The following is a 56,579-nucleotide window of genomic DNA, read 5'->3' on the forward strand; positions in this document are numbered from 1 at the left end:
TTCCAAGCCGTTGGGTATCCCCTTGCGATTCAACCTAAATTCATCCCGCTCTAGCTTTTCGTTTCCTCAAGCGCCGGCGCTGCATCCGCAGCTTGGGCTTCCGCGGCACGTGCCGCGCGGCGGCGGTCGCCGCCGGAGCTGTTTCCGGTCAACTGAAAACAGCTCTAAGCGAACCCGTTCCATGCGGCAAAAGCCGCCGCCGCCTTGCCCTCTTGGCCTGTTTCCGGAGCCCGGCAGGAAATGCCTGCCTAGGCAAAAATCGCCCAGAGCCCCCGTCCAGACTGGCCCCGACGCGGCAAGAATGCGCCGTTTCAGGCTCTGTGCACCCTCCAATATACCTCCTAAGTATAGGCCTTCGGGCTTCTGCGAACTTGGCACGCTTCCTGCTTATCCCCTGTCGAACCCAATCGTGTTCACCCTCAGGAGGAAGAGACCGAAGCTCTGGACAAGGCGTTGAGCGAGTAGCGGTGCAGACCAGCCTTTAAGGCGATAAGCCAAGCAAGCCTGATACCGCGATCAGCAAAACGGATTGCCCGATCCGACAAGAAACTGCCGGTCATGCACTGCACCCGGCGTCTTCCACGGGTTACGGCGACGTCCTTCCTGACAAGTCCACGAGATCGATTTGGGCCGAAACGGCCCCTCTCACGGCTCAAAAGGAGATATACCATGTCGACCAGTGACGTTCAGTTGACCGCAGGAATGCGCAACAACCTGCTGCTGCTCCAGAAGACCAACAAGCAGGTTGAAAGCATCCAGAACCGTCTGTCCACGGGCAATAAGATCAACTCTGCCCTTGACGGTCCCACCAACTTCTTCGCGGCCAAGGGCCTCAGCGTTCGTGCCACCGACCTGTCCAAGCTGAAGGAAAGCATGGGCCAGTCGATCAGCACGATCCAGGCTGGCGACAAGGGTATCACGGCCATCGAGAGCCTGATCGAACAGGCGAAGGGCTTGACCACCACGGCATACGGCAACCTGGGCACCGACGCCGCCAGCGTCGCCACCCGTAAGTCGCTGGCTGATCAGTTCAACCGCCTGAAGGACCAGATCGACAAGATCGCCCGTGACAGCGGCTATCAGGGCAAGAACCTGCTGGTCGGCAACGGCCTGACGCTGGACAGCACCGCCGGCAGCCGTGCCAATGTGAACTCCATCGAAGGCATGTCGAACAGCCGCGTCACCAACGTGGTCAGCGCCGACACCTACTCCGTCCGTGTCACCGGCACTGGCGCTATCAGCGCCGATCTGGAAGACATTGCCAAGGCTGAAACCGCCCGCGGTATTGCCTCTCTGAAGGTGTCGGGTACCATCTCCGCCACCGCCGGCAACTTCGCTGATATCAGCCTCGAAATGCGCGGTAATGTGGGCCGTGAGCGCACCCTGGTGATCTCCGAGGGTAGCGAAAGCCGCACGGTGAAGTTCTTCGATAACACCCAGGCCGCAGTGGCGACCAATGTAACTGCCGGCAAGACGGGTGTCCCGCAGGTCTCCAAGGTGACGATCAGCGGAACGGTCGAAGAAGGTGATACCTTCACGGCAACTGTGAACGGTAAGGCCTACAACTACAAGGTCACGGCTGACGATCTGGTTACCAATGCAGGTGTTACTCGCAATCCCGACGAATTGCGCCGTCAGGTCGCCAGCCAGCTGGCTGCCGAGATTGCCAAGAGCACGGATTTCGGTGGCGACGGCGTTGCGGCCGTGACCCCGCCGACGACCCTGGCAACGTCTGACGGAACCGGTGGCCGCTTTAACATCGCCTACGACCCTGCCAATGACTATCTTGAGATTTCTTCGGATCTCACGAGCGGTACGGGCGTCAGCTTCAACCTGGGTGCTACATCCACCAACACCCTGGAAAAGGCGGTTTCAATCTCCTTCTCGTCGGGCACCGTGGTGACCTTCACGGTTGACCGCACGGCCCTGGACAACCTGGGTACCAGCGGTAACGGCACCTCGACGGTCGAAAAGAACGTCGATCTGACGGTATCGGCTACCAACCTGAACGGCGTGACCATCGAACGTTCGGCGGCCAATGCCCGCGGTTCGGGCAAGCTGTCAGATGGTGAAAACTCGTTGGCTTTCGAAAGCGGCACCGTTCGCTTTGAGGTCGATAGCGCCACCTTGAAGCAGGCTGCCTCGGCCCAGCGGTCGAACAACCTGATCACGGTTCAGCGTACCGATGCCAACACCGAGAACGACCTGACGGTGCAGTTCAACGAGGCTAACACCTCCACCATCGCGGTCGTGTCCCAGAATATTCAGACGGATGGTCAGGGCCTGCGCCTTGATTATGCGCAGAACAACTTCCTGGATCGTTCCGACATTGACAAGGCCGTGTCCAGCCTGGACTTCGCCACGGCGAAGCTCCGCTCTACCTCTCAGGCCCTGTCGACGAACCTGAACATCATCCAGACGCGTGAGAACTTCACCAGTGAGTTCTCCAACGTCCTGACGGAAGGTTCGAACAAACTGGTACAGGCCGACCAGAACGAGGAAGGTGCAAACCTGCTGCTGTTGCAGACCCGTCAGCAGCTGGGCACCATCTCCCTCTCCCTGGCCAACCAGGCCCAGCAGGCGATCCTGCGTCTCTTCTAAGAGACCGGATTGGAGTGAAAAAGGGGCGGCGACCGCAGGGTCGCCGCCCTTTATTTTTGCGATGCAAATATCAAGGAATAATACAAAAAACTTTAAGGTAAATTCTTTGGATTAATGCAAATCCAATCTCTCATTGCCCAACGCAAGGCAATAGGGTACAGCCGATCACATGCGCTTCGTGATCCGCATCCTGATCTGGTCCTTGGTGGTGGGGTTGGTGCTGGCCTGGCTGGGCTGGACGCCAGCCGAGCTTATTGGCTGGCTTTGGCACCTGTTGGGCCATCTGCCGGCCTGGGTGCTTGGCTTTGCGGATTGGGCTTGGCCCTATGTGAAGCAAGGCGCCATCATCGTGGTGCCGCTGGCCTTGATCGGTCTGGTGCTCGAACTGCGCCGCCGCCGCTGGCCCGATAACCGCAGCGTCGATTGACCGCTTACTGTGGTGGGCCGCCCGTCAGTTGGGCAGGCCGCGCTTCTCTGCTGCGGCGACATGGACCAGCCGTGCCGCCTTGTTGAAATTCATAGTGATCATCAGCGTGGCGCGGCCACGAATCAGGTGGACATTCTTTTCCGCATCCACCGGCAGCGGCACCTTGCGGGCCATGCAATGGGCGATCAAGGCGGCCTGCAGCTCGTTATCGGGCACGGTGACGGTTTCACGCCCCTGGTCATAACTCAAGGTGCAGGTCACGCCATCGTCACCACCATCCATCCGCAGCCCGCTGATCTGGCCCAGCGGCAGATCTTCCTTGAGGCGGCGCTTGCGATCCAGCACGGCCACGAGAACCTCGCGGTCGGTGAACAGAATGCAGCGTAGTTCCTTCATGGGGCAACGTCCGGTAGCAACATCAAGCTGTCACCTTACGCTGTTCCAATCGCATGGCCCAGCCTGGAACCTATGAACTTTTGGATGGTACGCGCCGCGTTGGTATTCAAAAGCCGGGTGTTTGGCCCTTGTTCCCGTAAAGTACCTCCGGTGACAGCAGCACCGGGTCGGTGGCGGTCAGGCCATCGGCGTCGGCGCGGCGGTAGAAACAGGAACGCCGGCCCGTGTGACAGGCCGGGCCCTGCTGATCGACACGCAGCAGGATGGTGTCGCCATCGCAATCAACCCGCCATTCGATCAGCATCTGCACTTGGCCGGAGCTTTCGCCCTTGCGCCAGAAATTCCGGCGCGAGCGGGACCAGTAGCAGACGCGGCCCGTGCGCAAGGTCTCCAAAATGCTGTCGCGGTTCATCCAGGCCATCATCAGCACTTCGCCGCTGTCATGCTGCTGCGCGATGGCGGGGATTAGGCCGTCAGGATCGAACTTCACGGCGGCAATCGCGGCCTCGATGCTGGCATCGGGCAGGGGGAACGTGCTCATCATGCCTCCAGCGCCGTCTTCAGGCGGGCGAAGCCCGCGTCCAGATCAGCGATCAGATCATCCACATCCTCCAGCCCGATATGCAGCCGGATCAATTCCCCGCCCGTCCAGGAAACGGCGGTGCGGATGGAGGTGGGGTTGGAGGGCAGGATCAGGCTTTCAAAGCCGCCCCAGCTATAGCCCATGCCGAAATGCGCCATGCCATCGACCATGGCGGCCATCGCCTTGCGCGGGGTAGGGGCCATTTCAAAGGCGAACAGGCCGCAGGCACCCGTGAAGTCGCGCTTCCACAGGTCGTGGCCGGGGCAGGCGGGCAATGCCGGGTGACGCACCCGCGTCACCTCCGGTCGTGTTTCCAGCCAACGGGCTACCTTCAGGCCGGACTCATGGTGGCGGCGCATGCGCACGGGCAGGCTGCGCAGGCCGCGCAGGCCCAGGAACAGCTCATCGGCAGACGCGCAGGCGCCCAGTTCCACCGCAATCTTCTTCAGCCGCAGCCAATGATCCTGCCGCGCACAGACGGCGACACCCAGGCTGGCATCGGAATGCCCGCCCACATATTTGGTCGCCGACTGGATTGACACATGAACGCCCTGTTTCAGCGGCTTGAACAGCAGGCCCGCCGCCCAGGTATTGTCGATCATCACTACGATGTCGGCATTGGCGGCGGTGACGGCGGCACTGATGGCCGGTACGTCCTGCACCTCGAAGGTCAGCGATCCCGGCGATTCCAGGAATACGATCTTGGTCGTGGGGCGCAGCAGGCTGGTGATGCCGGCGCCGATGCCGGGATCGAAATATTCCACCGTCACGCCGGAACGCGACAGGATGCCATTGGCGAAGTTGCGTGTGGGGGCATAGGCGGTATCGGCGATCAGCACATGGTCGCCCTGTCGGGTGAAGGCCAGAAGGCTGCTGGTGACGGCCTGCAGGCCCGACGCGTAGGAGACGGCGGCGTGGCCTTCCTCCAGCTCCGTCATCGCCGCTTCGAAGGCATGGCTGGACGGGTTGCCCGTGCGGCCATAGCGCACGGTGCGCAGGGCCGGGTCATAGGCGTCCAACTCCGCCAGGGTGGGGAACAGCACCGTGGAGGCACGGAAGGGCGGGATGTTCACGGCCCCGCCGAACTTCTCCGGTGCGCGGCCCGCATGGATCAGACGGGTATTCTCGGCGAACGGCTGGTCGCGATCATGCGTACTCATACGGGTGTGGCCTTTGACGGGGGCAGCTTCTGGTCGGGCAGGGGGATGTGGGAACCGGCGGTCAGTGGGATCAGGCCCGCCAAACGCGGGTCCGGTTCGAACCGGACGTCCTGGCCCACGGGGTGGAATCCCGCCTTCTGATAGGTCATCAGGGCGCGCGGATGGTCCAGGTCGCAGGTGTTGACGGTCACCTTCTCCACACCGGCCCCGTTCCATGCCGCCTCGATCGCCCAATCCAGCAGCCAGGGACCGATGCCCTTGCCGATGAATTCGGGAATTAGGCCCAGATACTGGATATCGCACGCCCCCGGATTGGTGCGGCTCAATTCCACATAGCCGGCGGGAACACCGCTGATATAGGCGACATAGATCTCCACCCGCTCATCGGCCAGGATGGCGCGCAACTCGTCCGCCGGCATGGCGCGGCGGAACCACCACAGCCATTCCTCGCCCACATTGTCATAGAGATAGCGGTAGAAGGAGAAGGTGCAGTTCTCCGCCCGCAGCAGCGACAGCCCGTGCGGATGCGGCCGTTGCCGGCGCATCGGCTTCGCCGTCATCTCCAGATAAGTCACCGTGACCTTGATATGGCCCGGCGGCGGGGTGGGGAGGCTGTCGCTCATGCCTACTTCTCCTTTGATCAGCCCACAATAACGCCTGTGATGCGCTGATCGACCCCGCGTCCGTCAATCCTCCCCTTACGCTTCAAGGGGTTGACAGCTCATGCCGCAGGGCCGGTCGCCACCGGCAGATCATCACGTCCGCCCCATTCGGTCCACGACCCGTCATAGAGCGCCACATTATCCACGCCCAGACGGTAGAGGCCCAGCGTCAGGACCGCTGCCGTGACGCCGCTGCCGCAAGATGTGGTGATGGGCTTGGACAGGTCGATGCCGGCCCGTGAGAACCGGTCGCCCAGGGCATCACCCGTCAGCATCAGCTTGGTTTCCGGGTCCAGGATGTCGCCAAAGGGCAGGTTGCGGGCACCGGGGATATGGCCGCCACGCAGACCGGCGCGCGGTTCCGGCGCGGTCCCTTCAAACCGACCGGCGGCGCGGGCGTCCAGAACCTGTTCGGCACCGTTTTCCAGATTGGCCCGCATATCCTCCACCGACCGCACCAGATGGGCGCGGTAATGCGGGGTGAACTGGCCCTGCGCAGGGGCCGCCAGTGGTCCCGTTTCCACCGGGCCGCCGATATTGGTCCAGCCCGGCAGGCCGCCATCCAGCACGAAAACATTGTCATGGCCGAAGACGCGGAACATCCACCAGGCGCGTGCGGCACTGGACAGGCCCGTCACGTCATAGATGACAATGATGCTATCCGACCCGACGCCCAGCGCCTCCACCGACGCCTTGAAGCTTTCCGGGGTGGGCAGCATGTGGGGCAGGGGGCTGCTGGGGTCGGAAATGCCGTCAATGTCGAAGAATTGCGCGCCGGGGATACGCTTGGTCACGCATTCCGTCTTCGGGTCGCGCTGGGCCGCCGGCATGTGCCACGACGCATCCAGAAGGCGGAGCTTCGGATTGCGCAGTTCCGTTTCCAGCCATAGCGGGGAAACCAACGGGTCCGTCATCGCACGCTCTCCGATCCTGGAATAATGTCAAACGGGTATCTGTTCAGCCCTTGGTAGCGCGTGTCTTCGGCTTGTTCAATGAAGCTGCTGCCCCGATCAGGGCCTTGAAGGCGTCGGCATCAATCGTGCTGTCCCGGAACAGGTCCAGGGCACGGCGGGTATTGCCATCCAGGCTGGAATTGAACAGCCTGACCGGGTCCTCCACCGACGCGCCTTTGGCAAAGGTCAGCTTGACCTTGTCCTTGTAGGTCTCGCCGGTGCAGATGATACCATGGCGTTCCCAGACTGGAACGCCACCCCATTTTACCGTTTCCACCACATCGGGCAGCGCCTCGTGGATCAGGGCGCGCATGCGGGCCAGGGTTTCACCACGCCAATCGCCCAGTTCGGCGATGCGCGCGTCGATCTGCCGGGCGGCGTCGGGTGCTTCGGTCATGGCGCGGCCCTCAGTCCCGCAGCGCCAGCTGTACGCGCCGGTTCTGCTTGCCCTTGTTCTCGATCTTCACAATCGTGATGCCGCCAATCTCACCCGTCCGCGCCACATGGGTGCCGCCGCAGGGCTGTAGATCAATGACGGCATCGTCGGTGCCGATCTGAAGCAGGCGGACGGAGCCGGACCCGGTGGGCGGCTTCACCGACATGGTGCGGACAAGGTCGGGCGTGGCGTCCAGTTCGGCATCCGTGATGGTGCGTTCGCGGACAGGGTGGTTGGCGGCGATCAGTTCGTTCACCGCCGTCTCAATCTGTTCCTTGTCCAGGCTGGCCGACGGCACATCGAAATCCAGGCGCGAGCGGTCGGCACCCACCTGTCCGCCCGTCACGGCACCCGGCACCACGGCGCAGAGCAGGTGCAGGGTGGTATGCATGCGCATATGGCGGTGGCGGCGGCCCCAGTCAATCTTCTGCGTCACAAGTGTGCCGACCGGCGGCAGGGCCGCGTCCGGTGCAGGGATGTGCAGGACCTGATCGCCGCGTTCCACCAGCGCCTCGGCCTTGCGCGCATCAATGATGGCGATGCTGCCGCCATCCCAGGTCAGGCTGCCGGTATCGCCCGGTTGCCCGCCGCCATTGGGATAGAACAGGGTGCGGTCAAGCAGGATGCCTTCCGGCCCCGCCGCCATCACCACCGCCTCGGCTTCCACCCTATACGGATCGTCACGGAACAGCAGGGTCATGGGCATCCACCTTGTTTGTTACCGGTCTGCGGTGAGTATAGCTCATCGCAGACCGGTTGGCGCGTTGAGCGCCCGCGTGCCCATGCACGCGCGAGCCAAGCCGCCGGATGGCGGCGCCCGGCGCTTGAGGGCACTGAAGACTCATTCCAGCCAGTTCGGTACCGGCAACCCTTTTTCGCGCAGGAAGACGGGATTGAACAGCTTCGATTGATAGCGCGAGCCGCCATCGCACAGGATGGTCACGACCGTATGGCCCGGCCCCATCGCCTTGGCGACCTTGATGGCGGCACCAACATTGATGCCGCTGGACCCGCCCAGCACCAGACCCTCGTTTTTCAGAAGGTCGAAAACGATGGGCAGCGCTTCCTCATCCGTCACCTGAACGGCGTCGTCGATGGGTGCATCGACCAGATTGGCCGTGACTCGGCCCTGACCGATGCCTTCGGTGATGGAATTGCCCTCGGACTTCAGTTCGCCGGTCTTCTTCCAGGAGAACAGGGCCGATCCCATCGGGTCGGCCAGTACGATCTTCACATCCGGCTTGCGTTCCTTCAGCGCCAGCGCGATGCCGGCGAGCGTGCCGCCGGTGCCGGTGGCGCAGGTGAAGGCGTCGACCTTGCCGCCCAGCTGCTCGAAAATCTCCGGCCCCGTGGTCCGGCGATGGCCTTCACGATTGGCCAGATTGTCGAACTGGTTGGCCCAGATGGCGCCGTTCGGTTCCGCCGCGGCCAGTTCCTCGGCAATGCGACGGGAGACATGCACGTAATTGCCCGGATCCTTGAAGGGCACGGCAGGCACCAGTCGCAGATCGGCCCCGCACAGGCGCAGCATGTCCTTCTTTTCCTGGCTCTGCGTTTCCGGCATCACGATGACGGTGCGGAAACCCAGGGCATTACCGACAAGAGCCAGGCCGATGCCGGTATTGCCGGCGGTCCCTTCGACAATGGTGCCGCCGGGGCGCAACTGCCCGCGCTCAATCGCGTCCTGAACGATGGCCAGGGCGGCGCGGTCCTTCACCGACCCGCCGGGGTTCAGGAATTCGGCCTTGCCATAGATATCGCAACCCGTGAGGTCCGACGGGCCCTTCAGGCGGATCAGGGGGGTGCGACCGATGCTGTCCAGGAATCCGGTGCGTACGTCCACGGTAAATAACCTTGGTTTATGTGTGAAACTTGCGATCAAATATGGCGGTGCGGCTGCGGAATTACCAGGGGTGGTTCCGCACCGCAGATTATCGGTTGTTGCAATGCGGGGTGTAGAATTCCTTAAACCACACCGGCATCACGCCGCAGCGCCTCGCGGTGGCGTGCGAACCAGGACAGGCCCAGAAGGGTGAAACCGCTGGGCACCCGGTTCTCATCCATCAGGGCGATCGCCTTGTCGGCGGGGACCAGATGGACGCGGATATCCTCCACCTCCTCCTCCACCCCATGGATGCCGCCAATACCTGTGCTGTCCACAAGGCCCGCGAAGATCTCCACAATCTCGGTACAACCGCCGGGGCTGGGCATCATGGAGTAGATCAGTCTGACATTATAAGGAACACACCCTGCTTCTTCCCCAGCCTCCCTGACGGCCACGTCTGCGGGGTCTTCTCCTGGTTTCACCATGCCGGCGACAAATTCCAGAACCCATGCGGTCACGCCGGCCGCAAAGGCACCGATGCGGAACTGTTCGACCATGACCAGAATATCGGCCTTTGGATCGTACAGGAGAATGGTAACCGCATGCCCGCGATAGCACACATCACGATCAATCGTCGGTGTCATGCCGCCCGCGAACCGTTCATGACGTAGTTTCATGACAGAAAATTTCATGAAGCCGTCATGCCGGAAATCGTTTTCGGTTACCTCCACCCTGGTAGGGCTTTCCAAGCCGGGCAGGGGCGGGTGGATGGGAAGGCGGGTCATGAAGCATCCATCGGTTGGCAAATCACTTGCGCCCACCCTCGGCCCCGGTCCAGCTTAGGGGCCGTACAGGTTAACTTGGGCAAAAGCAGACGGGGGCCACGATGGCGCGCGTGACGCAGGATTTCAACTTCGCCGGTTCGACCGGGGCCACGCTTTCGGGGCGGATCGACCTGCCGGACGGGCATCCGGTGGCCACCGCGATCTTTGCCCACTGCTTTACCTGCAACAAGGATTACCACGCCTCTGCCCGAATCAGCCGGGGGCTGGCCGAACGCGGCTGGGCCGTTCTGCGCTTTGATTTCACAGGGCTGGGGGCCAGCGGTGGGGCCTTTGACGAGACGAATTTTTCCACCAATGTCGCCGACCTTCTGTCCGCCGCCGCTGCGCTGACGGTGGAGATATCGGCCCCGCGCCTGCTGATCGGGCACAGCCTGGGTGGAACAGCGGTGATGCGCGCGGCGCAGGACCTGCCGTCGGTGGGGGCTGTTGTCACCGTCAATTCACCGTCCGGCCCGCATACCCTGCTGGCCAAGATCGCAGGCCGTGATGCGGAGATGCAGCGCGACGGTCGGGTGCAGTTGAATGTCGGTGACCGGGAAATGCCGATCACGGCGGATTTCGTGGCCGATGTCGCGCGCCATGACATGGCGGCGGTGATCGGCGGGCTGGGCCGCCCGCTGCTGGTGCTGCATGATCCCAAGGACCCCGTGGTGCCGCTGGCGGAGGCGGACCGCATCATTGCGCTGGCCCAGCATCCCAAAAGCTTCGTGGCGCTGGATGGGGCCGGGCATCTGGTGGCCGATCAGCGCAATACGGCTTTCGTGGCCGGGCTGGTCGATGGCTGGGCCCGCCGTGCCCTGCGCCTGGACGCCGCCAATGCGCCCAAGCCGGTCGGGGCGGAACATGAAGGCCCCGTCACCGTCGCGGAGACGGGGGAGGGTACCTTCCACAATCTGGTGACGGCGGCGGGTATCCGTTTCACCGCGGATGAGCCGACGCATGTGGGCGGCACAGGGCTTGGCCCCAACCCCTATGAGCTTTTGCAGGCAGCACTGGGTGCCTGCACCTCCATGACCATCCGCATGTATGCCAATCGCAAGAACCTGCCCCTGACCCGCGTCTCCGTGGTCGTCAGCCATGAAAAGCGCGACCCGCAGGAGGGCGAGGTGACGGAGAATGCGGGCGGCAAGGTCGATCATTTCACCCGCACCATCACGCTGGAAGGCGCGCTGGACGAGGCACAGCGTCAGCGCCTGCTGGAAATCGCCGGCAATTGCCCCGTGCACCGCACCCTGCGCAGCCGGGCCAGCATTGACAGTCTGTTGGCCTGAAAGCCGTGGCCATCTCCCTTTGCAATCCCTACGTCACAGCATAGGATATGGGTCTGTTACCGAGGGGGAGAGGGCGATCTTGCGTCGCGGCGATAATTGCTACAGCTGCCGGTTCTGGGTGGGGCATGGGGTGCGTGAACGCGGACCGAAAGGCACATGCCGCCGGTATCCGCCCGTCGTGACGGACCGCTACCCATCGGGCGCCATGCCGACCACCAATTTCACCGACTGGTGCGGGGAATGGCAGCGCAATGCCGGTGTGCGCGAGGTGCCGGAACCGGATATGCCCGGCACGTCCACGCTGTATGATGATATGTGACCTGTAGTGGTGTTAAAACACACAATTGTCTGTGTAACTGCCGACCTATGAAACTGGACATAGGCCGCTCTTTACCCGTTGCGCGAACCTTCAGGTTGGTGCGTACTTAATGCCATCCAGGTTGCAGTGGCAGCCGCTTTCATATGGATGGAACGTGGATCTGCGTGGTTCGGGTATACGGACAGGGAAAAAGGGGCGGTTGGCTCTCGGGCTTTCCGTGCTGACATGCCTGATGTCTGCTGTTGTCGTGCACGCCCAGCAGGTCCGTAAGCCCGAACCGCCGCTGCTTTTGCTGACGGAGCCCAATCCGCCCGTCAATTTCACTGACCCCCTGACCGGGCAGATCATCGGACTTGCCGCCGACAAGGTCCGCCTGATCATGCAGGAAACGGGATTGGCGCATGAGATGCGCATCATGCCCTGGCCGGAGGCGCAGGCCATGGTCGACAGCACGCCCAATGCCTGCATCTTTCTGATGAACCTCACCGATGAACGGCGGCCCCATTATCAATGGGTGGTGCCATTGATGGAGGGGGGCTGGGCCCTGTTTGCGCCGCTGGGTTTTCAGCGGCGGATCAATGGCCCGGTGGACCTGTCTGGTCTGCGTATCGCGGTCCAGGGGGGCGGTGCCGTGGAGAAGCATCTGATCGAACTGACCCGCGACGTGCCCAACGTTACCCTTGTGGCGCAGGAAGGGGCTGCGGAAATCGGTAGCATTTTCAACGGCAAGGCCGACCTGTATGCGGGTGGTGCCTGGGCCGCGCCTTATCAGGCCCGCCAAGTGGATATGCCCGTCCGCATGGTCATGCGGCTGACCCGGTCTATTGGCGCCATGGCTTGCAACAAGAAGGTGCCGGCCTCTACGATCGTGCGCATGCAGAAGGCGTTGGATGCGATCATCGCCGATGGCAGGGCGGGGGCCGTGGAGCGGCGGTACAGTACGCCCGGTTCGTGGGGCGGATGGGGGCAGGACCGTCGTCCGCCCTCCTGACGGCTGAAGCTGTCAGGTCCAGTCGATACACATCAAAAGCTTGTCCACGCGCTGTCCATCACTGGCCAGCGGCAGGCACAGCCAGTGGAAATTGCGGTAGCTGCGGCTCAACCACCACAGGCTTTCTTCCCCACCCAGGGCGCATGCGCGGCGGCGCACCGTTTCCAACCGGCGGAACCAGCCGGCGAAGGCGGAGCCCAGCAATTCATCATCCAGAACGCGACCTGTCAGTTCCTGGCCCAACCCCTCCACCACCGCCGTGCCTGCGAGGCGGCAGCGATACTGACCATTTGTATAGTCAAGGATCAGGATATAGGGGAGAAGGCCGGGTATATCACTTGGCTGGATATGTTGACGTCCGGGTATTACCCCTTCTGCGCCAATTCCAGACCAGTAGTCCTGAAATTCACGGAGCCGGCTTGTTGCCGGTATTGGCGGCGGCATGGGGGGTGATCGCTGCAACAATTTGAACATGGCTGTTTCCAATCCCGTTTGGAGGAACCATGATCCTGTTCCACCCCCTGGGCAACTAACCGTAGGGTCAGGAATGGCCCTTTGCCCGGCAAACTATGCGGGAGGATAGGCATGCGTTCCGGACATGAGGTAGGGGGTCAGGAATGCGAACGAAGTGAGAACAAACCCCTTGATGTTCACATTTTGTTCTGACATTGTGACCTTACGAAAACGAAGGAGGCTCACATGAACCGCGTTGCTTACGTTCGTGATTTCCTGGCCATCACCGGCTTCTTCGGTACCATGTATGCGTGGTTTGTGGTCGGCGCCGCCCTGGGGGCGTGACGATCCCATCCGGCCCATCACCCATCGATGACGGGGTCGGTGTTTCCCAATTGGTTTCCTGGATGGCGTCAGCCGTTCTGGTCGATATGCTCCCGCACGGCGGAAAACACCGCCTGGAACATCGCCGTCGTCAGACGCCCGGTGTTCGTGTTGTAGCGGGAGCAGTGATAGCTGTCGAAAAGCACCACCCTGTCCCGCACGTCATGGCGCGCGCCATGGCCGAAGGCGAAGTGTGCCGGGCGGCGGCCAAGGGCTGTCAGCGTGCTGGCATGAGAGACGGTACCCAGCGCCACGATGGCGCGCAGGTTGCCCATGGCGGCGATTTCCTCGGACAGGAAATTCCGACAGGTGGCAATCTCCGCCGGTGTCGGCTTGTTTTCCGGCGGGACGCAGCGGGCGGCATTGGTCAGGCGGGTGTCGATCAGTTGTACCCCGTCATCAGGCCGCTTGTCATAGGTGCCGGTGGCAAAGCCGAACCGGATCAGCGTGTCGTACAGAAGATCACCGGCATAATCGCCCGTGAAGGGGCGGCCCGTCTGATTGGCCCCGTGCAGGCCAGGTGCCAGACCCACGATCAGCAGCCGTCCGTCCAGCGTGCCGAAGGCCGGAACGGGCGCATTGTGATAGGGGGGGAAGGCGGCGCGGTTACGGGCGCGGAATTCCGCCAGACGCGGGCACAGGCCGCAATCGCGCCCCGGCACCGCCGGCTGACCACCCGACGCCATCACCACCTTAACCGCCTGCCGTACCGCCATGACCCGCCCCATGAACCCTGTTGATTGCCGCTCTGGGGTTATGGGTTGATTGAGGCCGGGTCAAGGGGAACCACGGTTCCATCCTGCGCTGTTCCCCCACCAATACCCGATTTTATGCCGGGCCGCCCTGCGTGCCCGGCTGTTGTGTCATAGGGACGGGTGCCTATAATCCGGCGCTTTCCGGAAACGTCGCATGGAACGACAGGGGAGCCGGCAGCCGTGACCTTCGATATCACCCGCGACAGCCAGGGCACGCCCGTGCCCGTTGGTATCATCATGGGCAGCCAGTCCGACTGGGTCACCATGAAGCATGCGGCCGCCGTCCTGACGGACCTGGGCGTGCCGTTCGAAACCCGGATCGTGTCGGCCCACCGTACGCCGCAGCGGCTTTATGATTACGCCACTTCCGCCAAGGAGCGGGGGATCAAGGTGATCATCGCCGGGGCCGGCGGTGCAGCGCATCTGCCGGGCATGGCGGCGGCGATGACCACGCTGCCCGTGCTTGGCGTGCCGGTGGAAAGCCACGCGCTGAAGGGGCAGGACAGCCTTCTGTCCATCGTGCAGATGCCTGGCGGCGTGCCCGTTGGCACGCTGGCCATCGGCAAGGCCGGGGCCATCAATGCCGGCCTGCTGGCCGCCTCCATCCTGTCCCTGTCGGATGCGCGCCTGGATGCCGCACTGACCGCGTGGCGTGCCAAGGCGACGGATGCCGTGGCCCTGGTGCCCGTTGACGAACCCGTCTGATCCAACTGGCCTTGCCTGAAGGAACAAAGACCATGACCGTGATCCCCCCCGGCTCCATCATCGGCATCCTGGGTGCCGGCCAGTTGGGCCGCATGACGGCGCTGGCCGCCGCCCGCCTGGGCTACCGCGTGCATGTCTTTGCGCCCGAAAGCATGGACAGTTCCTGTGGTCAGGTCGTGGCCTATCATACCCAGGCCGGCTGGCATGACCTGCGCGCCCTGGCCCGTTTTGCGGATGACGTCGATGTCATCACGCTAGAATGGGAGAATGTGCCCACCTATGCCGTGGACTTCCTGGCCCGCCATGTCGGCGTGCATCCCGGTTCCAACGTCCTGTCGGTGGCGCAGGACCGGGTGGCGGAGAAAAGCTTCGCCAACAAGCTGGGGATCGGCACCGCCCCCTTCCGCGCCGTGCGCACCCTTGATGAATTGAAGCAGGCGGTGGCGGAGATCGGTCTGCCTGCCATCCTGAAATCCACCCGCATGGGCTATGACGGCAAGGGGCAACTGCGCCTTAACCCCGGCGATGACCTGTCCGGTGCCTTCGACGCCATCGGCAGCGATGAGGCGATCCTGGAAGGGTTCGTGGATTTCGAGCGGGAGATTTCGGTCATCGCGGCGCGCCGCGCCGATGGCACCATCCTGTCCTACCCGCCCGTGGAAAACCGGCACAAGGCGGGCATCCTGGACACCACCATTGTGCCTGCCGGCATCACGCCTGAAATCGCTGCCGAGGCTGTGCGTGTGGCGGAGCTGCTGGCCGCCGAGTTGCATGTGGTCGGCCTGCTGGCGGTGGAGATGTTCGTGACGCGGGATGGCCGTGTCCTGGTCAATGAAATGGCCCCGCGCCCCCATAATTCCGGCCACTGGACCCTCGATTTCGCTGAAACCAGCCAGTTCGAACAGTTGGTCCGCGCCATCTGCGGTCTGCCGCTGGGGGCGGTCGGCGTCACGGCTCCGTGTGTCATGACCAACCTGATCGGCGATGATATTGACGGGTGGGAGGTGATGCTGGCCGAGCCAGGTGCCTGCCTGCATCTCTATGGCAAGGGGGAGGCGCGTCCCGGTCGCAAGATGGGGCATGTGACACGGCCGGCCTGATGGCCCCCTGTCGCTGTCTGTGATGGGGCGCACAGCCGTCCCGGATATCACCATTGCGGCGATCTTCGCGTCCGCAGCAATGTCACAGCAAGAATATGGAATTCATCCCTGCAAACCCTTGGCATGCTGAAAGCTGACCGGATTTGTTGGGGTGGAGGATTCCATGGGTGGGCGCCATGTCGGACGCGCTGTTTTGCTGGCGGCTGGACTGTCGGGACTGATTGCGCTGGCCGGGTGCGGGCCGGGTGGACAGCAGGCGGGCGGGCCGCCATCGGCAGCACCGCAGGTTGTCGTCTCCCAGCCCGTGAAGAAGAATGTCCAGGAATGGGATGAATATACGGGCCGCTTCGCCGCCGTGGAGGAGGTGGAGATCCGGGCCCGTGTCAGCGGCTATCTGACGGCAGTGAATTTTCAGGACGGGCAGATCGTCTTCAAGGGTGACCCGCTGTTCGTGATCGATCCGCGCCCCTATCAGGCGGCGGCGGATATTGCGCGCGCCGGGGTGGCGCAGGCGCAATCCTCGGTGCAACTGGCCCAGCGGGAATTGGACCGCGCCCGCGATTTGCGGCAGACCCAGGCCGTATCGCAGGCGGTATTGGATACCCGGTCCCAGCAGCTTCAGAATGCGCAGGCACAGTTGCTGGCGGCGCAGGCACAGGTGCGGGCGGCGGAGCTTGACCTGGAATTCACGGCGGTGAAGGCGCCCGTCACGGGCCGCGTTTCCAACCACCGCGTCTCTGTCGGCAATCTGGTCAGCGGCGGGTCGGCGCAATCGACCCTGCTGACCACCATCGTGTCGCTGGACCCGATCCATTTCTATTTCGATGCCGATCAGGCCTCCTACCTGCGCTATACGCGGCAATCTCGGTCCGGCGAACGGGCCAGCAGCCGCGACAATCCCAACCCCGTCATCCTGGCTCTGCCGGATGAGAAGGATTTTGGGCATAAGGGCCATATCGATTTCGTGGATAACCAGATCGATGACGGCACCGGCACCATCCGGGCCCGCGCGGTTTTCGACAATCCCGACATGGTGCTGACACCCGGCATGTTCGCGCGCCTGCGGCTGGTGGGGCGGCCCAGCTATGATGGGCTGCTGCTGCCCGATGCCGCCATCGGCACCGATCAGAACCGGCGCTTCGTCTATGTCCTGGACAAGGACAACAAGGCAACCTATCGCGGCGTGACCACCGGTCCCCTGATCGACGGGCTGCGCGTCATCCGCGACGGGCTGATGGAAACCGACAAGGTGGTGGTGGGTGGCCTGCAAAGGGTGAAGCCCGGTGCCGCCGTCACCCCGGTTGAACAGCCCATCACCGCCGCGGCGGGAGGCACGCCATGAAGATCGGTCGTTTCTTCATCGACCGCCCGGTCTTTGCCGTCGTCCTGTCGGTCCTGCTGATCGCCGTTGGTGCCATCGCCTATTTCACCCTGCCGGTCACGCAGTATCCGGAGGTGGTGCCGCCCACGGTCACCGTCAATGCCCGCTATCCCGGTGCCAATGCCCAGACGGTGGCCAATACGGTCGCCGCCCCGATCGAGCAGGAGGTGAACGGGGTGGAGGGCATGCTGTACATGTCTTCCAACTCCACCAGCGACGGTCAGATGAACCTGACCATCACCTTCAAGCTGGGCACCGATCTGGACAAGGCGCAGGTGCTGGTTCAGAACCGCGTCGCGGTGGCAGAGCCGCGCCTGCCGGAGGAGGTGCGCCGCAACGGCGTGGTGACGCGCAAGGACAGCCCCGACCTGATGATGGTCGTGCATCTCCTGTCGCCCGACAACACCTACGATCAGCTCTACATCTCCAACTACGCCCTGCTGCGGGTGCGTGATGTGCTGAACCGGCTGGACGGTATCGGCAATATCAACCTGTTCGGTGCCCGCGATTACTCCATGCGCGTCTGGCTGGACCCGCAGAAGATCGCGTCGCTTAACCTGACGGCGGGGGAGGTGGTGGCCGCCATCCAGCAGCAGAATGTGCAGGTGGCGGGTGGTGGCCTGGGGCAGCCGCCGCTGGACAATCCCCGCGATTATCAGCTGAATATCACCCTTCAAGGCCGCCTGACCGAACCGCAGGAGTTTGAGGGCATCATCGTCAAGCATGGCGAGGATGGCCGTATCGTGCGGTTGAAGGATGTGGCGCGCGTGGAACTGGGTGCCCGCGACTATGTCACCAATTCCTTCCTGGATGGAAAGCCGGCGGTGGTGCTGGCCATTTCACAGCTTCCGGGCTCCAACGCCCTGGAAACGGCGGCGCGGGTGCGCGAAGCGGTGGCTACCCTGGCCAAGGATTTCCCGCCCGGCCTGGAGTACCGCATCGTCTATGACACGACCGGTTTCATTGCCGAGAGCATCCATGAACTGATCAAGACCATCGGCGAGGCCATGATCCTGGTGGTTCTGGTGGTGATGCTGTTCCTGCAGCGCTGGCGGGCGGCCATCATCCCTGTGCTGGCCATCCCGGTATCGCTGATCGGCACCTTCGCGGTGATGTCGGCGCTGGGCTATTCAGTCAATAACCTGACCCTGTTCGGGCTGGTGCTGGCTGTGGGCATCGTGGTCGATGACGCCATCGTGGTGGTGGAGAATGTGGAGCGCAATCTGGCGCTGGGCCATTCGCCCATCGAAAGTGCGCGCATCACCATGGACGAGGTGGGCGGGGCGCTGGTCTCCATCGCCCTGGTTCTGTCCGCGGTCTTCATTCCCACGGCCTTTATCGAGGGCATCCAGGGGGCGTTTTACCGGCAGTTCGCGGTGACCATCGCGGCGGCCACCATCATTTCCGCCTTCAACTCCCTGACCTTGTCGCCGGCCCTGTGCGCCCGGCTGCTGCGGCCCCATACGGAGGGGCATCAGGCGGCGACGGCACGGCTGGCGGCGGTGTCGGCATTGGTCGACCGCTTCTTTGCGGGTTTCAACCGGATGTTCGACCGGATGGCCGATGGCTACGGTCGGCTGGTGGCACGCATCACGCACCTGACCCCCCTTGTCGTGGGTGTCTATGTGCTGCTGATTGCCGCCACCGGCTTTCTGTTCACGCGTATCCCCGGCGGCTTCATCCCGGCCCTGGATCAGGGCTATCTGATCATGGCCATCCAAACGCCGGAAGGCACCTCGCTGGCCAATACCACCAAGGTGCTTCAGAAGGCGGCGCAGATTGCGCGCGAAACGCCGGGTATCGCGCATACGGTGCAGTTCGCGGGCTTCTCCGGTGCCACCCGCACCATCGCGCCCAATGCCGGCGCCATCTTCACGCCGCTCGACCCATTTGAGGAGCGCTTGCCCAAGGGCCAGACGGCGGTGGCCGTGTTGCAAAACCTGCAGAAGCGTGTGGCCATGGCCATTCCCGAGGCGTTGATCTTCGTGGTGCCGCCGCCGCCCATCCGGGGTCTGGGCACGTCCGGCGGCTTCACCCTGCGCGTGCAGGACCTCGCCAGCGCCGGGCCGGCTGCCCTGGAACAGGCGACCTGGGCCCTGGCCATGGCGGGTAATCAGGTGCCGGGCCTGATCAATGTCTTCACGCCGTTCAGCGCGCGGGCACCGCAAGTTTATCTGGATGTCGACCGGGTGAAAGCACAGATGCTGGGCGTGCCCATGACATCGGTGTTTCAGACCTTGGGCATCTATCTCGGCTCTGCTTATGTCAATGATACCAACCTGTTCGGGCGAACCTTTCAGGTGACGGCGCAGGCCGATGGCCCCTTCCGTCTGGACCCGGAGAATATCGGGCGGCTGGAGACGCGCAACGACAAGGGCCAGATGGTGCAACTGGGTTCCTTTGTCGATTTCCGCTTCGTCACGGGGCCGGACCGCGTGCTGCGCTACAACCTGTATCCGGCGGCGGAATTGCAGGGCAACAACCTGCCGGGCGTCAGTTCCGGCACCGCCATCAAGGCGATGGAGCAGGCGGCGGTAACCGCCCTGCCGCCGGGGTTCAAGGCGGAATGGACCGACCTGTCCTATCAGGAGAAGAATACGGGCAATTCCGCCCTCTATATCTTCCCGCTTTGCGTCTTTTTCGTCTTCCTGGTGCTGGCGGCGCAGTATGAAAGCTGGTCCTTGCCGTTTGCCATCCTGCTGATCGTGCCCATGTGCCTGCTGTCGGCGGTGGCAGGCCTGATGATGCGGGGCATGGATAACAACATCCTGGCCCAGATTGGCTTCGTCGTGCTGGTCGGTCTGGCGTCAAAGAACGCCATCCTGATCGTGGAGTTCGCACGGCAGCTGGAGGCCGAAGGCCGGAACCGCTATGACGCGGTGATCGAGGCCTGCCGTCTGCGTCTGCGCCCCATCCTGATGACCTCGTTCGCCTTCATCCTGGGCGTGGTGCCCCTGATGATCGCGACGGGGGCGGGGGCGGAGATGCGGCAGAGCCTGGGCACGGCCGTGTTCTTCGGCATGCTGGGCGTCACCTTCTTCGGCCTGCTGTTCACGCCCGTCTTCTATGTTGTCATCCGGCGTCTGGCCGGACGGGATAGAGCGATGACTGTGTAAAGCAAAAAAGGGGGGCGTCCGTCGGACGCCCCCCTTGCTTCCTGTTCCGGGAAACTCACCTATCCCGTAGGTCGCGGGTGAACGCAAGTGAACCCCGACGAGCGACGGCGCCATTAATGTCGGGGTTCGCCTTCGGCTCACCCACGACCTACGGCCAGCGTTCCGGTGACCGAAAACCCTGACTTCACTCCTTGCGCTTGGTCAGGCTTTCCATCTGGGTCTGCAATTCGTCCAGCCGCTTTTGCAGCTCGGAGAACTTATCCTCCGCCCGGGGCTTGGCCTCCGGTGCGGCCGCAGGTGCGGCGTCGGCCATGGGGACGCCGCCACCTTCAGCGTTGAAAGGGCTGAACATGCGCATGGCGCGTTCGAACAGGGCGATGTTCTGCTTGCTCATCTCCTCGAACCCGCCGAAGGGAAACATGCTCCCGAACGTGTTCTGGAAATAATCCTTCATCTTGTCCTGGTTGCCCGTGAACGACTTCATCGAGTGTTCCAGGTAACGCGGAACCAGCCACTGCATATTGTCGCCATAGAAGCTGATCAGCTGGCGCAGGAACGGGATGGGCAGCAGGTTCTGCCCCTTCGATTCCTCTTCCACGATGATCTGCGTCAGCACCGAGCGGGTGATGTCATCACCGGTCTTGGCGTCATAGACCACGAAATCGGTCCCGTCCTTCACCATCTGGCAAAGGTGGTCCAGGGTCACATAGCTGCTGGTCGCCGTGTTGTACAGCCGGCGGTTGGCGTACTTCTTGATGGTGACCGGTGCGGGCTTGGTGTCTTCTTTTTCAGCCATTTGGCGTCGCTTCCCCCGGACAATGCTGCGAACCGTTATATCAAGGAGTACGTCATTACGCGGTCGCAGCGCAAGCCTTCCGCAATGCCGAACGTTGAAAGCGTAACTATTGTTCTGCGACCATACCGGTATGATCTATGCTGAACAGCAGGCGGGGACCAGTCCGGCCCCGCGCCCTTGGATGGGAATGCGATGGTGAGTGAACGCGACGAACCACCCGCGATGGAGGATCTGGCCCGCCGATATCTGGACCTCTGGCAGGACCAGTGGGCCGCCGTCTGTGCCGATCCGACCGTGGCCGACAGCATGGCGCGGACCATGACGGCCTTCGGCCAGACGGCACTGACGATCAATGGCATGTTGGAACAGACCCTGGGATCGGCCAAGGCCGTGAACCCCTGGGCGGACATGATGAAATCGCTGTGGCCCATGGCAGCGGCGGCGAAGGGGGCGGAAACCCATGACGAACGCCAGGAAAAGGCCCGAACCGCCGGGACCCAAACCGCTGCGCCAGGGGCCGCGTCCCCTGGGCCTGCATCTGGGGATGGGGACGGCGCTGTTGCTGAGCTCGCCGGCCGCATTGCCGCTCTTGAACGCGAACTGGCCGCACTGGCACCCGACGGTGCGCCAGACGGCGGAAAATCTGCGCCGCGACCTGCGCCAAAACCTCGCGCAAAGCGCAAACCAGCCGCTAAACCCGCCTGACACGCCCCTGCCGACAGAGGCCTTCGCGCCCTTCGCCATGGCGGTGGATCGGGAAATGCGGCGGCGACTCGACCGGTTTCTGACCGGCCTGGAACGTTACCGCCACCATCCCTATCAGCGTGATATCGACGACGCGCCCACCGTGTGGTGCGAGGGCGCCACCCGGCTGCTGGAAGTGGGACAGACGGGCAGGCCCGTGCTGTTCGTGCCGTCCCTGGTCAATCGCGGCTATATCCTGGACCTGTCCTGGCGCAAAAGCCTGCTGCGCTGGCTGGCCGGGCAGGGGGGGGATGCGGCGGGTGGCGGCGGCATCCGGCCTTTCCTGCTGGAATGGGGGTATCCCGGCGCGGTGGAGCGGGGATACAGCCTGTCAGACGTCGTGGCGGGCCGCCTGATCCGGGCGCTGGAGGCAACTTGCGCCCGGGCCGGCGGGCCGGTGACCCTGGTCGGCTATTGCATGGGCGGGCTTCTGGCGCTGGGGGCGGCCCTGCGCCGGCCCGACCTTGTGTCGGGTTATGTGGCGCTGGCCACACCCTGGGACTTCCATGCCGATGACGCGGCGGCAGCGCAGCGCACGGCGGCCCTGATCAACCCGTTTGATCCCGTCATGCGGATGCTGGGCGAACTGCCCGTGGATGCGGTGCAGGCCCTGTTTGCCACGCTGGACCCGCTGCTGGCCTATAAGAAATTCAGCCGTTTCGCCGGCATGGATATGGCCAGCGACGAGGCGGACGATTTCGTGGCGCTGGAGGATTGGCTGAATGACGGCGTGACCCTGCCCTCGGCCATCGCGCGCGAGTGCCTGACGGGCTGGTATGGGGAGAATACGACCGGTCGGGGCGAATGGCGCGTGGCCGATGCGGCGGTCCGGCCCCAGGCGCTCACCTGTCGTTCCCTGGTGATTGTGCCGGCCCGTGACCGTATCGTGCCCCCGGCCTCTGCCGCTGCCCTGGGCAGCGCCTTGCCCGGTGCCACGGTCTGGCAGCCATCGCTGGGCCATATCGGCATGGTGGTCAGCGGCGGTGCCAAGGCCAAGGTATGGGCGCCGTTGCGGGATTGGCTGCTGGAGGGGTAGGGGCCAGTTTATCGAGCCGATGCAATCTGGCGCGAAATCCATTCGCTGATGCTGACCCCCTCGGCGCGTGCGCGGAGGTCTGCCTTGCGGTGCAGGTCGGCGGTCGCGCGCACCAGCATCTTGCCACTATAGGCCTTGTCGGGGGCTTGTCCCCGCTCTGTGCAGAGGGCCAGATAATCATCGATTCCGGCCTGGAAGCTTCCCAGCAGTTCCTGTGCGTTTGTGCCCTCGAAATGGATGATGTCCTTCAAGCCCTGCACCGTACCGGAGAAAACCCCGTCTTCCGCGTCAAAGGCGATGGGGCCAGCGACATAGCCCCTATATTCCATGCTCATGATACCACTCCCGCATTCTCCAAGAACTGCCGTACCGCATCAACAGCCCCCTTCCGGGTGGTGGGCTGCGGGTGAGGGCGGTGAAAGACGGCGCGCACACCCATCAGGATAAAGGCGACGCGACTACCCTCCCGTTCCACGACCTCTCCGCCCAGCGCCCTGACCAATGCTTCGATATCGCTCCACCGGATGTCAGCCCGTGTTGGCCGGTCCAGGATCGCCGTCAGGGTTCTGCGATGTGCATTGTTCATGGGTGACATGATAGCGGGTTGCGCTATCAGTTCAAGATCACCTTACTGTGTCATCGACGCCGCCGCCACTTACCCTTAAACTGCTTGCCTGATGGGTTTGAGACCTCGCTGTTCAAGTCAGATCAATGGTTTGAGCGTCAAATTTCATCTCAAATCTCACAACGATTCGGGAATCACCTTTCTTGTCCCTGCGTTCTGCCCCTGTCCCCCTGCTTTTGCTGCTGCCGGCCTTGCTGGCGGCACCTGTTCTGGCGCAGGAGAAGAAGCCTGATCCGGCCAAGCAGTTGCAGCAGGTTGAACGCGATCTGAAGGAAGCGGACAAGGCCAAGGCGCAACTGGATGCCAAGGCGGAACAGCTGGAAAAGGACCTGGCCGACCTGCGCGCCCGCGCCATTGATGCGGCGGATCAGCAGCGGACCCAGGCCGACGAACTGGCCCGGCTGGAAGGTGCGTTGGGTGAGTTGGGGACGGAAGAAAAGGCCCGGTTGGAGAAGATTGAGGCTGACCGTGCCGCCCTGGCCGATCTGTTGGGCGCGTTGCAGCGCCTGTCGCGCCTGCCGCCTGATACCATGATCGCCGCCCCGCAATCGCCCAGCGATACCGTGAAAAGTGCCCTGCTGCTGCGCTCCGCCGTGCCGGAGCTGAAGACCCGCGCCGATGCGCTGGCCAAGGAACTGCAGGGGCTGGTCGATCTGCGCCGGCAACTGGCCGAACAGAAGGACAAGGCCGCCCGCGCCGCCGAAAGCCTGACCCTGCGTCAGAAGGATCTGGCCACGCTGGTGGCCAAGCGTGAGGAACTGTCGAAGACGACGGACAGCGAGCGGGCGCGGCTGGCGACCGAAGTGTCGTCCCTGGCCGATAAGGCCGGCGATCTGAAGGAACTGATCGAGAAGATTGAGGCGGAGCGCAAGGTTGCCGCCGCCCGCAAGGCGGAGGCCGAGCGTCAGCGTCAGGCCAAGCTGGAGGCCGACCGGGAGCAGCGGGCCCGCGACAAGGTGGCCGGCCTGAAACGCGCCCCGCAGGAGCCACAATCGGCGGGCATCCTGGGTGGGATGGTGGCACCCGTCAGCGGCAAGGTGGTCCGGCGATATGGACAGACCGACGATGTAGGCGCCACCAGCCGGGGCCTGACCTACAGCGGCCGCGCCGGGGGGCCTGTGGTGGCGCCGGCTGATGGGGCCGTGATGTTCGCGGGACCGTTCAAGGGCTACGGGCTTCTCTTGATCCTTGAACATTCCAACGGATATCATTCGCTTCTGTCCGGCCTGGGCCGTATTGATGCTCAGGTTGGACAACGCGTGCTGGGCGGGGAGCCGGTGGGACTTCTGTCGGGGGATGGGGACCCGACATTGTATTATGAGCTGCGGCGCGGTGGTCAGCCGGTCAACCCCGCGCGCGGCCTTGCAGCCTCCGACGGCAAAGGACAAGGTTGAACATGAGCAAGCTCTTCTCCACTGCCGCCATCGCGGCCCTGCTGGCCTTCACTCTTCCCCTTGGTGTGACGGCGGATGCCCTGGCGCGTGAGCCGCTGAAGTCGGAAACCTATAAGCAACTGGACCTTTTCGCTGATGTGTTCGAGCGGGTGCGGTCCGAGTATGTGGAAGAGGTGACGGACGAGCAGCTGATCGAGGCGGCCATCGACGGCATGCTGACCTCGCTCGATCCGCACTCCTCCTACCTGAACAAGAAGAATTTCGCCGATATGCGGGTGCAGACCCGGGGCGAGTTCGGGGGCCTGGGCATTGAGGTGACGACGGAGAATGGCTTCGTCAAGGTCATCTCCCCCATGGATGACACGCCCGCCGCCCGCGCCGGCGTGCAGCCCGGTGATTTCATCACCCATCTGAATGATGAGCAGATTGTCGGCCTGTCCCTGAATGAGGCGGTGGAGAAGATGCGCGGCCCCGTGGGCAGCGACATCAAGGTGACCATCCGCCGCGCCAGCGTGGCCGAACCAATCCAGTTGAGCCTGACCCGCGCCAGCATCAAGGTGCAGTCCGTGCGGTTCCGGGCCGAGGATAATGTCGGCTATATCCGCATCTCCAGCTTCAACGAGCAGACGCAGCCCGGCCTCGACAAGGCCATGGCCAAGCTGAAGGAACAGCTGGGGCCGAAGCTGATCGGCTATGTGCTGGACCTGCGCAACAATCCGGGTGGTCTGCTGGATCAGGCTGTTTCGGTGTCCGACACATTCCTGGACAAGGGGCGAGAGATCGTCTCCACCCGTGGGCGCGGCGGCAAGGAAGGCGATCGGTATACGGCCAAGCCCGGTGACGCGGCGGATGGCCTGCCGGTCGTGGTGCTGATCAATGGCGGGTCGGCCTCTGCCTCCGAAATCGTGGCCGGTGCGCTGCAAGACCATAAGCGCGCCATCGTGATGGGCACGCAGAGCTTCGGCAAGGGATCGGTTCAGACCATCATCCCGTTGCAGGGGCAGCAGAGCGCCATGCGCCTGACCACCTCGCGCTATTACACCCCGTCGGGTAAATCGATCCAGCAGCTGGGCATCACCCCGGATATTGAGGTGCAGCCGGCCAAGATCGAGGAACTGGCCGCCGCCGGTCAGCGCCGGCGGGAGGCCGACCTGCCCAACGCCCTGCGCAACACCGATCAGGGGGCTGCGGCAAAGCCGGCACCGGCGCCGGCCCCCGGTGCAGCGGCACAGCCGCCTGCCGCTCCGTCCGCGGCCACGCCAAATCCTGCCGCCACGCCCGTTGCGGCCAATAACAATGCCGACGCGCCGCCCGTGGACTATCAGTTGGCGCGTGCCGTCGATCTGCTGCGGGGGGTGTCGATGTTCAACCAGCCCAAGCACACCAATTAACCCGCAAAGCATCTGAACCGTGGCCTTGTTCCCGCTCGCCAGGAAGAAAAAGAAGGAAGCCGACCCGGCGGATGGCGGAAGCGCCGCCGTGTTGGCGTCCCGTCTGGGTGCCAAGCGGGAAAAGCCGGCCAAAACGCATGACCGCGCGGCCAAGAAGGATCGCAAACGCTGGTCCTTTGGTCGCAAGAGCAAGAAGGCCAAGGGCGGTGACGACCTTGATCTGTCCTTCATGGCGGATGATGGCGGGGCGGCGGACAATGACGGCGGTGACGCGCCGGTAAAGGCGGCGCGCAATTTGCCAAAACCGACGCCGCCAGCTGTTGCCGCGATGGTCCTGGTTCTGGCCCTGGCCGGCACCGCCGGCTGGCTGGCGATTGAGGCCCCGCATACGATGGAGCGGCTGGAGGCGGCGCGCGGCATGGGACGGTCGGTTCCCGTTGTGCTGCCGGATGGCAGCCCGCGTTTTGCCGATGCGGCAGAGGCTTCACCGGCAGAAGATGTGCCGCTGGACCCGGTTGACATGCCGGTCACCCTGCAACCGTCGCGTAATGATCAGTTGCTGGAACGGCTGCGCGTGGGCCGGGTGCCGCGTGTGGCCCCGGATGGCACCACCGCCTGGCAATATTACGCGCGTCCTTTCCCCCAGGATGACAAGCGCCCGCGCATTGCCATCGTCGTGACGGGCCTGGGACAGGCGGCGGCGGCCACGCATGAGGCCATCGACCGGTTGCCGGGCGCTGTCACCTTCGCCTTCACCCCGTCGGGTGAGAATTTGCAGGTGCAGGTGGATGAGGCGCGGGGCAAGGGGCATGAGGTGCTGTTGTCGGTGCCGATGCAGCCGCTGGGCTATCCCGCCAATGACCCTGGTCCCAACACGCTTCTGTCCAACCTGTCGGACGAGGAGAATGCGCGGCGTCTGGAGGCCAGTCTGGCGGCCTTTACCGGCTATGTCGGGGTGACCTCGAAGACCGATAGCGGTACCGATTTCCTGACCCAACGGGAGAGCCTGCGCGGTGTGCTGTTGCAGGTGCAGCGCCGGGGGCTGGTCTATCTTGACCTGTGGCAGGTATCGGGCAGCAAGGCGGCCTCGGTCGCCAAGGAACTGTCGCTGCCCCGCGCCATCAGTGATTTGCAGATCGACCGCATCCCGTCCGGCATCGGCATCGACGCGCAACTGGCGCAGTTGGAACGGTTGGCGCAGGCCAATGGCGTCGCCGTGGGGTTTGTGGAAGTGACAAACCCCGTCAGCCTGGAACGTCTGTCGGTATGGTCCGCCAGCCTGCGCGACCGTGGGATTGTTCTGGCCCCGGTCACAGCCGTTGTGAACCGGCAGGCGGATCGCTAAAGCATCAGGCGCCCGTGGGCCGCTGCATCATCATGGCCTTGGAGACGACCAGGGCGATGTTCTCCCCCTCTACCTCAAATGATTTGTTCGCTGTACGGGGCAGGGGGATTTTGATCTTGCGGCAGAACACGATCAGCATGGCCGCGATCTCATTCTCATCCATTTCCACTTCGCGATAGGTGCTGGACCCCATAGCCTGCACCTTGACGCCTAGTATCAGCGGATCAGCGCCCCGGATGACGATAGGACCCAGCAGACCCGGCGGCTGCTTGGCTGGAAACAGTTCGCGATAGGTTTTCACGGCTTCCCGGATGGCTTCCGGGGAAAACATGATGTGGCGGCTGTCGACGATCATTGGGGGCAGTATTTCCGGTCAGGCAATGAATGGAACGAATGTCGCAGACCAAGGTCGGGGATGAATCCACGCATACGTTCCGGTGATTCTGGGCACAGAATGCGGCGTCGTGATATCCGGCTTTCTATCCCAATCGTATAGGGCGATCCATAAGCGGATGGGAATAGACTACCAGGGATCACTACCCCAAGCGGAAAAATATGGGGAGGCTACAAAATGTCCGGTCGATATCAGGTCCTGCATGAACGGTCCCTGTCGGACCCGACGGGTTTCTGGGCGGATGCTGCGCGGGCCATCGATTGGGATGTCTTCCCAACCACCATCCTGGATGACAGTGACAAGCCCTTCTACCGCTGGTATCGCGGCGGTCGGCTGAATATCTGCCATAATGCCCTGGACCGGCAGGTGGCGGGCGGGCGGGCGGAACAGGCCGCCCTGATCTATGACAGCCCCGTGACGGGTGTGAAGCAGACCCTGACCTATGCCCAACTGCTGGACAAGGTGGCGCGCTTTGCCGGCGTGCTGCGTGATCTAGGCGTGGGCAAGGGTGACCGCGTCATCATCTATATGCCCATGATCCCGGAGGCGGTGGTGGGCATGCTGGCCTGCGCCCGCATCGGGGCGGTGCATTCGGTGGTGTTCGGCGGCTTTGCCCCGCACGAACTGGCGACGCGTATCAATGATGCCACGCCCAAGGCCATCCTGTCCGCCTCCTGCGGGATCGAGGGGACGAAGGTCCTGGCCTATAAGCCCATGCTGGACGCCGCCATCGACCAGGCCAGCCACAAGCCCGACCATTGCGTGATCTTCCAGCGTCCGCAGGCACTGGCCAGCCTGATCCCAGGGCGTGACATCAATTGGGGTAAGGCTGCCGCCACTGCCGAGCCGGCGGCCTGTGTGGCGGTGGCGGCGACGGACCCGCTCTATGTGCTCTACACCTCTGGCACGACGGGGCAGCCCAAGGGGGTGGTGCGGGATACCGGTGGTTATGCCGTCGCCCTGAAATGGACCATGGAGCATTTCTATGGCGTGAAGCCGGGGGAGGTGTTCTGGGCCGCCAGTGATGTGGGCTGGGTCGTCGGGCACAGCTATATCGTCTATGGCCCGCTGCTGCATGGCTGCACCACCCTGGTTTACGAGGGAAAGCCCGTCGGCACGCCCGATGCCGGCGCTTTCTGGCGGGTGATATCAGAGCATAAGGTGGCGGTGCAATTCACGGCCCCCACCGCCTTCCGTGCCATCAAGCGGGAGGACCCGAACGGCGAGTTGCTGGGCCAGTATGACATGTCCTGCCTGCGCGCCTTGTTCCTGGCAGGTGAGCGTTCTGATCCCGATACGCTGAACTGGGCCGAAACCCACCTGAAGGTGCCGGTCATCGATCATTGGTGGCAGACGGAAACTGGCTGGCCCGTGGCGGGCAATCCGCTGGGTATCGACCTGATGAAGGTGAAATATGGCAGCACCGCTGTCCCGCTGCCCGGCTGGGACATCCGTGTGCTGGCACCGGACGGGACGGAGATGAAGCGGGGCGATATCGGCGCCATCGTGGCCAAATTGCCCCTGCCGCCGGGCACGCTGCCTACCCTGTGGAATGCGCGTGACCGCTTCTTCAAAAGCTATCTGGCTGACTTCCCCGGCTATTACCAGACGTCGGATGCCGGCTTCATCGATGAGGATGGGTATATCTATGTCATGGCCCGCACCGATGACATCATCAATGTCGCGGGCCATCGCCTATCGACCGGTGCGATGGAGGAGGTGCTGTCCGGCCATCCGGATGTGGCGGAATGCGCGGTGATCGGCGTGGCCGATGACCTGAAGGGCCAGTTGCCGCTGGGCTTTGTCGTGTTGAAGCGTGGTGTGGACCGGCCCCATGCCGACATCATCAAGGAAGTGGTGAAGAAGGTCCGCGACGAAATCGGCCCCGTCGCCGCCTTTAAACAGGCCCTGGTGGTGGAGCGGTTGCCCAAGACACGGTCGGGCAAGATCTTGCGCGGCACCATGCAGAAGATCGCCGACAGCGAGACCTGGAAGATGCCAGCCACTATCGATGATCCCGCCATTCTGGGGGAGATCGGTGACGCGCTGAAATCCGCTGGCTATGCGAAAGGATAGGACAAGGGGTGCGTTAATTCGGCAACAATGATGACGATTTCTTTACGGTTATCGTTGTCATACCGACAAGCCCGGTTGACCGGGCCGCCCCACGCACATAGGGTCGCCTTGCTCGTTCGGCAGAGTTGAACGGGTGGGGCTTCAGGGAAACGGGTAAAAAATAGAGGGCCGCCAACGTAGCGGCCCTCTTTTCATTTGGTACTGCTTTCTGTCCTGAAATCAGGCCGCAACCGCCGTCGTGGTCGCCGGCAGGGCGGCGGGCGTCAGATTGCTGATCTGAATGGTACGGGGCTTCATGGCTTCCGGCACCTCACGCACCAGCTCGATATGCAGCAGGCCGTTTTCCAGCGCGGCATTGTTCACGCGGATATGGTCGGCAAGCTGGAAGCGGCGTTCGAAGGCGCGCCCGGCGATGCCACGATGCAGGAAGGTGCCGGCCTGCTGTTCCTTGGCCTTGCCCTGCACGATCAGCAGATTGGGGTGGGCGGTGATCTCCAGATCGCCCAGGCCGAAACCGGCAACCGCCATCGTGATGCGGTAATTATCGTCGCCCAGCTTTTCGATATTGTACGGGGGGTAGGCATTCTGGCTGTTATCCTCGCCGTTCAGCGCGCTTTCCAGCAGGCGCGTCACACGGTCGAAACCGACGGTGGAACGGAACAGCGGCGACAGATCATAGCTACGCATAGGTATCCTCCAAGAGCGATACGTTTAAGGTGCGGGGTTCCCGACATCGGCCAACCCCTTGGTTCAGTGAGGATTTTCGACCCCGTTCACGGGCGCCGTCCTCACACTGCAAGACTTAAGAAACGTCCCGCCCCCCTTCAAGGGGCCATATCCAAAAAAAATTGGTCACATGCCGGAAAGGCGCGAACAAGGCCCCGGCACCTACTTTCGCCGCAATTGTCAGCCGGGATGGATGGCCCCACACTGAAGCAACGACAAAGGCCGGTCCCGTGAGCGGATGGCCTGGAAGGAGCCGCGGGTGAACGGACCGACAGCCTTCTTTAACCGCGCTTACGACGAGACCATGTCTCTTCTGGTCGAGGCGCGGAACTATGTCGCCTATCAGGAGGCAGCAGACCAGCGCGGCCTGCCGCCAACCGTCCGCCTTCAGGTATCCTATGAAAGCATGCGGGTGACCAGCCGCCTGACCCAGGTCATGGCCTGGATGCTGGCGCAAAAGGCGGTGCATGCGGGCGAAATAACCCCGGCACAGGCGGTCGGGGATGACTACGCCCTGTCAGGCGGGGCCGTTTGTGCCGACCCGTCGGGGCCGGACAATCTGTTGCTGCCATCGGCCCTGCGCTCCCTGCTGGAACGCAGCCATAGTCTTTACATGCGCACAACGCGCCTGGAGGAAATGGTCCGGCGCGCCGTGGCGTGAAGAGGCGGCGAAGTGCTGCTGCCTTGTGACCTGCCATAGAGTTTGTCAGGTCTTGATGGAGTCCGTGTTGACCTTGCCTCAACAGTCATCCCCGCGAAAGCGGCGATAGCTGCGATATGACTCATATCGGCGCTGACCGCGCCTCGCGCTGGGTCCCCGCTTATCAAGGGGATGACACTGGGGGGATGCATCTGACAAACCCTAATCGAACAGCGCGTCGATATCGGCCTGCGAGATGCTGGCCTTCGCATTTTCCTGCGGACCATGCAGGGCCAGACCGTCATCATGCTTGGAAATGTCCGGCGGCAGGGGCATGGCCTCGAACTCCTTGGTGTTCCAGACCGACATCATGCCATCGATACGTTCTTCGATGAAGGCCAGGGCCTGCACCACCTTGGTGATGCGCTGGCCGGTCAGATCCTGGAAGTTACAGGCTTCGAAGATGCGCAGGGTGACGTCGTTTAGATCCTTCAGGCGGCTGTTCTGATAGCCCTCGGGCAACTGCGACCGCACCTCGTTGACGATATCCTCGATCTCCTCGGCGGCGGAGATGATGCTGTTCGTTGCGGTTTCCGTGGAGCGCACCACGGCGGACAGCTGCTCGCTGGCCTCCATGAACGTGTCCTGATTGGACAGCGGGTGACGCAGCGCCGCCATCTCCACCTTCGTGGCCTTGATGCGGCCTGCGATATCGGAGATTTCGATCTGGATTTTTTCGATCTGGGTATGATCGACAGTCAGAAACCGGTCCAGCTTGGTGCCCAGGGCACCGATGGCCGCCATCACCTCGCTATTGTCCATTTCGACATGGACGGGTGCCGGCGGGGGCGGGGGAAGGGCGGGGCCAGCGGCTGCCACCTCACCGCCACGGTTTGGCGCCCTCTTGGCCATCTGGATTTCCGCCATGAAGGGCCGCCGCGGCGTCTGAACCATTCCCATCTCTCCCCCGTCACACAAGAATGCTAACACCCGACCTGTCCAAAAGGCTTCATACCATCGGGTGCGGTCAACGCTTCCGCACTGTGACCGATGCGGCGGGCGCCTGCAAGACGCGATCAATGACCAAAAGATGAAGAGAGTGAACCGGCACTCACGCCGTTTTTCCGCTCTCGTCCCGGATCCAATGGCAACCGGTAGGACCGGTGCCCGCCGCCAGCGCCGCGCCAAGTGCGGGCAGCAATTCGGACAGGGCTTCTTGCGTCTTCCAGGGCGGGTTCACCAGGATCAGGCCAGAGCCGTTCAGGCGGCCGGACCGGTCATCGTCAGACCAGCAAAGCTCAGCCGCCAGCATCTTGGGGATGCCGGTATCTTCCAGCATCTGATGCAACTTCCAGACGGCGGCCCGGTCCTTCACCGGGTACCAGAGCAGATATTGCCCCGTGGCCCAGCGGCGATGTGCCAGGGCCAGGGCCGCAACCATGCGCTCATACTCGTCCGGTGCCTCGAATGGCGGGTCGATGACGACAAGACCGCGCCGTTCCTTGGGCGGCAGATGCGCCTTCAGCGACAGCCATCCATCCATGTGATGCACCGCCACCTGCGCATCACCCCGGAACAGGTTTCGCAGCGTCTGCACATCCTCGGCATGCAGTTCGGCCAGCAGCAGCCGGTCCTGCTCGCGCATCATCATGCGGGTGATCAGGGGGGAGCCGGGATAGGTGCGGATCGGCGACACGCCGTCATTCAGCCGGTTCAGCAGATCGAGATAGGGCTTCGCCGCTTCCGGCAACCGATCGGCGCTGCCATCGGCCAAAACACGGCGGATGCCGCGCAGCGCCTCACCGGTGCGGGTCGCGGCCTGGTCATTCAGATCGTAGCGGCCAATCCCGGCATGGGTATCCAGTACGAAGAAGGGCGCATCCTTGGTCCGCAGCCGGTCCAGCAGCCAGGCCAGGACGGCATGCTTCATGACATCGGCGGCGTTGCCGGCATGGAAGGCGTGGCGGTAATTCATCTCAGGCGTTCTTCGTGATCGTCTGTGCCTTGACGGGATTGGTCACGCCCAGGCGGGTTTCGCGAACCGTGATGTAGACGCCGCTGGCGATCACAATCAAGGCCCCAACCGCCACTGCCGGATGCGGAACCTCACCCCAGATCAGGAAGCCATAGCCGGTTGCCCACAGCATGGCAGTGTAATCGAACGGCGCGATCACCGCCACGGGCGCCCCGCGATAGGCAGTGGTCAGCAACACCTGGGCCAGCCCGCCGATAATACCCAGCAGCGCCAGCATGGCGGCATCATGCGGTGTCGGCATCACGAATTCCCGCGACATGGCGATGCCGGCCACAATGATACCGGTGGCCATGAAATAGAACACGATGCTGGTGCTGGGCTCCGTCGCCGACAGCCGCCGCACCGAAATCATGGCGCAGGCCGCCAGGAAGGAGGAGGTGAGGCCGAACAGGCTGCCGACCGCCTGCGTGCCGCCGGTCATGATGCCCTGGATCAGGGCGGCATCGGGCCGGATCATGATCAGCACGCCGGAAAAACCGACGATCAGCGCCAGTGTCCGCCGCCACCGCACCTTCTCCCCCAACACCAGAACACCCAATGTCGTGGTCCAGAGAGGGGCCGTGAAGGCCAGAGCCGAGGCATTGGCCAGCGGCAGATAAGTGATGGCGGTGAAGCCGCAGGTCATGGAAATGACGCCGATGACACTGCGCGCCAGATGGCCCAGCGGCCTTTTCGTCCGCAGCGACATCAGCCCGCCCGCGCGCCAGATCAGCGGCAGCAGAACCACCATGGCGAACAGCGCACGGAAGAAGATGATCTGGCTGACCGGATAGCGACCACCCAGCCATTTGATGCTGGCATTCATGGCGCTGAACAGGGTGACAGCGGCAATCATCGCCAGGATGGCGCGGGCGACGGGTGGCAATGTGGAAAGGCGCGGCATGGACAGGCGGTTTCAACGACCGTGATGGCAGAGCATCATGGGTGCGCCAAACCGGTGTCAGGGACCAGCCCATCGTTCACATGGCTGACATGGGCAGCCGTGTTGATTTTATTTTAAAGATTCAAAGGCGTGCCGACGCGCCGTTCCGGGGGATCAGCCGACGGGCGTATTCTCGTCGTGCCTTTCAAAGGCCTTGCGGGTGCGCGGACCCACCGCCGGCGGATCGCTGACGTCGCACTTGCCGGTGGTGCTGATCAGTTCAGCGCTGCCCTGGGCACCCAGGCTGACCAGCTGATTCTTGATCTTGCACTGGTAGGAGGCGGCCTTGACGCCCGACGACCCGTTATAGCGGGTGACGGCAGCGGCCCAGCTGCCGGTTTCGCGGCGCAGGCTGACCAGATACTTGGCGGCGTAGCGCACATTGGCTTCCGGGTTCACGATCTTTTCGACCGGGCGGAACGCCTGCTTGTGATGGGCCAGCGACAGCTGCATGCAGCCGGCATAGACATTGCCGCGCAGGTTGCCCTGATTGTCGCGCAGATAGGTGGCGGCCTCCGCCTCCGTCCGCGGGAACATCACGCGGCCACGCACATTCATGATGAACGGGCTGGGCGTGCCGCCGCCGCCGCTTTCAACCAGCGACACGGCCATCAGGATGCCCTTGGGGATGTTGAATTCCTTTTCCGCATCGACGATGTGGTCCAGGCAACCGGCGCGGGCCGGAATGGCCAGGATCATCAGAGCGATCAGGAAGGTAAAGGCGAGCAGCAGGCGGGAGTCCGGGCGGGAGCGGGTGGCAACGCGGGATTGGCGCATCGTCATCTCAATCGTCCCCTCTGGTTCCGGTCATCCGTGGCGGGTTGCCCCGCCGGTTAATCCCGCTTGCGTGCGGGCCCTGCAATCAGACCACCGTTACTCGAATGCGGTGGCCGCTCCCTTAAAGTCACCAGCTTCATGCGCCAGCCGCATACCAATCCCAGAATTGACGCATTGGGTCAACCAAGAATCGTCCTGATTGATGCGTCTTTGTCACAGATCAAAGAAAATTGGTTCCGAAACGGGCCTGGAAGCCGTCTGTCATGGCACGACACTCATGCTATAGGGCGGGTGAACAGGTTTCATCTCGCCTTGCCCGTCCCAGGATTCGCCATGTCGGATACCGTCGCCCGCGCCTATGAATTGCTGCATGCCCAGGACCGCGCAGGGGCCATTACCCTGCTGCGGCAGGATGATGGTCTTGAGGCGGTGGGCCTGCTGGGGGAGCTTTTGCTGGAGGACGGGCAGGCCGGCGAGGCGGCGGACGCCCTGTCACGTGCGGTGGCTGCCGATCCCGGTCACATTCCCTGGCGCCGCGCCCTGGTCACCGCCCTGATGATGGCGGGCCGGAGGGAAGAGGCGTTATCCCAATGCCGCGACCTGCTGACCCGCCGCCCCGACGATGCCGTGGGACAGGTGCGGATGGCCCGCCTGCTGCTGGATGGGGGTGACCGTGATGCCGCCCTTGACCATGCGCGCGAGGCGCGCTTCCTGGCCAAGGATGATCTGGACATCACGACCGCGACCGCCGCCATCCTGACCGATGCCGATGAGGCGTTGGCTGCCGTGGAGATGCTGGATGCCGCCCTGCGTCAGGCCCATCCCGCAGACCCGGCACAGCCGTTCGGCTGGGTGGCGCTGGGCAAAGCCTGGCTGCATCTGGGGGAGCCGGAAAAGGCGGCCAAGGCTTGGCAGGATGCATTGGACATGGATGAGGCTGACCCCGCCGGTGCCACCCCGCTGCTTGCCGGGCTGGCCGGGGCTGGGGCGCAGACCAGCCTGCCGCCGGCCTTCGTCCGCGCGCTGTTTGATACCTATGCCGACCGGTTCGACCGCGAGCTGGTGGGCAAGCTGCGGTACGATGCGCCGCAGGCCCTGCGGCAATTGCTGCTGGATCAGGGCGGGCTGACGGGCCTGCGCGTGCTGGATGCCGGCTGCGGCACCGGTCTGGCCGGCGTTGCGGTCCGGGACATGGCCTCGTATCTGGCCGGATTCGACCTGTCACCCCGCATGGTGGACAAGGCGCGCACGCGGGATGTCTATGACGCCCTGTGGGTGGGGGAACTGGTTGGGTCCATGGCAGAGCGGCCAGGGGCGTTCGATCTGGTCCTGGCGGCGGATGTGCTTGTCTATATCGGTGATCTGGCGCCGGTGATGGAAGCCGCTGCCACAACACTGGTTTCCGGTGGCCGCTTCGCCTTCACCTGCGAACGCAGCGGTGGGCCGGGGTTCCAGCTGCATGAAGGCCGGCGTTTTGCCCATGGAGAGGCACATATAAAGGATGCGGTGGCGGCGGCCAGCCTGACCCTGACGCATCTGGCCCATCACAGCACCCGTATCGACCGGGGACAGCCGGTTCCCGGCTGGATCGCGTTGGTCGTCAAGGCGTGATCATGCGACGGTGACGGTCCAGGGATCGTCACGGCCCTCGATATGCCATTCGGCCAGAAGGTCGCCATTGTCCTGGCCCGTCAGGGTCAGGTAATTGCGCTTGGCCAGCAGGCGGCTGCCATCCGCATCCATCGGCTCCATGGACAGGGTCAGCCGGTCGAACAGGCTTTCCCGCCGCCCGGCCAGCCTTTCCATGATACTGACGCCGAACCCGTCGGGCGGTGGATGCACGATACCGGAGCTGACAAGCTGCCGGATGCGCAGGCCGGGTGCAGACAGCATGCCATGGGCCGCCAGATGCACCTCCCCCGACAGGATGGTGACGCGTACACCGCTGCGCCGCGCGAAATCGGTTATCATGCGCAAAACCCGCAGCCATTCCTCGCGATGCGCGGGGCTGCGCCACTGATCGCGCAGATCATCCTCCATCGCCTGCCGCCCCGGCAGCAGGTTCAAGAACCGTTCGGCCAATCCGAAACCGGGGAAAATCAGCGGTACCGACGACATCAGCAGCAGGTGGCGGCAGGATGCGAACCGATCCAGCCATGCCGGCAGGGCGGCCAGCGTCTGCGGCGACATCACCCGGTCCTCCGTCCGCTCACTGCGCAGATCGGGAGCAAGCACGCCGACACCGTTCAGCATCAGGGCCTGGCTGAAGGAGGGCGGACCATCGGCCAGCAGTGTGTCTGCGGGATCATCATCGCCCATGCCGATCTGGAACAGGCGGAAGGCGCGGCGGGCCGCCTCGTAAATCGCCCGATAGGCCGGGCTGTCCAGCAGTTCCGGCGGGTGGGAGCCCCAGCCATCGATAATGTCATGGTCGTCCCACATGCACAGCGATGCGACGCCGCTTTGCAGGGCCGCCGGCTCGGCCTGGGTCCAGGCATGCAGGTAGGTGGCCAGATACCAGGCATCCAACTGTGCGGCCAGATCGGGGCCGGCGGACAGGCCCAGCCGCTTCATCAGCTTGGCTTCCGACAGGCTGCGCAGGGCCGGCACCCGTTCCCAAAGGCCGTCAGCATAGACCTGATCGCCGCCCATCAGCAAAAGATGCATGGGGCTGGACCGGTGGCGGCCCAGCAGGCGTGCCCATAGGGCGTTGCGCCGCAATCCGGCGGCCTCAATACTGTCCTCATCCTCACAGCCGCCGCAGCTGACAAAGCCGATGCGCGGCGCGATGGCGGTGCCGGGCACCGACAGCATCCACCGCCGCTCATCCTCTGCAAAGCCATAGGTGGCCCGGCCATCCTGCAACCCGCGTGGCACCGCAAAATCATACCGCCACAGGCGCAGCGTGCCGGGCGGGCAGGGCACACCCACCGGCCCCACGGGCGGCATATCCTTCCATTCATGCAGGAAACGCGGCGGCACCGCCAGACCGACACCCTCCACCCGCAGATCGGGTGGTTCGGCATCACCGGCCAGCAGGAAAACCGCGGACACGCGCCAGCGCTGCCCCGACCCCGTCGCCCCCTGGGCGCCACGGGCGCGCAGCAAGGGGCCCATCAGGATGACGGGCGGTTCCATCTTCTGTCGGGAACGCCGGGGTGAAGGAGGGGGCGGGGAACTCATCATCCTCGAAATGCGGTGGCGGGCGGGAAAGGTCAAGCCTGTAACAGTTTGACAAGGCTGATGGCACAAGAGTCGGTCACCGCTTTTTCCCATTGCCAAGCGGTCGGCGGCAAGGCGGAATGGTGACATCTTTCTGTCATTGCCGTTGTTGAAAGCCTGCCCACCATGGATGCCCGTTACCGTTCCCGCGAAATTGGCCGCAAGGCCGAAGATGTCGACGCGCTGAAACGCTCTTTCCTGGAATGGCTGGTCTATTCGGTGGGCAAGGATGCCAAGACGGCGACGCGCCGCGACTGGTTCACCTCCGGCGCTTTGTCGGTGCGCGACCGTGTCGTCGATCGCTGGATGGACACGACGCGCGGGGTTTATGCCGCCGATGCCAAGCGCATCTATTACTTCTCCATGGAGTTCCTGATTGGCCGGCTTCTGTCCAACAATCTGGACAATCTGGGCCTGACGGAGGTCTGCCGGGAGGCGGTGGACCGTCTGGGCCTGCGCCTGGAAGAAGTGCTGGATGCCGAACCCGACCCGGCGCTGGGCAATGGTGGCCTGGGCCGGTTGGCCGCCTGTTTCCTGGACAGCATGGCGACGCAGCATCTGCCGGCCTATGGCTATGGCATCCGCTATGAATATGGCCTGTTCGAACAGCGCTTCGATCAGGGTTTTCAGGTGGAATTCCCGGACAATTGGCTGCGTTTCGGCAACCCGTGGGAGTTTGCGCGGCCAGAGGTGCTGTACCCCATCCATTTTCATGGCCGGGTCGAAACCTATATCGACGGGGCCGGGGTGGAGCGACGCCGCTGGGTCGATACCGAGACTGTCCATGCCATGGCGTTTGACACGCCCATCGTCGGTTACGGTGGCGAAACGATCAATACGTTGCGCCTCTGGTCCGCCCGCGCCACCAGTGATTTCAACTTCCACCATTTCAATGATGGCGATTATCTGAAAGCTGTGGAAGGCAAGGTCCTGTCGGAGAACCTGTCACGCGTGCTCTATCCCAATGACGCGACGGAGGTGGGGCGCGAACTGCGGTTCAAGCAGGAATATTTCTTCACCAGCGCGTCCATCCAGGACATCCTGCGCCGCTATATGCAGCATCATAAGGATTTCGATGCGCTGCCGGAAAAGGCGGCCATTCAGTTGAATGACACGCATCCGGCCATCGGTATCGCCGAACTGATGCGTATCCTGATTGATATCCATGGGCTGGATTGGGACAAGGCCTGGGACATCACCCGCCGTACCTTCAGCTATACCAACCACACCCTGCTGCCTGAGGCGCTGGAAAGCTGGCCCGTGGGCATGATGGAACATGTGCTGCCCCGGCATATGCAGATCATCTACGATATCAATGCCAAGTTCCTGCAAGGGGTTTGGTCTCGTTGCGATATCGATACGATCCGCCGTCTGTCCCTGATTGATGAGAATGGCGGGCGGCGGGTGCGCATGGGCGGGCTGGCCTTCCTGGGCAGCCACAAGGTGAACGGGGTTTCTGCCCTGCATACCGACCTGATGAAGCAGACGGTGTTTGCCGACTATCACCGCCTGTTCCCCGACCGCATCACCAACAAGACCAATGGCATTACCCCGCGCCGCTGGCTGCATCAGGCCAACCCGGCCCTGTCCCGCCTGATCAGCAGCCGCATCGGCGATGGCTGGATCACCGACCTGGGGCAGTTGGCAGCCTTGAAGGACAGGGCAGGGGACGAGGTGTTCCAGGAAGAGTTCCGCCGGGCCAAACGCCAGAACAAGAAGCGGCTGGCCGCCTATATCGCCCGCCACCTGCGCATCGATGTCGATGTCGATAGCCTGTTCGACGTGCAGGTGAAGCGCATCCATGAATATAAGCGGCAGTTGCTGAACCTGCTGCAGACGGTGGCGCTCTATAATGAAATCCGGGACAATCCCAACCGAGACTTTACCCCCGTCACCAAGATCCTGGCCGGCAAGGCAGCACCCGCCTATCACCAGGCCAAGCTGATCATCAAACTGGCGAATGACATTGCCAAGGTGGTGAACAATGACCCGCTGGTGCGCGGGCGGCTGAAACTGGTGATGCTGCCCAATTACAATGTCAGCCAGGCGGAAATCATCATGCCCGCCGCCGACCTGTCGGAACAGATTTCAACGGCAGGGATGGAGGCGTCGGGCACCGGCAATATGAAACTGGCCCTGAACGGTGCCCTGACCATCGGCACCCTGGATGGGGCCAATGTCGAAATCCGCGACCATGTCGGCGCCGACAACATCTTCATTTTCGGCCTGACTGCGCAGGAGGTGCAGGATCTGCGGTCGGGTGGCGGCTTTGACCCGCGCGCCGTCGTGGGGGCAAACCCGCATTTGAAGCGTGCGCTGGACATGATCGGCAATGGTGCCTTCAGTCCCGATGACCCTGGACGTTTCCGCCCCATCGTCGATGCATTGCTGTATGGCGACCATTTCCTGGTCACCGCCGATTTCGAGGATTACCGCAACGCCCACACTGCCGCCCGCGCGCTGTACCGGGACAAGGCGGAATGGACGGCCAAGGCCATTTTGAATACCGCCGGTATGGGCTGGTTCTCTTCGGACCGGACCATCATGGAATATGCCAGCGAAATCTGGGGCGTGGCACCGGTGCCGCCCGTTGGGGATGCGGCGGATTGACCGCAAGCGCCGGGGTGTCTCGTGTGGATACCCCGGCCTTCACGCATCAGTTCCGCCGCTTGAACCGTGACCCGATCTCCGCCTCTTCGTTTTCATACTGATAACCGAAGGTCTGCTTCTGACGGATCAGGGTACCGGGATCACCCACCGGCACCGTCGGCTGGTAACGCCATGTGCGAACGGCCTTTTCAACCGATGTCGCATATTGCGGGTTGCCGGATTTCTCCAGAATCTTTGTTTCCTTCACCCGGCCATCGGCGGTGGAGACCATGAATTCGATGGTCACCTGACCCGATACGGAGATGCGGTTGTCCGGCGTGTCCGGCACCTCCCGGAACAGCGGTTTCACCTCGCCCTCCGGCACCGGCAATCCGCGTGTCGCCTCGACCCACTTGTCCTCTGTCACGCTGTCCCCGCGCTTGAAGGCGATATAGGCCAGCATGCCATAGGTGGGGCGCAGAACCGCCTTCACCGCCGCATCATCCTGCCCGACACCCCGGTCCGCGACGGAGATGAACATGGCCTCGGCCTCATCCTTGCGACCGGTTTCCATGGTCAGCAGGGCATGTTCATAATCCACCATCAGGCGGACGACATGATTGGCCGGCACGGCCTGGGCCACGGTGGAGGCGCGGTCCAGATACTTGCGGACATCAACGATGTCCATGGCACCCTTCAACTGCCGCGCCTGGGTCAACAGAGCATTGACATGTCCCACCGATTCCGCGCCGAAATTCTTGGCATACAGGTTGATGACCTGATCCTGTGCATCGCGCGCCGCCTCAAAATCCCCGGCACGGATCAGCGCCAGTGACAATTGCTCATGCACCGCGATCGGGGTGCCATCCTCCGGACCGACATGGCGTTTCAGGGCCACGATGGCTTTGCGGATCGTGCTGGGGGCGGCCCGGTCCTTGCCCGTACGCAGGAAAATATCGATGGCGTTCAGCAGCAGCCGCTCATGGCTGGCGGCCTTATAGGTGGGGGACTGTTCATAGATTTCCGCCGCCTGCCAGGCCAGATCGAAGGCCTCATTCAGCTTGCCTTCATTCATCATCGCCACGGAGGCCTTGTTCGCCTCCTGCCAGGTCATGGCCGATGCCGGCAAGGATGACAGCAGCAAGGCACAGACAGCGAGACTGGCAACACGCATGGAAACCCCCGGAAAAATATCGCGGGCTGCACGATATCTTTCCGGGGGCTGGCATTCAACGCAGGAGATTGCACGATTGCAAATGCATGCAATCGTATGGTGTGATTTCGACCCGTCAGCTTGCCGCGTTGCTGACGCTCTGCCGCACGGTGACCAGCGATCCGGCTGACCCTTCGGTCGCGGTGGGCTGGAACCGCCAGTTCAGGATGGATTTGGTCATCACGGATACATATTTTGGATCACCGGAGCTTTCCAGAACGCGGACTTCCTTGACCTTGCCGTCGGCGGTGGATACGCGCAGCTCCATGGTGGCAGACCCGGTCAGCCCGCTCTCGATGCTTTCCGGGATGGAGCGGAACAGGGGCTGCGGACCGCCGGCATGCTGCGGCAGGCCACGCGTGGCCTCCACCATGCGGTCCTCGGTCTGCGGATCGCCCTCACGCTGCGCAATGAAGGCCAGCATGCCATAGGCATCGCGGGCCAGGCTGCGCATCGCCACATTCTCCGACGCCCGCGCCTGCCTCACGATGGAACGAAGCTGCGCGCCGGCGGCGCTGTCGCGACCGGCATCAATGGCGCCCATGGCCTGTTCAAATTCCACCTGCAGGCGGATCGGGTGATCGGCAGGCAGGCTCTTGGTCAGGCCGTCGATCCGGTCCAGATAGCGCTGGGCCGTTGCCGCATCGCGGGCGGCCTTGGCGGTGCGGACCAGTTCCAGCTGCGCATTCACGCTGCCCACACTGTCGGCGCCATAGTTCTTTTCATAAAGCGTGGCCACGCGCTCATAGATCAGCTTGGCCTTGGCCTTGTCGCCCAGGGCCAGATAGGACTTGGCCAACTGTTCGTTCAGCGCGATGGTTTCCGGCGCCCCCTCGGGCACATGCCGGCCAATGGCCGTCAGCGCCTTTTGCAGCATTTCCGGTGTCTTGGCAGGATTCTGGATCTGCAGGAAGATGTCGGCGGCGTTCAGTAGCAGCCGCTCATGGTTGCTGGGCTTGTAGTTGGGGGTCTTCTCATACAGTTCTGCGGCCTGCCACGCCAAGTCGAAGGCCGGCTGCAACTTGCCTTCCACCATCAACGCCACAGAAGCCTTGTTGGCCTCCTGCCAGCTGGATGCGGCCTGTACTGGGCCGGCCAGCAGTAGCGCGCACGCTGCGACGGGGATCAATTTCGTTGCAAACATGCAACCTCCTGGGAATGTCAAGTAAAAAGTTAAATGTAACTTACGATGCTTTGCAGTTCCGCTCAAGCGGGGAAAGTTTGGCCCATGCAATGTTTCTGCTTTTGCACCCGCCCTGCGCCGCGCGCTGCCCAGCCTTGTCGGAGGGCGGGACGGATTTCGCTGGTGCAACAGCATGGTTTCCGGCATGGTCCGTGCCGTAACCGAGTGGCTGTGGGGCCCCCGGTGGCCACCCATGCCACCAACAAGATACGCCCCGAATGATGAGAGTCGGGTCGTGTCGCTGCCCATCGCCCTGATGGTGCCGCCCTTCGCTTTCCGAACCAGCAGAAGCCGCTCCGAAGCGCAACCGCCAGCGCCGGGATGATCCCGACGTTTGGCATCCCTTGCGCTCCAACCGCGTCCGGACCCGTGAAGGGCCGGCGGTGCGGAGCGTTTGGCTTTGTCCGAAGAAAGCACGTTCCTTGACCATTACCTTTTCCGATCTCGCTCTTCCCGCTTCCCTGATGCAGGCCGTGGCCGAGCTGGGCTATGTCACCCCGACCCCGATCCAGGCGCAGGCCATTCCCGCCGCGCTGGAGGGCCAGGATGTCGTGGCGTCCGCCAACACCGGCACCGGCAAGACCGCGGCCTTCGTGCTGCCGGCCCTGGCCCGCATTGCCGCGTCGGAGCGTCAGGCCGGTTCCTGGGGCCCGCGCGTCCTGGTGCTGACGCCGACGCGTGAACTGGCCAGCCAGGTGCTGGAGCAGGTTCGCCTGCTGTCCAAGTTCGGTCGCATCCAGACCGGCACCGTGCTGGGCGGCATGCCCTATCGCGCCCAGATCGAGATGCTGCGCCGTCGCGCCGATCTGATCGTCGCGACGCCGGGCCGCCTGATCGACCATCTGGAGAATGGCAAGGTCGACCTGTCCTGCATCGAGATGCTGGTGCTGGACGAAGCCGACCGCATGCTGGACATGGGCTTCCGCGATGCCGTGGAACAGATTGCCGGCGCTTGCCCGGAAGGTCGTCAGACCCTGCTGTTCACCGCTACGCTGGACCGCACCGCAGAAAAGCTGGCCGCCAGCCTGACCAAGAACCCGGTGCGCGTCGATGTGGCCGGCAAGGCCGTCACCAACACCTCCATTGAGCAGCGCTGGCTGCGCGCCGACGGTCTGGACCACAAGCACAAGCTGCTGGGCCGCCTGTTGGAAGATGAAGCCTTCGGCAAGGGCATCATCTTCATGGCGACCAAGGCCGATTGCGATGTGATGGCCGACCGCCTGTCCGAGCAGGGCCACCGCGCCATGCCGCTGCATGGCGACATGCAGCAGCGCGAGCGTAACCGCGTGGTGCAGTGGCTGCGTGACAGCCGTATCAACGTGCTGGTCGCCACCGACGTTGCCGCCCGCGGCATCGACATTTCCGACCTGTCCCACGTCATCAATTTCGATCTGCCGCGCGTCGCGGAAGATTACGTGCACCGCATCGGTCGTACCGGCCGCGCCGGTGCCACCGGCATCTCCTACAGCCTGTTCACCCGCCATGACCGCAATCTGGTTCGCGCGATTGAGCAGTATACGGGCCAGCCGCATATCCAGACCACCCTGCCGGGCCTGGAGCCGATGCCCGAGCCGGAGCGCAGCAAGTTCCGCCCCGGCGGTGCTGGCGGGCCCAAGCCGTACGGCGCCCGCAGCAATCAGGCTGGCAAGCCCTATGGCAACAAGGGTGGCTATGGCGGCCAGCGCCGTGAAGGCGGCTGGGGCGGCGAGCGCCGCGAGGGTGGCTATCAGGGCGGTGGTGCCCAGGGTGGTGAACGTCGTGACGGCTATCAGGGCGGTGAGCGCGCCGAGGGCGGTTTCCGCGCCGAACGCCGCGACGGTGGTTATCAGGGCGGCGAACAGCGTTCGCAGAGCGAGCGTCTGGGCGGTTGGCAGGGCGAACGCCGTGAAGGCGGTTTCCAGGGCGAGCGTCGTGAACGCCGCGACTTCCAGGGCGAAGGCCAGCATCAGGGCGGTGACCGTCCGCAGCGCGCCTGGACCCCGGATGCCAGCCCCGTCGCCGGTGAAGCCCGCACCCCGCACCCGCACAAGGCCAACCCCTACAAGCCCCATGCCGGCAAGGGCCGTCCCCACGGCCATGGCGGCGAAGGCCGCGCCGACTTCCGCGACGCCGGCCAGGGCGGTGAAAAGCGCCGCGAATTCCGTGGCGAACGCCAGGGCGAAGCCCGCGCCGAAGGCGGTGCCGCCGCAACGCGCCGTCCGTTCCGCCAGGGTTGATACCTGACAGGGAAAGCCCCTCTCCCGCCGCTGGCTGGGGGAGGGGCTTTTTCATTTCAAGTTTCGGTCCGTATCCGTTAATCCACCAGCGCCCACTGTCCGATTGAAGAGCCAAGCGTCCATGCCCGACAATATCCTTGAAGCGCAAGTCGCCAAGCGTCGTACCTTTGCCATCATCGCGCACCCTGACGCGGGTAAGACGACGTTGACGGAGAAGCTGCTGCTGTTCGGCGGTGCCATTCAGATGGCCGGTGCCGTGAAGGCGCGGGGCGAGCAGCGGCGCGCGCGGTCGGACTGGATGAAGGTGGAGCGGGAGCGCGGGATTTCGGTCACGGCGTCGGTGATGAATTTCGACTATGCCGACCGTACCTTCAATCTGGTCGATACGCCGGGCCACGAGGATTTTTCCGAGGATACATATCGTACCCTGACCGCCGTCGACAGCGCCGTGATGGTGATCGACGGGGCCAAGGGCATTGAGGCCCAGACGCGCAAGCTGTTCGAGGTTTGCCGCATGCGCGACGTGCCCATCATCACGTTTGTGAACAAGATGGACCGCGACGCGCGCGACCCGTTTGATCTGATGGACGAGGTGGAGCGCGACCTGCAGCTGGAAGTCACCCCTGCCTCCTGGCCCATCGGGTCGGGGTCGGATTTCCGGGGCTGTTATGACTTGATCCGCGACCGGCTGATCCTGATGGATCGCCGTTCGGGCGATGTGGCGACCGATGGCGTGGAATGCAACGGCATCGACGATCCCAAGATCGACCAGATGCTGCCCGCCGATCAGGCCGCCAAGCTGCGCGAGGATGTGGCCATGGTGCGGGAGCTGTGCCCGCCCTTCAATCTGGAGACCTATCGCGAAGGTCACCAGACGCCCGTGTTCTTCGGCTCCGCCATCAATAATTTCGGCGTGCGCGAGCTGCTGCTTGGTCTGGCCGCCTATGCCCCGCCGCCGCGCCATCAGAAGGCCGATGGCCGCATGGTGGAGCCGGACGAGAGCAAGGTGACGGGCTTCGTGTTCAAGGTCCAGGCCAACATGGACCCCAACCACCGCGACCGTATCGCCTTCTTCCGCCTCTGTTCCGGCCATTTCAAGCGCGGGACCAAGCTGAAGCATATGCGCAGCGGCAAGATCCTGGCCGTGAACAATGCGGTGCTGTTCCTGGCCCGCGACCGGGAACTGGCCGAAGACGCCTTCCCCGGCGATATCATCGGCATCCCCAACCACGGCACCCTGCGCATCGGCGACACGCTAACCGAGGGCGAGGAACTGCGCTATACCGGCGTGCCCAGCTTCGCACCCGAACTGTTGCAGCGTGTGCGCCTGGATGACCCGATGAAGGTGAAGCATCTGCGCAAGGCGCTGGAGCATTTCGCCGAAGAAGGCGCGTCGCAGGTCTTCAAGCCCATCGTCGGCGCCGACTGGGTGGTGGGTGTGGTCGGACAGCTGCAGTTCGAGGTGCTGGCCGCGCGCATCGAGGCCGAATATGGCATGAAGGCCCGGTTCGAGACGGCGGGCTATGACGCCGCCCGCTGGGTGGAAAGCGATGATCCCGTGGCGCTGAAGAACTTCATCGATAGCCGCCGCGCCGATCTGGCCGAAGATCATGACGGCGCGCTGGTCTATCTGGCCCGCAATGGCTGGCAGCTGAACCGCGCCCAGGAGGATTTCCCGGCTCTGCGGTTCCTGAAGACGCGCGAGCAGAACAAGAGCGTGACGACAGTGGCGGCCTGACCGGGCCGCCACCTATCCCCCTCGCGCGCCCAACACCCGGTGGAGGGCGTTATCGGCCATGGGTGCGAAGGACCAGTCGGATGCCATGCATTCGAATGTCTCGTCCTTCATGTAGAACAGGAAATGACGAAACCCGTCTGCGTCCGGGGCCAGGGTGATCCAGTCTTCCGGCTGATCCCGCAATTGATCGGGGCCGGTCAGTTCGTAGAACTCGCCCCAATCCGGGGCCGCCTGACGGTAGCGGCACTGGTTCTGGTACCAGCCCTCGTCATTGGTTTCGCCCAGCCGGTAACGGCTGCAATTGCCAAACCTCAGAATCCCTTGCTCGTCTTCCTGGAAGGCAGGAAAGGCATAGTGATTCAGGATAAGGCGCATGTGAAGCGCCCCGTCCTGGGTCCAGAATTCTGGCGCTGGGCATACAGGCTCCGCGTTCCAACCCCGGTTCAGGCGGGTGAAGGTTGGGGGAGGTGGGCGCACGGCGGCTAGGCGCCGCCGCCGATGTGAAAAGAATGACATGGGCTTGCTGCCTTTCTGGCCACATGCCCACCCGATATCAGATCACGCCGACCAGATACAGAATGATAATGACGGGGATCGGGATACCAAGGACCCAAAGCAGAATGCCGCGCATATCGTTCCTCCTCTGACCGTGGGGTTCATGGAGGGGGAACAGCGTTACGGTGCGGATGGTTCCGTCTTAACGGGCCGCAATCGCCACTGTGATCGTGTCGGCATAGGTGCCGGCGATGGCCTGCGGGTTGGCGGGGATGTTGACCTTGAAGCTTTTGGTGGACACCGTCTTCTTGGCGCTGGTCCGTGTCAGGACGACGGGGGTGGCCAGCGACTTCACGCCCGAATTATCATATTGCACCGTGTAGGCGGCGCGTGCGCCGGTGGCGTTTACCAGGGCACCGGCATTGGCCGACGAGATGGTGACGGTAAAGCCGTTGCCACGGTTGCACTTTTCACCCACGGTACCGATGGTCAGATTGCTGGTGCCTTTGACCAGATCGACGCTGCTGGTGTTTGTCTGATTGATCTGCACGAAGCAGATAGTTTCCATGGTGCCACGCAGGCCGATGCTGCCATTGGACTGCGCCAGTGCCGGAAGGGCGCTGGAGGCCAAAAGCAGGGTGGCGGCCAACGCCGCGCATGCGTGGTCTTTGCGGACCATGGTGACAACCTCGGTTCTGGCCTTGGGGCCTTGCAATGCCGGCTGATGCCGGTCGTTCCTGTACTAAAGCAAGACTGATTCCAGGTAGTTAAGGGCGTCTGTGTCGGATTTTCATTGCGCTATGCAATGGTTTGATGGTTTGGCATTGCCTGTAGTTGCATTATGCAAAGTGTCCGGGTTTGCATAATGCAATTAAGAAGACACTTTCCCATCGTTCCGCAATCCGTTATGACAAGGTTGTCACATAGCTGGACGATAGAATGATCCGGCGGGTGAAGCAGGGAGGATCGATCATGGCCCCTACGCGTCGGGCGGCATTGGGGATGCTGGCTGCTGCCGCATCCGCCCCCTTGGCCCCATCCTGGGCGTCCAGCCCACCGCCCTGGTACTCCTTGATCCCGCCTGCCGCCGCCCCGGATGGTTCCATTCCCGGCTGGCGCCCGCTGGGTGGGCGGGCCAGCTACCGGCTGGAGGCGGGAGAGATTGTCGGGACATCGGTGGAGAAATCGCCCAACAGTTTCCTGTGCAGCGAGGAACTGTTCGGCGATTTCATCCTGGAATTCGAGGTGAAGACCGATCCGCGCCTGAATACCGGCGTGATGATCCGGGCGCTGACCAAGCCCGATTATCGCAATGGCGTCGTCCACGGCTATCAGGTGGAAATCGACCATGCCGCCCGCCGCTGGACGGGTGGGCTGTATGATGAACAGCGCCGGCTGTGGCTGGCGACACCGGCCCACCGGCCCGAAACCCAGGCCAGCTTCAAATCCGGCGACTGGAACCATCTGAGGGTGGAGGCGGTGGGCACGCGCTTTCGCACCTGGCTGAACGGTCTGCCCGCCATTGTCATGGTCGATGACATGACACCGCGCGGCTTTATCGGGTTGCAGGTGCATGATGTCGGCCCCGATCCGGCCAATGCGGGGCTGGAGGTGCGGTTCCGCAACCTGCGCATCATCACCGACGATCCTGGCCGCTATATGCGCAGGCCGCTGGACGTAACGGATGAGCAGGATTTCATCGCCAACCATATCAGCACTGAACGCGCCGCCCTGGGCTGGCGGTTGCTCTGGAACGGGCGGGATGGGGCGGGGTGGTCCGGTCTGTCGGCCAGTGGTTGGCGCACCGAGAACGGGGTGATCATCCGCGATGGTGCCGCCACCCCGTTGGTCACCGCCGACCGGTTTACGGATTTCGATCTGGAACTGGATGTGCGCGCGACCGATGGGGCCGATGGCGCAATCACCTATCTGGGCAGTGCCGATTATCGCCTAGCACAGGGGCCGCAGGGGCAGGGGGATGCCGCCAGCGGCACCCTGATCGGCAAGGTTCCGGCCCGCAACCTGACCGATCCCAATCCTGACAAGCCATCGATGAAGCCCGCCGGCCACTGGAACCGCGTCCGTATCCTGGCGCGCGGCGACCGGATCGAGCATTGGCTGAACGGATCAAAGCTGGTGGAGGGTCGCCGGGCTGCGCTCGGCGTGCCGCCATCGGGTCCCATCCTGCTGCGCCCCGGCAAGGACCGTTTGGAATTCCGTTCCGTCCGTATCCGTCCCCTGTAAGGAACGCTGCATATGAACCGGCGACAGGCCCTGCTGGCCGCCATCACGCTGTTGGGCGGCACCTTCCTGGACGGCGCGCTTCCCGTCTGGGCCTATGAGGGGACGAGGGCTGGCAAGGGGCAGCCGGGCCGTTTCTTCAATGCCCGCGAAATGGCGCTGCTGGCCGAGGTGGCGGAGATCATGATCCCCGCCACCGCCACGCCCGGCGCCATGGCGGCCAATGTCCATGGCGTGATCGATGGGCTGATGCTGGATTGGGCGCTGCCGGCGACGCGGGCGCAGTTCCGTCAGGCGCTGAGCGATATCGACGCCAGGGCAGCCCCCCATGGCTTCCTGGCCCGCCCGCCCGCCGAACGCGCCGCCCTGCTGACCGGCATCGATATCGCCGCCTTTCATGGGCAGGGCCCAGCGGATCAGGCCTATCGCCGTCTGAAGCAGCTGATCTGGTACGCCTATTTCACGTCCGAAGGGGCCGATCCTGATTATGTCGCCGTTCCCGGCCAGTATCGGGGCGACATTACGCGGGTGGAGATGGAACAGCTGGTGGCGGGGGCGCGCTGATGGAATGGGACGCGATCGTCATCGGCTCCGGCATTACCGGCGGCTGGGCAGCCAAGGAACTGTGCGAGAAGGGGTTGAAGACCCTGGTCCTCGAACGTGGCCGGCATATCGACCATGGCGGTTCCGACTATACCGACATGGAAGCCCCGTGGGAGGTGGAGTTCCGCAATCTGGTGCCGGAGGATTGGCCGGATAAGGGCTGGCAATATATGAAGGATAAGGGTGACTGGATCTATAGGATGCAGCACCTGCAACTCTTTGCCGATACAAAGACCTATCCCTTCTCCTACCCCGAAGACCGGCCCTTCATGTGGACGCGGAGCTATCAGTTGGGGGGACGGTCGCTGACCTGGTATCGGCAATCCTATCGCTGGGGGGAGGCGGATTTCACCGCCAACCTGCGCGACGGGCACGGGGTGGACTGGCCCATCCGTTATGCCGATCTGGCGCCCTGGTACGATCATGTCGAACGGTTCGCGGGCATTTCCGGCAGCCTTGAGGGGCTGGACGAGCTGCCCGACGGGGTGTTTCAGCCGCCGTTCGAGATGAACTGCGCCGAACGCCGCGTGTCGGAGACGCTAAAACGCCGGCGCCCCGATCTGCATATGATCATGGGCCGCACCGCCAATATGACAGCACCGACGGCGGAGCAGGAGGCGCTGGGCCGGTCACGCTGTCAGGCGCGGTCGCATTGCAGCCGGGGTTGCTCCTTCGGTGCCTATTTCAGCAGCCTGTCTGCCACCCTTCCTGCCGCCCGCAACACCGGCAACCTGACCATTCTGACCGATCAGATTTGCCACAGCCTGGAACATGATCCGGCCACGGGCCGCGTCACGGGCGTGCGGGTGATCGATGCCAACAGCATGGGCACCAGCACCCACCGCGCGCGGCTGGTGTTCCTGTGTGCCTCGGCCATCGGGTCCGCCCATATCTTGCTGAATTCCCGCAGCGAGGCGCATCCGCGCGGGCTGGCCAATGGCAGTGACGCGCTGGGCCGTTACCTGATGGACCATGTTGGCGGTGCCTCCGCGTCGGGGCGGGTACCGGGAATGCTGGACCGGTATGATTTTGGTCGGCGTCCGAATAACATCTATATCCCCAATGTCCGGGCCAGGGGACAGAAGCCGGGTGACGGCTTCATCCGGGGCTTCGGTTTTCAGGGTGGGGCCACGCGCGGTCGCGCCATGGAGGGGGCCGGGCGACAGGTTGGTTTTGGTGCGAAGGTGAAGGATGGGGCCACACAATACGGCCCCTGGACCATCCGTATCGACATGTTCGGGGAAATGCTGCCCTACGCCGATAACCGCCTGACCCTGCACCCGACGAAAACCGACCGCTGGGGCATTCCGCTGGCGCATCTGGACTGCACCTTGCGCGACAATGAATTGGCCATGATCGGCCGGGGCCGGGACGAGGCGGCGGAAATCCTGCGCGCCGGCGGGTGCGAGGATGTGACGGCGCACGCCCGGTTCGACCATCCGGTGGGCTTCAAGACGCATGAGATGGGGACCGCCCGCATGGGCCGCGACCCCGCCACCTCCGTCCTGAACGCCTGGAATCAGGCGCATGAGGTGGCGAACCTGTTCGTCACCGACGGGGCCTGCATGACGTCGAACGGCACACAGAACCCGTCGCTGACCTATATGGCCCTGACGGCGCGTGCCGCGAACCATGCGGTGGAACTGTTGCGGCAAGGGGCGATCTGACGCGCCCCTTCTCCGCGATTGATCAATCCTTGGCCTTCAGCAGGTCGCGGATTTCGGTCAGCAGGATCTCGCTCTTGGTCGGCTCCACGGGCTTGGCATCTTCCTTCTTCTTGAAGCGGTTCACCTGCTTGACCAGGATGAACACGGCCCAGGCTACGATGAAGAACTTGATTACGGCGTTGATGAACAGGCCGTAATTGATGGTGGTGACGCCGGCATCCTTAGCGGCCTTCAGGGACGGATAGTCGCCGCCCGACAGGCTGATGAAATAGTCGGAGAAGTCGATGCCGCCCATGAGATAGCCGATGGGCGGCATCAGTATGTCGTTCACCAGCGAGGTGACGATGGCGGTGAAGGCCGCGCCGATAATGATACCGACGGCCAGATCCACGACATTGCCGCGGCTGATGAAAGTCTTGAATTCGTTCAGCATGGGTTCCCCGTTCCCATCGGCAGCGGCCCCCGTGGCCGTGCCAGTGCGATCAGCATCCTGCATCGTGCCCGGAATGGAAAGCCCCCATGTGCCCCGCGCACTTGTCCCCGCCCGTCCCGGCCCCGACACTGGGGGCCTGTCCATATCCCCGAGGTGACGCGCCATGCCGCATCCCGCCCTCCCGAACCCGCCCGGCCTTATCAGTGATATCGCGGTGCTGGAGGGGCTGTATGGCCCACCGGGCGCGCCGTCGCTGGCCAAGGTTTCAGACCGGCTGACGCAAGCCTACCGTGCCTGGCTGTCGGCAGCACCTTTCTTCGCGCTAGGGTCCGTGGGGGCAGGTGGGCTTGACGTGTCGCCGCGCGGGGATGCGGGTATGGCGGTCACCATCCTGGATGACCGGACCCTGTTGATCCCCGACCGGCGCGGCAATAACCGCATCGACAGCTTGCGCAACATCATCGCCGATCCGCGTGTGGCCTGCCTGTTCCTGATCCCTGGTGTCAATGAATGCCTGCGCATCAATGGCCGCGCCGCCATCAGCATTGATGCGGACCTTTGCCAGCGTCTGGCCATGGAGGGGCAGTTGCCCCGGTCCGTGATATGGGTGGAAATCGACGAGGTCTATTTCCAATGCGCCCGCGCCCTGATCCGTTCCGACCTCTGGGTCCTGGGTGCGCGGGGCCGCCCGGATGGCGTTCCCACGGCGGGACAGATGACGGCAGAGGCCAGTAACGGTGCCGAAGGCGGCCCCGCCTATGACGCCGCCCTTCCCGAACGGCAGCGCCGCACATTATGGTGAGGTGCTGAAACCGGGGATGGGGGACGGACGGGAATGTGGGGCCTGCTGCGCTTTATCGCCACGCTGATCGGCGTGGTCCTGTTTTTGACCCTGCCCATGGTCTTCCGGGACAATATTCCAGACGGGCTGTTCGATGCCTGGGACAGCCTGTTACGCCCCTTGCGCGACCCGGTGACCCGGTTCTGGTGGCAATATTTCAACCGCCTGGATCAGCAGCCGCTGTTCCAGCTATCGACCCTGCTGACCCAGGCGCTTGCTATCACCCTTGTGATCACCGCCATCCGCTGGATATGGCGGCGGCGGGTGGCGTGAAGCTTCGTAGCTGCTACAGCCAATCCTGAAGCCTGTACCACATCATGCCCAGCACCAGCGCGGGCATTTTCAGGCCCGGCGGTCCCGGAAAGGCCCGGTGCGGCACGCGGGCGAAGATGTCGAAACGGCCCGCCTGACCGGCAATCGCCTCTGCCATCACACGCCCGGCAATCGCGGTCAGGGCCACGCCATGGCCGCTATATCCTTGCGCGAAATAGGTCGTGGGGCTGACCCGGCCCAGATGCGGCATGCGGTTCATGGTGATGGCGACATGGCCGCCCCAGCAGAACTCCACGCCGACATCGGCCAGTTGCGGGAAATATTTCAGCATGGTCCGGCGCAGCGACTGTTTCAGGTCGGGCCGGTCGAACCCGGAATAGCTGACGCCCCCGCCGAACAGGAAGCGGTTATCCGGGCTGCGCCGGTAATAGTTCAGTACGAAATTCACATCTGCAATCGCGATGTCAGACGGGATCAGAGCCTGCGCCCGCTCCGCCTCCATCTTCGCGGTCCCGATGATGTAGGTGCCCGCCGGCATCACTTGGGCGCGGATGGGGGGGCTTAAGTCCCCCAGATAGGCATTGCCGGCCAGGACCAGGAATTTTGCCGATACCGATCCTGTTGCCGTGAACGCCTTTGGCGTGGCCCCGGTATCGATGCGCACCACCCGGCTGCCCTCATGGATACGCACGCCCAGCCCTTCGGCGGCAATCGCCAGCCCCAGCGCATAGTTCAACGGGTGCAACTGCCCGCTGCCGTCATCGAACAACCCGCCCAGATAGGCGTCGGTTGCCACCATGGACCGGATTTCATCGCGCCCCACCATGCGCGTCTTGCCGTAGCCCAGCCCCTCCAACTCCGCCTGATGCTCTGCCAAGCCTGTCATGTGCCGGGGTTTCAGGGCCGCCAGCAGGTAGCCCCATTTCAGATCACAATCGATGCCGTACCGGTCGACAAGGTCGGACAGCATGGTCTTGGCTTCTTCCGACAGGTCCCACAGGTGCCGCGCATCCTGCTTGCCGACCCAGCTCTCGATATCCTCAATGCCCTTGTTGAAGCCGGTAATGATCTGCCCGCCATTGCGCCCGGACGCGCCCCAGCCGACGGATTCGGCCTCCAGGATCGTGACGGACATGCCCTTGGCCGCCAGCTCAATGGCGGTCACCAGACCCGTATAGCCACCCCCGACGATACAGACATCGCAAGCGATATCGCCCACCAGCGGCGGGCGGGCGGGGGCGTGGTGGGCCGTGGCGGCGTACCAGGAGGGGGCGTGGGGCATGTCGGAACGGGTCGCGGTGGAGGATGCCGATCATTCTACAGGCGGGGGTGCGGAACTGCACCCTCTCATCCTGCCAGGACCATCGTCGCCCCGGCCTACGGCTTTTCCCGCAGGTCCAGGACATAGGCCAGGACGACCCCCATCCGTTCCACCCGCAGCAGTTCACGCCCCGCCGGAACCGGGCCGCATTGGCCGCGTGTGAAGGCGATATAGAAATCGGCCTCCCCCTGGCCGTCCTTGGGAGCCTTCCAGGTGGGGGGCAGGTAATGCAGGGCGCTGTCATGCGGGCCGCAGATGCGGATACGGTAGGGATGGGCAACGGCGGCGCCGCCTTCCTGTCCCACAATCAGGTTGCGCAGCCGGTCTGCGGCTTCTGACAGGGGGCTGCCCCAGTAATCCAGCTCAAACCGGCCCTCGGCCCCGCGCACCCCACCGGCCAGGGCATTGTACCAGATGGCCTCATACGGGTGCAGGCGGGCGACGCTCAGCATCTGCCAGCCCGCCCACAGAACCAGCATTCCCCCCGCGATGCGGCTGGCCAGGGGCAGGCGCGCGGTAACCATCGGTGCCGCCAACTGACCGGCCAGCCGATCCAGCCCGATGGAAGCCGCCACCGACAGGGGCGGCAGCAGGAACAGCAGATGCCGGATACCGTCATAAAGCACGGCACCCGTAACGATCACGATCAGGGGCGGCAAAAGGATCGCCGCTGCCAGCCCGACCCGTTCCGGCAGCAGGGTCAGGGGCCGGCGCAGGGCACGCACACCCATGACAGCCGCAACGCCAAGGCCCAGCAAAGTGACCTCCGGTAGCTTCACAGCAAAGGCCACCGGCACGTACCACCAGGGCAGGTCGGTTGTCACCAGCGTCCGGCCCGCGAACGGAAAGCTGAACTCCAAGGGAAAGTGCGAAAAGCCGGCCAAGGCCTCCAGCGGGCGCGATACCGGGTCCAACTGTGCCCAGGGCCAGAAGGCCAGCATGATCATCCAGGCCAGCGCAAAGGCCGGCAGCAGCCGCGCCGCCGCCGTCACCCCTTCCCACAGGGCGGTACCCAGGGGCCGTTCCCGCAGGCGCAGAAACAGCCAGTATAGGCAAGCGATACCCAACGGCCCGATCAACACGACCCCGCCCACACGGATGCCCAGCGCGGCCCCGAACGCGATGCCATAGGCGAGCAGCGTGCCCATCTGCTGGCGCGGCAGGTCGCGGATCAGGCGGATCTGGTAAAGGCCCATCCAGGCGGCGGCGGTGGCAAAGGGCACGTCCTTGGGATTGGCAAAGGATTGCCCCATCCATTCCGGCGTCAGCGCCAGAAGCAG

53 protein-coding genes (1 of these 53 running past the window's edge) are annotated in these 56,579 nt (G+C 63.6%); 25 read left to right on the forward strand and 28 right to left on the reverse strand.

Annotated elements, in window-relative coordinates; translation table 11 throughout:
* Window positions 1–669: 669 nt before the first annotated feature.
* Together ACODSP_RS22430 and ACODSP_RS22435 are read left to right on the forward strand one after the other, a co-directional pair.
* Complete coding sequence (locus ACODSP_RS22430; protein WP_488967765.1) at window positions 670–2,601, forward strand: flagellin N-terminal helical domain-containing protein; 1,932 nt, start codon at window positions 670–672, stop codon at window positions 2,599–2,601.
* A 169-nt stretch (window positions 2,602–2,770) separates the two neighbouring features.
* Window positions 2,771–3,028 carry a hypothetical protein gene (locus tag ACODSP_RS22435; RefSeq protein ID WP_488967766.1) on the forward strand — a complete coding sequence of 86 codons (258 nt, stop codon included), beginning with the start codon at window positions 2,771–2,773 and terminating at the stop codon, window positions 3,026–3,028.
* A 24-nt stretch (window positions 3,029–3,052) separates the two neighbouring features.
* Here the strand turns inward: ACODSP_RS22435 and ACODSP_RS22440 are convergent, their stop codons facing one another.
* The 9 genes from ACODSP_RS22440 to ACODSP_RS22480 form a co-directional block, all read right to left on the reverse strand.
* Entirely contained in the window at window positions 3,053–3,424 is a 372-nt protein-coding gene (locus ACODSP_RS22440) for a hypothetical protein (RefSeq protein WP_488967767.1), read from the reverse strand.
* Between the two features lie 106 nt (window positions 3,425–3,530).
* Window positions 3,531–3,965 carry a phosphoribosyl-AMP cyclohydrolase gene (gene hisI, locus ACODSP_RS22445; protein WP_488967822.1) on the reverse strand — a complete coding sequence of 145 codons (435 nt, stop codon included), beginning with the start codon at window positions 3,963–3,965 and terminating at the stop codon, window positions 3,531–3,533.
* Window positions 3,965–5,167: a cystathionine beta-lyase gene (metC, locus tag ACODSP_RS22450; protein WP_488967768.1), complete on the reverse strand. Its 1,203-nt coding sequence runs from the start codon at window positions 5,165–5,167 to the stop codon at window positions 3,965–3,967. The genes hisI and metC overlap by 1 nt, the downstream gene beginning before the upstream one ends.
* A complete protein-coding gene (locus tag ACODSP_RS22455) occupies window positions 5,164–5,790 on the reverse strand; it encodes a GNAT family N-acetyltransferase (RefSeq protein ID WP_488967769.1) in 627 nt (208 codons plus the stop codon). Before ACODSP_RS22455 ends, metC begins: the two co-directional genes overlap by 4 nt.
* A 98-nt stretch (window positions 5,791–5,888) precedes the next feature.
* Window positions 5,889–6,743, reverse strand: a complete 855-nt coding sequence (gene sseA, locus ACODSP_RS22460) for a 3-mercaptopyruvate sulfurtransferase (protein WP_488967770.1) — start codon at window positions 6,741–6,743, stop codon at window positions 5,889–5,891.
* A 43-nt stretch (window positions 6,744–6,786) separates the two neighbouring features.
* Complete coding sequence (locus ACODSP_RS22465; RefSeq protein WP_488967771.1) at window positions 6,787–7,179, reverse strand: DUF1801 domain-containing protein; 393 nt, start codon at window positions 7,177–7,179, stop codon at window positions 6,787–6,789.
* Window positions 7,180–7,189: 10 nt separating this feature from the next.
* Window positions 7,190–7,918 carry an alanyl-tRNA editing protein gene (locus ACODSP_RS22470; protein WP_488967772.1) on the reverse strand — a complete coding sequence of 243 codons (729 nt, stop codon included), beginning with the start codon at window positions 7,916–7,918 and terminating at the stop codon, window positions 7,190–7,192.
* A gap of 141 nt (window positions 7,919–8,059) precedes the next feature.
* Window positions 8,060–9,061 carry a cysteine synthase A gene (locus ACODSP_RS22475; RefSeq protein ID WP_488967773.1) on the reverse strand — a complete coding sequence of 334 codons (1,002 nt, stop codon included), beginning with the start codon at window positions 9,059–9,061 and terminating at the stop codon, window positions 8,060–8,062.
* 122 nt (window positions 9,062–9,183) lie between these two features.
* Window positions 9,184–9,828: an NUDIX domain-containing protein gene (locus ACODSP_RS22480; protein ID WP_488967774.1), complete on the reverse strand. Its 645-nt coding sequence runs from the start codon at window positions 9,826–9,828 to the stop codon at window positions 9,184–9,186.
* Between the two features lie 101 nt (window positions 9,829–9,929).
* Here ACODSP_RS22480 and ACODSP_RS22485 point away from each other — a divergent pair, with 101 nt between their 5' ends.
* The 3 genes from ACODSP_RS22485 to ACODSP_RS22495 all read left to right on the forward strand — a co-directional run bounded on the left by ACODSP_RS22485 (window position 9,930) and on the right by ACODSP_RS22495 (window position 12,469).
* Entirely contained in the window at window positions 9,930–11,159 is a 1,230-nt protein-coding gene (locus ACODSP_RS22485) for a bifunctional alpha/beta hydrolase/OsmC family protein (protein ID WP_488967775.1), read from the forward strand.
* A gap of 79 nt (window positions 11,160–11,238) precedes the next feature.
* Window positions 11,239–11,478, forward strand: coding sequence for a hypothetical protein (locus tag ACODSP_RS22490; RefSeq protein WP_488967776.1), 240 nt, complete (start codon window positions 11,239–11,241; stop codon window positions 11,476–11,478).
* A gap of 232 nt (window positions 11,479–11,710) precedes the next feature.
* Window positions 11,711–12,469, forward strand: coding sequence for a substrate-binding periplasmic protein (locus ACODSP_RS22495; RefSeq protein ID WP_488967777.1), 759 nt, complete (start codon window positions 11,711–11,713; stop codon window positions 12,467–12,469).
* A gap of 12 nt (window positions 12,470–12,481) precedes the next feature.
* Here the strand turns inward: ACODSP_RS22495 and ACODSP_RS22500 are convergent, their stop codons facing one another.
* Window positions 12,482–12,943, reverse strand: a complete 462-nt coding sequence (locus ACODSP_RS22500; protein WP_488967778.1) for a PAS domain-containing protein — start codon at window positions 12,941–12,943, stop codon at window positions 12,482–12,484.
* A gap of 392 nt (window positions 12,944–13,335) precedes the next feature.
* Complete coding sequence (locus ACODSP_RS22505) at window positions 13,336–14,022, reverse strand: uracil-DNA glycosylase (protein WP_488967779.1); 687 nt, start codon at window positions 14,020–14,022, stop codon at window positions 13,336–13,338.
* A 276-nt stretch (window positions 14,023–14,298) separates the two neighbouring features.
* On the opposite strand from ACODSP_RS22505, the gene purE reads away from it, so the two are divergent.
* From purE to ACODSP_RS22525, 4 genes are all read left to right on the forward strand, one after another.
* Complete coding sequence (gene purE / locus ACODSP_RS22510; RefSeq protein WP_488967823.1) at window positions 14,299–14,766, forward strand: 5-(carboxyamino)imidazole ribonucleotide mutase; 468 nt, start codon at window positions 14,299–14,301, stop codon at window positions 14,764–14,766.
* Window positions 14,767–14,798: 32 nt separating this feature from the next.
* The gene (locus ACODSP_RS22515) at window positions 14,799–15,866 is read left to right on the forward strand and encodes a 5-(carboxyamino)imidazole ribonucleotide synthase (protein ID WP_488967780.1); all 1,068 of its coding nucleotides are present in this window, start codon (window positions 14,799–14,801) and stop codon (window positions 15,864–15,866) included.
* Between the two features lie 163 nt (window positions 15,867–16,029).
* The gene (locus ACODSP_RS22520; protein ID WP_488967781.1) at window positions 16,030–17,208 is read left to right on the forward strand and encodes an efflux RND transporter periplasmic adaptor subunit; all 1,179 of its coding nucleotides are present in this window, start codon (window positions 16,030–16,032) and stop codon (window positions 17,206–17,208) included.
* Window positions 17,205–20,363 (forward strand): efflux RND transporter permease subunit, encoded by a 3,159-nt coding sequence (locus tag ACODSP_RS22525; RefSeq protein WP_488967782.1) that lies wholly within the window; start codon window positions 17,205–17,207, stop codon window positions 20,361–20,363. The genes ACODSP_RS22520 and ACODSP_RS22525 overlap by 4 nt, the downstream gene beginning before the upstream one ends.
* Before the next feature lie 184 nt (window positions 20,364–20,547).
* Here ACODSP_RS22525 and phaR read toward each other — a convergent pair whose 3' ends face one another.
* Window positions 20,548–21,159 (reverse strand): polyhydroxyalkanoate synthesis repressor PhaR, encoded by a 612-nt coding sequence (gene phaR / locus ACODSP_RS22530; protein ID WP_488967783.1) that lies wholly within the window; start codon window positions 21,157–21,159, stop codon window positions 20,548–20,550.
* A 192-nt stretch (window positions 21,160–21,351) separates the two neighbouring features.
* Between phaR and ACODSP_RS22535 the strand changes: the two genes are divergently transcribed.
* Complete coding sequence (locus ACODSP_RS22535; RefSeq protein WP_488967784.1) at window positions 21,352–21,864, forward strand: hypothetical protein; 513 nt, start codon at window positions 21,352–21,354, stop codon at window positions 21,862–21,864.
* Window positions 21,749–22,939 (forward strand): alpha/beta fold hydrolase, encoded by a 1,191-nt coding sequence (locus ACODSP_RS22540; protein WP_488967785.1) that lies wholly within the window; start codon window positions 21,749–21,751, stop codon window positions 22,937–22,939. Before ACODSP_RS22535 ends, ACODSP_RS22540 begins: the two co-directional genes overlap by 116 nt.
* An 8-nt stretch (window positions 22,940–22,947) precedes the next feature.
* On the opposite strand, the gene ACODSP_RS22545 is transcribed toward ACODSP_RS22540, so the two are convergent.
* Window positions 22,948–23,274, reverse strand: coding sequence for a type II toxin-antitoxin system HicB family antitoxin (locus ACODSP_RS22545; RefSeq protein ID WP_488967786.1), 327 nt, complete (start codon window positions 23,272–23,274; stop codon window positions 22,948–22,950).
* Complete coding sequence (locus ACODSP_RS22550; RefSeq protein ID WP_488967787.1) at window positions 23,271–23,534, reverse strand: type II toxin-antitoxin system HicA family toxin; 264 nt, start codon at window positions 23,532–23,534, stop codon at window positions 23,271–23,273. The genes ACODSP_RS22545 and ACODSP_RS22550 overlap by 4 nt, the downstream gene beginning before the upstream one ends.
* Before the next feature lie 173 nt (window positions 23,535–23,707).
* Here ACODSP_RS22550 and ACODSP_RS22555 point away from each other — a divergent pair, with 173 nt between their 5' ends.
* From ACODSP_RS22555 to ACODSP_RS22565, 3 genes are all read left to right on the forward strand, one after another.
* Window positions 23,708–24,958: a murein hydrolase activator EnvC family protein gene (locus tag ACODSP_RS22555; RefSeq protein WP_488967788.1), complete on the forward strand. Its 1,251-nt coding sequence runs from the start codon at window positions 23,708–23,710 to the stop codon at window positions 24,956–24,958.
* A gap of 2 nt (window positions 24,959–24,960) precedes the next feature.
* Window positions 24,961–26,349, forward strand: a complete 1,389-nt coding sequence (locus tag ACODSP_RS22560; protein WP_488967789.1) for a S41 family peptidase — start codon at window positions 24,961–24,963, stop codon at window positions 26,347–26,349.
* A gap of 88 nt (window positions 26,350–26,437) precedes the next feature.
* On the forward strand, window positions 26,438–27,694 hold the full coding sequence (locus ACODSP_RS22565; protein WP_488967790.1) for a divergent polysaccharide deacetylase family protein: 1,257 nt from the start codon (window positions 26,438–26,440) through the stop codon (window positions 27,692–27,694).
* 4 nt (window positions 27,695–27,698) lie between these two features.
* On the opposite strand, the gene ACODSP_RS22570 is transcribed toward ACODSP_RS22565, so the two are convergent.
* The gene (locus tag ACODSP_RS22570; protein WP_488967791.1) at window positions 27,699–28,049 is read right to left on the reverse strand and encodes a hypothetical protein; all 351 of its coding nucleotides are present in this window, start codon (window positions 28,047–28,049) and stop codon (window positions 27,699–27,701) included.
* 216 nt (window positions 28,050–28,265) lie between these two features.
* On the opposite strand from ACODSP_RS22570, the gene ACODSP_RS22575 reads away from it, so the two are divergent.
* Window positions 28,266–30,164: a propionyl-CoA synthetase gene (locus tag ACODSP_RS22575; RefSeq protein WP_488967792.1), complete on the forward strand. Its 1,899-nt coding sequence runs from the start codon at window positions 28,266–28,268 to the stop codon at window positions 30,162–30,164.
* A gap of 219 nt (window positions 30,165–30,383) precedes the next feature.
* On the opposite strand, the gene ACODSP_RS22580 is transcribed toward ACODSP_RS22575, so the two are convergent.
* Window positions 30,384–30,851 (reverse strand): Hsp20 family protein, encoded by a 468-nt coding sequence (locus ACODSP_RS22580; protein WP_054169497.1) that lies wholly within the window; start codon window positions 30,849–30,851, stop codon window positions 30,384–30,386.
* Window positions 30,852–31,149: 298 nt separating this feature from the next.
* Here ACODSP_RS22580 and ACODSP_RS22585 point away from each other — a divergent pair, with 298 nt between their 5' ends.
* Entirely contained in the window at window positions 31,150–31,551 is a 402-nt protein-coding gene (locus ACODSP_RS22585; protein ID WP_082372545.1) for a DUF1465 family protein, read from the forward strand.
* 201 nt (window positions 31,552–31,752) lie between these two features.
* On the opposite strand, the gene ACODSP_RS22590 is transcribed toward ACODSP_RS22585, so the two are convergent.
* The 4 genes from ACODSP_RS22590 to ACODSP_RS22605 all read right to left on the reverse strand — a co-directional run bounded on the left by ACODSP_RS22590 (window position 31,753) and on the right by ACODSP_RS22605 (window position 35,270).
* Window positions 31,753–32,484, reverse strand: coding sequence for a protein phosphatase CheZ (locus ACODSP_RS22590; RefSeq protein ID WP_488967793.1), 732 nt, complete (start codon window positions 32,482–32,484; stop codon window positions 31,753–31,755).
* Between the two features lie 157 nt (window positions 32,485–32,641).
* A complete protein-coding gene (locus ACODSP_RS22595) occupies window positions 32,642–33,505 on the reverse strand; it encodes a 23S rRNA (adenine(2030)-N(6))-methyltransferase RlmJ (RefSeq protein ID WP_488967794.1) in 864 nt (287 codons plus the stop codon).
* A gap of 1 nt (window position 33,506) precedes the next feature.
* Window positions 33,507–34,448, reverse strand: a complete 942-nt coding sequence (locus tag ACODSP_RS22600; protein ID WP_488967795.1) for a DMT family transporter — start codon at window positions 34,446–34,448, stop codon at window positions 33,507–33,509.
* 153 nt (window positions 34,449–34,601) lie between these two features.
* Complete coding sequence (locus ACODSP_RS22605; protein WP_488967796.1) at window positions 34,602–35,270, reverse strand: transglycosylase SLT domain-containing protein; 669 nt, start codon at window positions 35,268–35,270, stop codon at window positions 34,602–34,604.
* Between the two features lie 327 nt (window positions 35,271–35,597).
* Between ACODSP_RS22605 and ACODSP_RS22610 the strand changes: the two genes are divergently transcribed.
* Complete coding sequence (locus ACODSP_RS22610) at window positions 35,598–36,875, forward strand: tetratricopeptide repeat protein (RefSeq protein WP_488967797.1); 1,278 nt, start codon at window positions 35,598–35,600, stop codon at window positions 36,873–36,875.
* Here ACODSP_RS22610 and ACODSP_RS22615 read toward each other — a convergent pair whose 3' ends face one another.
* Window positions 36,876–38,402 carry an alkaline phosphatase D family protein gene (locus ACODSP_RS22615; protein WP_488967798.1) on the reverse strand — a complete coding sequence of 509 codons (1,527 nt, stop codon included), beginning with the start codon at window positions 38,400–38,402 and terminating at the stop codon, window positions 36,876–36,878.
* 210 nt (window positions 38,403–38,612) lie between these two features.
* On the opposite strand from ACODSP_RS22615, the gene ACODSP_RS22620 reads away from it, so the two are divergent.
* Window positions 38,613–41,096: a glycogen/starch/alpha-glucan phosphorylase gene (locus tag ACODSP_RS22620; protein ID WP_488967799.1), complete on the forward strand. Its 2,484-nt coding sequence runs from the start codon at window positions 38,613–38,615 to the stop codon at window positions 41,094–41,096.
* 46 nt (window positions 41,097–41,142) lie between these two features.
* Here ACODSP_RS22620 and ACODSP_RS22625 read toward each other — a convergent pair whose 3' ends face one another.
* Window positions 41,143–42,249 (reverse strand): energy transducer TonB, encoded by a 1,107-nt coding sequence (locus tag ACODSP_RS22625; RefSeq protein ID WP_488967800.1) that lies wholly within the window; start codon window positions 42,247–42,249, stop codon window positions 41,143–41,145.
* A 115-nt stretch (window positions 42,250–42,364) separates the two neighbouring features.
* The gene (locus tag ACODSP_RS22630; protein ID WP_488967801.1) at window positions 42,365–43,432 is read right to left on the reverse strand and encodes a hypothetical protein; all 1,068 of its coding nucleotides are present in this window, start codon (window positions 43,430–43,432) and stop codon (window positions 42,365–42,367) included.
* Window positions 43,433–43,893: 461 nt separating this feature from the next.
* Between ACODSP_RS22630 and ACODSP_RS22635 the strand changes: the two genes are divergently transcribed.
* Both ACODSP_RS22635 and ACODSP_RS22640 read left to right on the forward strand, forming a co-directional pair.
* Window positions 43,894–45,687 carry a DEAD/DEAH box helicase gene (locus tag ACODSP_RS22635; RefSeq protein WP_488967802.1) on the forward strand — a complete coding sequence of 598 codons (1,794 nt, stop codon included), beginning with the start codon at window positions 43,894–43,896 and terminating at the stop codon, window positions 45,685–45,687.
* Between the two features lie 121 nt (window positions 45,688–45,808).
* On the forward strand, window positions 45,809–47,425 hold the full coding sequence (locus tag ACODSP_RS22640; RefSeq protein ID WP_488967803.1) for a peptide chain release factor 3: 1,617 nt from the start codon (window positions 45,809–45,811) through the stop codon (window positions 47,423–47,425).
* A 12-nt stretch (window positions 47,426–47,437) separates the two neighbouring features.
* On the opposite strand, the gene ACODSP_RS22645 is transcribed toward ACODSP_RS22640, so the two are convergent.
* A complete protein-coding gene (locus ACODSP_RS22645) occupies window positions 47,438–47,800 on the reverse strand; it encodes a hypothetical protein (protein ID WP_488967804.1) in 363 nt (120 codons plus the stop codon).
* Window positions 47,801–48,122: 322 nt separating this feature from the next.
* Entirely contained in the window at window positions 48,123–48,599 is a 477-nt protein-coding gene (locus ACODSP_RS22650) for a hypothetical protein (protein WP_488967805.1), read from the reverse strand.
* 293 nt (window positions 48,600–48,892) lie between these two features.
* Between ACODSP_RS22650 and ACODSP_RS22655 the strand changes: the two genes are divergently transcribed.
* From ACODSP_RS22655 to ACODSP_RS22665, 3 genes are read left to right on the forward strand one after another with little or no spacing between them, the layout of a single operon-like run.
* On the forward strand, window positions 48,893–50,164 hold the full coding sequence (locus ACODSP_RS22655; RefSeq protein ID WP_488967806.1) for a 3-keto-disaccharide hydrolase: 1,272 nt from the start codon (window positions 48,893–48,895) through the stop codon (window positions 50,162–50,164).
* Window positions 50,165–50,176: 12 nt separating this feature from the next.
* Window positions 50,177–50,725, forward strand: a complete 549-nt coding sequence (locus ACODSP_RS22660) for a gluconate 2-dehydrogenase subunit 3 family protein (protein ID WP_488967807.1) — start codon at window positions 50,177–50,179, stop codon at window positions 50,723–50,725.
* Window positions 50,725–52,431: a GMC oxidoreductase gene (locus ACODSP_RS22665; protein WP_488967808.1), complete on the forward strand. Its 1,707-nt coding sequence runs from the start codon at window positions 50,725–50,727 to the stop codon at window positions 52,429–52,431. The genes ACODSP_RS22660 and ACODSP_RS22665 overlap by 1 nt, the downstream gene beginning before the upstream one ends.
* A gap of 22 nt (window positions 52,432–52,453) precedes the next feature.
* On the opposite strand, the gene mscL is transcribed toward ACODSP_RS22665, so the two are convergent.
* A complete protein-coding gene (gene mscL, locus ACODSP_RS22670; protein ID WP_488967809.1) occupies window positions 52,454–52,864 on the reverse strand; it encodes a large conductance mechanosensitive channel protein MscL in 411 nt (136 codons plus the stop codon).
* 163 nt (window positions 52,865–53,027) lie between these two features.
* Here mscL and ACODSP_RS22675 point away from each other — a divergent pair, with 163 nt between their 5' ends.
* Both ACODSP_RS22675 and ACODSP_RS22680 read left to right on the forward strand, forming a co-directional pair.
* On the forward strand, window positions 53,028–53,666 hold the full coding sequence (locus ACODSP_RS22675; protein WP_488967810.1) for a pyridoxamine 5'-phosphate oxidase family protein: 639 nt from the start codon (window positions 53,028–53,030) through the stop codon (window positions 53,664–53,666).
* Window positions 53,667–53,699: 33 nt separating this feature from the next.
* A complete protein-coding gene (locus ACODSP_RS22680) occupies window positions 53,700–53,978 on the forward strand; it encodes a hypothetical protein (protein ID WP_488967811.1) in 279 nt (92 codons plus the stop codon).
* Window positions 53,979–53,991: 13 nt separating this feature from the next.
* Here the strand turns inward: ACODSP_RS22680 and ACODSP_RS22685 are convergent, their stop codons facing one another.
* Both ACODSP_RS22685 and ACODSP_RS22690 read right to left on the reverse strand, forming a co-directional pair.
* Window positions 53,992–55,260, reverse strand: coding sequence for an NAD(P)/FAD-dependent oxidoreductase (locus ACODSP_RS22685; RefSeq protein ID WP_488967812.1), 1,269 nt, complete (start codon window positions 55,258–55,260; stop codon window positions 53,992–53,994).
* A 95-nt stretch (window positions 55,261–55,355) separates the two neighbouring features.
* Window positions 55,356–56,579 carry the 3' portion of a glycosyltransferase family 39 protein gene (locus ACODSP_RS22690; protein WP_488967813.1) on the reverse strand. Its footprint extends 339 nt past the window's final position, so only the last 1,224 of its 1,563 coding nucleotides appear in the window; the start codon falls outside the window, past its right edge; its stop codon occupies window positions 55,356–55,358.

This window comes from Niveispirillum sp. FG156 (assembly GCF_057809555.1).

Bases quoted from the DNA above. Each gene is read 5' to 3' on its own strand.
- ACODSP_RS22430 (WP_488967765.1), top strand. From the start codon at position 670: ATGTCGACCAGTGACGTTCAGTTGACCGCAGGAATGCGCAACAACCTG.
- ACODSP_RS22435 (WP_488967766.1), top strand. From the start codon at position 2,771: ATGCGCTTCGTGATCCGCATCCTGATCTGGTCCTTGGTGGTGGGGTTG.
- ACODSP_RS22440 (WP_488967767.1), bottom strand. From the start codon at position 3,424: ATGAAGGAACTACGCTGCATTCTGTTCACCGACCGCGAGGTTCTCGTG.
- hisI (WP_488967822.1), bottom strand. From the start codon at position 3,965: ATGAGCACGTTCCCCCTGCCCGATGCCAGCATCGAGGCCGCGATTGCC.
- metC (WP_488967768.1), bottom strand. From the start codon at position 5,167: ATGAGTACGCATGATCGCGACCAGCCGTTCGCCGAGAATACCCGTCTG.
- ACODSP_RS22455 (WP_488967769.1), bottom strand. From the start codon at position 5,790: ATGAGCGACAGCCTCCCCACCCCGCCGCCGGGCCATATCAAGGTCACG.
- sseA (WP_488967770.1), bottom strand. From the start codon at position 6,743: ATGACGGACCCGTTGGTTTCCCCGCTATGGCTGGAAACGGAACTGCGC.
- ACODSP_RS22465 (WP_488967771.1), bottom strand. From the start codon at position 7,179: ATGACCGAAGCACCCGACGCCGCCCGGCAGATCGACGCGCGCATCGCC.
- ACODSP_RS22470 (WP_488967772.1), bottom strand. From the start codon at position 7,918: ATGACCCTGCTGTTCCGTGACGATCCGTATAGGGTGGAAGCCGAGGCG.
- ACODSP_RS22480 (WP_488967774.1), bottom strand. From the start codon at position 9,828: ATGACCCGCCTTCCCATCCACCCGCCCCTGCCCGGCTTGGAAAGCCCT.
- ACODSP_RS22485 (WP_488967775.1), top strand. From the start codon at position 9,930: ATGGCGCGCGTGACGCAGGATTTCAACTTCGCCGGTTCGACCGGGGCC.
- ACODSP_RS22495 (WP_488967777.1), top strand. From the start codon at position 11,711: ATGTCTGCTGTTGTCGTGCACGCCCAGCAGGTCCGTAAGCCCGAACCG.
- ACODSP_RS22500 (WP_488967778.1), bottom strand. From the start codon at position 12,943: ATGTTCAAATTGTTGCAGCGATCACCCCCCATGCCGCCGCCAATACCG.
- ACODSP_RS22505 (WP_488967779.1), bottom strand. From the start codon at position 14,022: ATGGCGGTACGGCAGGCGGTTAAGGTGGTGATGGCGTCGGGTGGTCAG.
- purE (WP_488967823.1), top strand. From the start codon at position 14,299: ATGGGCAGCCAGTCCGACTGGGTCACCATGAAGCATGCGGCCGCCGTC.
- ACODSP_RS22515 (WP_488967780.1), top strand. From the start codon at position 14,799: ATGACCGTGATCCCCCCCGGCTCCATCATCGGCATCCTGGGTGCCGGC.
- ACODSP_RS22520 (WP_488967781.1), top strand. From the start codon at position 16,030: ATGGGTGGGCGCCATGTCGGACGCGCTGTTTTGCTGGCGGCTGGACTG.
- ACODSP_RS22525 (WP_488967782.1), top strand. From the start codon at position 17,205: ATGAAGATCGGTCGTTTCTTCATCGACCGCCCGGTCTTTGCCGTCGTC.
- phaR (WP_488967783.1), bottom strand. From the start codon at position 21,159: ATGGCTGAAAAAGAAGACACCAAGCCCGCACCGGTCACCATCAAGAAG.
- ACODSP_RS22535 (WP_488967784.1), top strand. From the start codon at position 21,352: ATGGTGAGTGAACGCGACGAACCACCCGCGATGGAGGATCTGGCCCGC.
- ACODSP_RS22545 (WP_488967786.1), bottom strand. From the start codon at position 23,274: ATGAGCATGGAATATAGGGGCTATGTCGCTGGCCCCATCGCCTTTGAC.
- ACODSP_RS22550 (WP_488967787.1), bottom strand. From the start codon at position 23,534: ATGTCACCCATGAACAATGCACATCGCAGAACCCTGACGGCGATCCTG.
- ACODSP_RS22560 (WP_488967789.1), top strand. From the start codon at position 24,961: ATGAGCAAGCTCTTCTCCACTGCCGCCATCGCGGCCCTGCTGGCCTTC.
- ACODSP_RS22570 (WP_488967791.1), bottom strand. From the start codon at position 28,049: ATGATCGTCGACAGCCGCCACATCATGTTTTCCCCGGAAGCCATCCGG.
- ACODSP_RS22575 (WP_488967792.1), top strand. From the start codon at position 28,266: ATGTCCGGTCGATATCAGGTCCTGCATGAACGGTCCCTGTCGGACCCG.
- ACODSP_RS22580 (WP_054169497.1), bottom strand. From the start codon at position 30,851: ATGCGTAGCTATGATCTGTCGCCGCTGTTCCGTTCCACCGTCGGTTTC.
- ACODSP_RS22590 (WP_488967793.1), bottom strand. From the start codon at position 32,484: ATGGTTCAGACGCCGCGGCGGCCCTTCATGGCGGAAATCCAGATGGCC.
- ACODSP_RS22595 (WP_488967794.1), bottom strand. From the start codon at position 33,505: ATGAATTACCGCCACGCCTTCCATGCCGGCAACGCCGCCGATGTCATG.
- ACODSP_RS22600 (WP_488967795.1), bottom strand. From the start codon at position 34,448: ATGCCGCGCCTTTCCACATTGCCACCCGTCGCCCGCGCCATCCTGGCG.
- ACODSP_RS22605 (WP_488967796.1), bottom strand. From the start codon at position 35,270: ATGACGATGCGCCAATCCCGCGTTGCCACCCGCTCCCGCCCGGACTCC.
- ACODSP_RS22610 (WP_488967797.1), top strand. From the start codon at position 35,598: ATGTCGGATACCGTCGCCCGCGCCTATGAATTGCTGCATGCCCAGGAC.
- ACODSP_RS22615 (WP_488967798.1), bottom strand. From the start codon at position 38,402: ATGGAACCGCCCGTCATCCTGATGGGCCCCTTGCTGCGCGCCCGTGGC.
- ACODSP_RS22620 (WP_488967799.1), top strand. From the start codon at position 38,613: ATGGATGCCCGTTACCGTTCCCGCGAAATTGGCCGCAAGGCCGAAGAT.
- ACODSP_RS22625 (WP_488967800.1), bottom strand. From the start codon at position 42,249: ATGCGTGTTGCCAGTCTCGCTGTCTGTGCCTTGCTGCTGTCATCCTTG.
- ACODSP_RS22630 (WP_488967801.1), bottom strand. From the start codon at position 43,432: ATGTTTGCAACGAAATTGATCCCCGTCGCAGCGTGCGCGCTACTGCTG.
- ACODSP_RS22640 (WP_488967803.1), top strand. From the start codon at position 45,809: ATGCCCGACAATATCCTTGAAGCGCAAGTCGCCAAGCGTCGTACCTTT.
- ACODSP_RS22645 (WP_488967804.1), bottom strand. From the start codon at position 47,800: ATGCGCCTTATCCTGAATCACTATGCCTTTCCTGCCTTCCAGGAAGAC.
- ACODSP_RS22650 (WP_488967805.1), bottom strand. From the start codon at position 48,599: ATGGTCCGCAAAGACCACGCATGCGCGGCGTTGGCCGCCACCCTGCTT.
- ACODSP_RS22655 (WP_488967806.1), top strand. From the start codon at position 48,893: ATGGCCCCTACGCGTCGGGCGGCATTGGGGATGCTGGCTGCTGCCGCA.
- ACODSP_RS22660 (WP_488967807.1), top strand. From the start codon at position 50,177: ATGAACCGGCGACAGGCCCTGCTGGCCGCCATCACGCTGTTGGGCGGC.
- ACODSP_RS22665 (WP_488967808.1), top strand. From the start codon at position 50,725: ATGGAATGGGACGCGATCGTCATCGGCTCCGGCATTACCGGCGGCTGG.
- mscL (WP_488967809.1), bottom strand. From the start codon at position 52,864: ATGCTGAACGAATTCAAGACTTTCATCAGCCGCGGCAATGTCGTGGAT.
- ACODSP_RS22675 (WP_488967810.1), top strand. From the start codon at position 53,028: ATGCCGCATCCCGCCCTCCCGAACCCGCCCGGCCTTATCAGTGATATC.
- ACODSP_RS22680 (WP_488967811.1), top strand. From the start codon at position 53,700: ATGTGGGGCCTGCTGCGCTTTATCGCCACGCTGATCGGCGTGGTCCTG.
- ACODSP_RS22685 (WP_488967812.1), bottom strand. From the start codon at position 55,260: ATGCCCCACGCCCCCTCCTGGTACGCCGCCACGGCCCACCACGCCCCC.